The following is a 55123-nucleotide window of genomic DNA, read 5'->3' on the forward strand; positions in this document are numbered from 1 at the left end:
CCAGTTCGACATCAACGTCTGGGGGCTGTTGTACGGCTCGCTCGAGGCTGCCGACCACCTGAAAGGGAAAGACGACGGCGGTGCGATCATCAACATCGGGAGTATCGTCTCCGATCGCGCCATCCTCCTGCAGGGCAGCTACTCGGCGTCCAAACACGCCGTCAAGGGATTTACCGACACGCTGCGGATGGAACTCGAGAAGGACGATGCACCAGTCTCGGTGACGCTGGTCAAACCGAGTTCGATCGACACGCCGTTTCCCGAGCACGCGAAGAATCACATGGACAGTGAAGCGACGCTCCCGGCACCCGTCTACGCGCCCGAGACGGTCGCGCGGACGATCCTTCACGCCGCGGAACACCCTCAGCGGGAGGTCACCGTCGGCGGTGGCGGCAAGAACATGGTCCTGCTCGGCCGGACCCTCTCGAGCCTGATGGATACCCTCATGGAGACGGTATTCGTCAGCCAACAACGGAAAGACGAGCCGCCGCAATCGGCCGACTCGAGCGGGCTCGAGGAGCCGACCGAGGATCTCGAGGAGCGCGGCGGCTACGAGGGTCACGTCGCCGAGTCGAGCCTCTATACGAGGCTTCGCCAGCGCCGAGACGTCCCGACCACGGCCGTTGCCGGGGTCGCAGCGACCGCGCTATACGTAGGATACAGGGCGATACGAGGCCGATAACGGACGTCGGAACCGAAGCCGAAGGCGAACGATCCGCCGACGGCAGCGATCGACCGATCGACCGAACTCGTTCGGCAACGGCCGGGGAACAGCATACCCTTTATGCGACGGCAGCCTACCACGACGCATGAGCGATGGAGCGACAGCGGGGAACGCCGCGGCGGCGTTCGCCGACCGGGCAGAGGCGGCCCACGGCGAGTCGATCCGTCACCTCGTCGCGTTCGGGGCCGCCGTCCGAGGCGACGACCGCGGCGTCCATACTGAAACCGAGATACTGCTGGTCCTCGAGGAAGCCGACGAAACGGTCGAACGGGAACTCGAGGCGCTCGCCGAGAGCGTCGGGCTCGAGCACGGCGTCGTCTTCTCGGTCCACATCTTGCCGGCCGACCGGTTCGAAGCGAAGACGGATCATCCGTTCATTCGGACGGCGCTCGAAGAAGGGACTGCGTATGTGTAGCCCGCGGCGCTCGAAGGCGCTCGAGGGGGTATCGGACCGTTCTGTGAGCGTCGGGATGGAGGCGAGACCATGCGGGTAACGCTGCTGGGTACTGGCGATACGACCGGAACGCCGACCGTCGGCTGTGACTGCGATACCTGTACGGCCGCACGCGAGCGCGGCGTCGAGCGGACGCGATTCTCGGTTCACGTCGAGAACGAGCGCACGGGAGAGTCGCTGCTGATCGACTTCAGCCCCGACTTTCGCTACCAGTTCCTTCGCGACGGCGTCCCGCTGCCCGACGCGGCCGTCATCACACACATTCACTTCGACCACCTCGACGGGCTGGGCAACGTCTTTCGCGTCCTGGACTCGCTCGAGGTCTACGCGGCCGACGAGACCGACCCCGAGACGGGCAAGAGCGTCGCGGAGACGATTCGGGACGACTACCACTACCTCGATACCGTCACCGTTGTCCCGACGACGCCGCTCGAGACGGTCCGCATCTGCGGTCTCGACGTGACGCTGGTGCCGGTCGAACACCCGCCGCTGGTCTGTTACGGGCTCGCGATCGAGGACCCCGAGACGGGCGCGAAGCTGTCGATCACGGGCGATACGAGCTACAGTATTCCCGAGGAATCCCGCACGGTACTGGCCGACGCGGACCTCCTGCTCGCCGACGGGATCGTCCCCGCGAGCCTCTGTGAGTACCACCCCCTCGGCGGTCGCCACGAGGACGGCGAGGGCACCCCTCGGACGTTCGGCACGAAACACATGACTCGAGAGGGGGCGCTCGCGATGGCCGAGCAGCTGAACGCCGACCGGACGCGACTGGTCCACCTCGCGCACTTCTATCCCGCCGAGGAGGCGTTCGAGGAGCCGCTAGCGATCGACGGCGAGGAGTACGTGCTCTGAAGTACGGGCCCGCTGAAGTACAAATACGGATCGACAACCCACGATGCGCTGTCTTGCCGCAGATCACTTCTTTTAAATCAGTCGAAACACCAGCGCACAGATACCGACGATGACCGCCGGCAGGAACGTTTTCTGGAGGTCAACGTTGTGGGATCCTGCGGTCGCGTTCGAAAGAATGTAGACGCTCCATCCGACCACGACGACGCTCGTCAGCAGCGTCGGGAGCGTGAACGATCCTTCGAGAGATTGCACTGCAGACGCGGCCTGCTCCGTATTTTCTAGGTCGATTTCGAGATCGGCGATCGTGTTTCGCACGAGGAGATATCGGACGGGAAGCTCGAGGAGATCGGGAGCGTAGGCCCACCCGGCGACCGCCACGGCGTCTTCGAACGAGCCGTCGGTGTCGCTTCCACCGCAGGAGTAGTGCATGAACGCGGCGATGACGAGCAATGAGAGAGCGAGTAGCACGACGTTCGATACCGCCGCCGTGCTTACGAGCTCGTTCATAGAGTCCGTGATACCGCTGGGGACGTTTTCCATCTGCGCGAGCAGCTGATTCACAACTATCCACATCAGCACCGTCGTCGCAACGGCGTACAGGACGACGATTACCAGTCCAGATCGAAGTGGATTAGACCGGTTCTGAAAGTACTCGCGCGGATGAACAAGCGGGGATTTCGGAGGCATCGAATCGCCATTCCGATCGGTAGTATAAATTTTTTGTCGTGTTATCCGAACCGATTCAGACGGGATCGACGTCGCCGTTGTCCGCTCGGATCGCGCCGCCACGGCGTTCTCCGATCGCGCTTGGCCTCGAGGTCGATGGCGAGGAGTACGTTCTCGAGTGAACGGCGTCGGGCCGACGCGGGCAGCATCGTGGCGAGGCTACGCCGGCGATCCGACCCGAAGCCGAACGTCGATTCCGTCCGGATCGGTAGCGACGAATCCGTCGCCCGTCTCGCCGATCAGTTCCCCGCGGTCTGCGAGGCGCGTACGAGCTGCCTCGAGTGCGCTGGCGTCCGGAACGACCACTTCGAACCAGGACAGTCCACGGCCCCGCTCCGAGACCGGCTCGGTCCGCCCCTTCCAGGTATTCGCCCCGACGTGGTGGAGATAGCCGCCCGCCGAGACGAACAGCGCGCCCGGGACGTCCGCTTGCACCTCGAACCCGAGCGCGTCCACGTCGTCTCCCGGAACGCCTCGAGCGACGATACCTCGAGATGGACGTGACCGATATCGGTCCCCGCGGGAGCGCGGTCGTCGCCTGCGGCGGCGTCGGCGACGGCGGCGAGATCGAGCGGTTCCGTCGCCATCCGAATCCGGCTGTCGTCGGTCCGGGGCCACTCCTCGCGCGGGTAGTCGCGGTAGATTTCGACGCCGTTCCCCTCGGGATCCGAAAGGTAGAGCGCCTCGCTCACGCGGTGGTCGGACGCCCCATCCAGTCGCCACCGCTCCCGAATTCGGCGGAGCGCGTCGCCCAGCGCCGCGCGGGTCGGCACCCTGAACGCGGTGTGGTAGAGGCCGGTTTCCGACCGGCGACGTTCGGGCACGTCGGGGTCGCCCTCGAGGACGAGCAGCGGCATCTCGTCGGCGCCGAAGATAGCTTGCGACTCGTGCTCGTCAGCAGACCCGGACTCGGAGCGACGAAGCACGCGCAGTCCCACGACGTCCCGATAGAACGCGATCGTCTCCTCGAGGTCGGCGACGCGAAGCGCGGTCCAGCCGAGGTGCGTCTCCGCCGACAGGCCGTCGCCGTTCGATTTCGTGGGCATACGGGATATCCACGGGTGATCGTAATAGGCCTTCGCGGACGTCGGTCCGACTACGTGACGCCGGTGTCACTACGCTCTCACTCGAACTGATCCAATCCCGACTGGCGACGCCGCTTTCCCTCGGGATCGGCGCGCCAGGGCGTCCGCTGGTCGCGCTCGGCCTCGAGGTCGACGTCGGACGTTGCGGCCGAGTCGTAACCTGGACACGACGGTCCGCACTCCGAGCCCGGGTCGACCACGCGGCCGGCCCACTCGCAGTAGGGCAGCGTCGCGCCGACCGCGTCCGGATCGGTCGGCTCGCAAGCCATGCAAGCGGGAAACCTGTAGGTCCGCCAGCCCTTGCCGTAGGCCCGTTCGGCGATCCGCCGGCGCGTTCGCGCCTTCGCCGCGGGGGAGACGACTTCGATCTCGGTCCGACCTGGGTGGGACTCGAGGGGTTCGATCCCCGGCTCGTCGACGGAGAGCGGCGTCGGCTCGCGGATCACCTCGATCTCGAGCGAGCGGCCCGCGTCCGATCCGTCGCGGTGAACCCGCCAGACGCCGACTTCCTCGGGGATCCGGTGTAAGTGCGCGCGGGTGACGTAACTCTCGGTCGCGAGCACGACTTCGTCGACCAGCGCGAGGCTCACGTCCGTCCACAGTTGGGCCTCGAGGTCGCCCGGCCGGCCGAGGTCGGGCTTGTTCTCGATCCCGACGATCCGTCTGTACCAGTCGGGGTAGCGGGCGACCTGCCGGACGTAGTCGCGGCCGCTGGTCGTGCTGGCAGCGTGATCGCGTTCGAAGAAGCTGATCTCGAGCGCGCGCTCGAGGGCGCTCCGGGCGCGCTCGGGATGGCAGTCGAAGGCGTCCTTCCAGTAGCGCGCCCGGCCGGTGCCGACGGCCGACTCGATGGCGGCGTCGGGGATCGACTCGCTCGTGATCGCGACGCGGTCGTCGAACTCGGGGCCGGGCTCGACGCAGAGCACGTCGAGAATCCGCCCGCCGGGATCGGCGACGCTACCGCCGAGCTGGCGGGCGACGATCCCCTCTCGGCGCGACTCGAGGTGGGCGCACAACTCGAGTTCGAACGCGAACTCTGACACGGCCGGAGGGAGACGCGGAATCGAGATAAGTCGTCGGGTCGACGGTGTTCCGGCGGCGATGTGAGTGAGACTCTCTAGCCTTCTCCGTCGCCCGAAACGAAGGGATAGCTCGCAACCTTTATCAGTCGCACAGCGGAATCATTACCCAAGATTACTCATCGTCTTATGGTAGGAAATCGACAACCGGAGGTGAACATCGGGCTCGTCGGCCACGTAGATCACGGCAAGACGACGCTGGTGCAAGCGTTGAGCGGTTCGTGGACGGACCAGCACTCTGAGGAGATGAAGCGTGGTATCTCTATCAGGCTCGGCTATGCCGACGCGACCTTCCGCTACTGCGAGGGAGCGGACGAACCCGAATGTTACACCGTAGAGGAGGAGTGTCCGGACGGCTCGGAAAGCGAGCCGCTTCGGACCGTCTCGTTCGTCGACGCCCCGGGTCACGAGACCCTGATGGCGACGATGCTCTCGGGCGCATCGCTGATGGACGGCGCCGTGTTGGTGGTCAGCGCCAACGAACCCGTTCCCCAGCCCCAGACCGAAGAGCACCTGATGGCGCTCGACATCATCGGCATCGACAACATCGTCATCGCCCAGAACAAGGTCGACCTCGTCGACGCCGAGACCGCCCGCAACAACTACGAGCAGATCAAGGAGTTCGTCGAGGGCACGGTCGCCGAAGACGCCCCGATCGTCCCCGTCTCCGCGGGACAGGAGGTCAATCTCGACCTGCTGATTCAGGCCATCGAGGAGGAGATTCCGACCCCTGAGCGGGATCCCGACACCGATGCTCGGATGCACGTCGCCCGCAGTTTCGACATCAACAAACCCGGGACGACGGCAAAAGACCTCGCCGGCGGCGTTCTCGGCGGCAGTCTGGTCCGAGGCGAACTCGAGGTCGGCGACGAGATCGAGATCCGACCCGGCCGCGAGGTCGAGGAGGGCGGCCAGAGCGAGTACGTCCCGATTCAGACGAGCATCCGCTCGCTGCAGGCCGGCGGCGAGACCGTCGACACCGTCACGCCGGGCGGCCTGCTCGGCGTCGGAACCAAGCTCGACCCCTCGCTGACGAAGGGCGACGCGCTGGCGGGCCGGATGGCCGGCCCGCCCGGGACGCTCCCGCCGACGTGGAACGAGTTCACGATGGACGTCGACCTGCTCGAGCGCGTCGTCGGTGCCGAGAGCGGCGAGACGGTCGACGAGATCAGCACCGGCGAGCCGCTGATGATGACCGTCGGGACGGCGACGACCGTCGGCTCGGTCACCAGTGCCCGCAGCGGCGAGTGTGAGGTCAAACTCAAGCGGCCCGTCGCCGCCGATCCAGGGACGAAAATCGCGATCAACCGCCGCATCGGTGCGCGCTGGCGGCTGATCGGCCTGGGAACACTCACGGACTAAGGCGATGAGCACGCGGACGCGAGTCGCCCTCGACACGAGCGCGCTCATGATGCCGGTCGAACTCGACGTTCGGCTGTTCGAGGAACTCGAGCGGCTCCTCGATTCGTTCGAGCCGACGATTCCGCAGGCCGTCCTCGAGGAGCTGCGGCGGCTGTCCGAGAAGGGCGGCCAGGAGGGGACGGCCGCGACCGTCGGCCACGATCTGGCGACCGAGCGCTGTCTCGTCGTCGATACGGAGGCATCGTACGCGGACGACGCTCTGGTCGAACTCGCTCGCGAGGGAACCATCGAATACGTCGTCACGAACGACCGCCCGCTGCGCGACCGGGTGCTCGAGGCGAGCAGACCGGTAATTGCATTACGCGGGAGAAACAAGTTAGCGATCACTCAACCATAGATGTACAAACGGGTTAGGCTGAAGGACACGGTAGAAGTACCGCCGGAAGAACTCGGCGACGTTTCGCCGGATCGAGTCAAACGACTGCTCCAGGACAAGCTCGAGGGGCGGATGGACGAAGAGGTCGGGAGTATCGTCTCCGTCACCAACGTCCACGATATCGGAGAGGGAACGGTGTTACCGAATCGGCCGGGCGTCTACTACGAGGCCGAGTTCGACGCGGTGACGTTCGATCCGCAGATGCAGGAAGTCGTCGACGGCACCGTCGTCGAGGTCGTCGAGTTCGGTGCGTTCGTCGGGATCGGCCCGGTCGACGGATTGCTGCACGTCTCCCAGATCAGCGACGAGTACCTCGCCTTCGACGGCGAGAACCAGCGACTCGCCTCGAACGAGTCCAGCCGGTCGCTCGGCGTCGAGGACGCCGTCCGGACGCGCATCGTCACCAAGAGCATCGACGAGCGCAACCCCCGAGATTCGAAGATCGGGCTCACCGCGAAACAACCGGGCCTCGGCAAACACGAATGGCTCGAGGAAGAACGCGAGAAGCGCGAAGCGACCGCGGGTGAATAACCATGGCATCCGACCGTCTCGTCTGTCGTGAGTGTCACCGAGTCAACGAACCGGACAACGAGACCTGCGACGCCTGCAACTCCTCGTCGCTGACCGAAGATTGGGCGGGCTACGTCATCATCGCCCACCCCGAGAAAAGCGAAATCGCGACGGAGATGCAGATCACCGAAGCGGGCGCGTACGCCCTGAAGGTTCGCTGATCGCCGTGACTCGCGACGACGATACGCAGCCGACGTCGCCCGACAGCGACGACCAGCTACTGGTTTTACCTGACGACCTCCGCCACGAACTCAAGGAGCCGATGGGACCGATCGAGACCGACGCCGATCGGCTCCTCGAGACCGTCGACGGCCCCCTGATCGCCGTCGGCGACGTCGTCACCTACCATCTCCTGCAGGCGGGTCACCGGCCCGACGTCGCGCTCGTCGACGGCCGAACGAAACGCAGCGCCGTCGACGAGGAGATTCACGAGGCGGTGACCGCCGGCGCGAGCATCGAGGTCCGAAATCCGCCCGCAGAGCTCGCTGCACCGGTCGTTCGGGCGCTCCGGCGCGCGCTCGAGGCCGACGAGCCGACGACGATTCTGGTCGACGGCGAGGAGGATCTGGTGGCTCTGCCCGCGATCGTCGCCGCGCCCGAGGGCGCGAGCGTCGTCTACGGCCAGCCCGATGAGGGGATGGTCCACGTCAAAATTACCGACGAACACCGAGCGGAGATGCGCGACCTGCTCGAGCGATTCGAGGGCGACACCGACCGATTCTGGGCGTTGCTCGAATCCGACGCTGACGCATAACGACGGTCTCGCGCCGCTTCGTCCGACGAGACGAGATTCGATGCTGCCGACACAAACGAGGTGTCGTTTCGGATAGCTTATTCGTCGGTACTGTTCTCCGCTATGCAATCGTTTTCTCGATTTTCCAGCCCCTCATCGTCGGGGTTCCGTATCGTGTCGACGGTGAGGTCGTCGAGCGAGAGTTTGGTGATGAACTGGCGGTCGGTGTGGATCGTCCCGTCCTCGATCGTGATACTCGATGCCGACATTCGCATCTGGTCCTGGGAGCCTTCGGTGTCGTATTCGGTCACCTGGTCCTCGTCGAACGAGAGGTCGCCCTCGAGATGGGTGAACTTCTGGCTGAGACCCTGGAACTCGACGTCGTCGGATTGTATTGACACTCTGACTGTCTCACCAGTAACAGGCATTTCGACGTCTTTGAACAGGTGCAGTCCCTCGATCGTCCCCTCGTCGATCTGAGCGACGTTGACCGAGTACTGTCCGCACGTCTCGGTGCCTCCCATCGTCGACTCTTGCTCGAATCCCTCTCCGTGTAGTTCGTCGAACGTAACTGCGAACGTCCCGACACCGGCAGTTGGGATGGCAGCGCCCACACCGGCCGTTATCATGCCCGTCAAGACGCAGGCCAGCACGACGTTCGTGACGAGAAAACTGACAATAAATCGTTTGCGATCGATTGGCACGGGTGTCCCGTATTCCATCAACTGTATAGTTATAAATTTGCGCGCGTATCCGAGGTCCTATAAACCGGGTTCGACAGATTCCACTCGTTTCTAGACCAACTATTACTGTCAGAGATGGTGCACCAGCGTGATCGATACGCGAATTACCTCGAGACGAATCGTGATTCGATCAAAAGTCGTCGACACACAGTAACGGGAAGACGGTATCGACCGCGTCGTGTTTCGGCCGGGAGTTTCGGTCGGCTATCGGAACGATCGGCCGCCGATTCCGTCGGTGGCTAGCCGATAGCGAAATCGGACCTGGTAGCGGTGGCAGCTGTCGTTCCCGTTACGATACCACCGACTATGCTCGTTGTCCCATTGACGGTCTCGTCGACTACGTCGGTAGTCCCGTCTACGGTCTCGTTGACCACGTCGGTGGTTCCATCTACCGTTTCGTCGACCACGTCAGTAGTCCCGTCCGCGGTCTCGTCGACCACGTCTGTCGTGTTGTCTACGGACTCGTTGAGCGCTGTCTCATCCACAGTCTCGTCGATTGCGTCCGTCGTATTGGTCGTCGTATCGTCGACCGCATCCGTCGTGGCGCCTACGGTCTCGTCGACTGCATCGGTCGTGTTATTCGTCGTGTCGTCGACTGCATCGGTCGTGTTATTCGTCGTGCCGTCGACTACATCGGTCGTGTTATTCGTCGTGCCGTCGACTGCGTCCGTCGTCTCATTCGTCGTGTCGTCGACCGCATCCGTCGTATTGTCCACGGTATCGTCGACAGCATCCGCCGTCTCGTTCGTGGTATCGTTGATCACATCCGTCGTATTGTCTTCACTGTCGTCGATCGGATCCGGTTCGATACTGTCCCCGCTATCGTCGTCCGGAGCCGTCGTATTGTCTCTGGTATCATCATCCGAATCCGGTGCAGTATTGTCCCCGCTATCATCCGGTTCCGTCGTATCGTCTCCGGTATCGTCGTTCGGATCCGGTTCCGTCGTACTGTCTCCGCTATTGTCGTCCGGATCCGGCTCGGTATTGTCCCCGCTATCGTCGCCCGGAGCCGTCGTATTGTCTTCACTGTCGTCGGTTTCGTTTGCCGCAGGATCCGTTTCGTCGATACCGTAGTCTTCTATACCGAACAGATTTTTGATGGTCTTCATCGCATCGATCGAATCGGGAAGCTGCTTCAGGAGATCCAGTACCGCCTCCGGCGAGAGAACGACGGTCATCGAGTCGGCCTCGCCCTGCTCGAACTCGACGTCAGTCCACGGACCGATAAGTGTGGTGTCCTGAAACCCGACATCGTTGAGCTGGAGTTCGATGCTCTCCTTGTCGTGATCCGACCCGCTAAAACAGATCGTGCTCGCAGCAATCAATCCGGATTCGATTCTGAACGTCTCTTGCCCGTCGGACGGGCCGGTACTGGTCGCGGAAACGTCCCCCGACTTCGTCTCGAGATTCGTCGCCTCCTGCTTGTAGGCGTTCATCGAGATGTTTTCGAGCGTCGGTGACGGGAGACACGCCAGGGAGTCGAGGGGGTCTTCGTCCGCCAGTTGTGCCGCTGCGTTCGACGACGAACTCGAACCCGGTGCACTGGAGTACGCTCCAGCCGGAGGGCTCGCAATGACTACGATGACGAGGAACGCGGCCACGAAGGTGCTGCGGTCAATCATTGGTACTGACTGTCGTACCTATCGCAATGTCATCACCCATAATAGAAATTGACCGGCGTATCCCGGGCTCTTTATACCGATCCGTCGCCGGAAGCTCCTGACGAACTCATCTCGAGAAACTATTTACCGACTGGAGTGAACGTGACGAGCATGTACGATTTCGTCGTCGTCGGCGTCGGACCGCCGGGTGCGCGTTTCGCCCGCCGGGCCGCTGAGGACGGCTACGACGTGCTCGCTCTCGAGAAGGGAACGATCGGCGAGCCGCTCGCCTGTTCGGGCCACGTGAGTACGGACATCTGGGAGTTCACCGGCGACGGCGCTCGCGAGGAGCTGTTCCAGAACGAGATCTACGGCGCGCGATTCCACGTCGGCGGGCCCGACAGCGACGACTACCCCTTCTACAAGGAGGGGGTCGCCTCGAACGTCATCGATCGCGTGGGACTCGACCGGCATCTCGCGGCGGTGGCCCGCGAGGCGGGCGCGGACGTGCGCGAGGAACACACCGTGACGGGAGTCACCGAACACCGGGACCGCGTCGAGGTCGTCGCCAGCGGGCCCGACGGAACTCGAACATTCGAGGCGAAGATGCTCGCCGGCTGCGACGGGCCGCGCTCGAGAGTTCGGGACGAACTCGCACTTCCTCAGCCCGAGGAGTTCCTCCACGGCGTGCTCGCCTTCTCCGAGGAGGACGACCACGAGGACTTCGTCGACGTCCACCTCACGCCGCCGACGTTCTTCGCGTGGCGCATCCCCCGCGGCGAGGCGGGCGTCGAGTACGGTCTCGCGGCACCGCCGGGCGTCCAGGTGACCAAACACTTCGAGGAGCTGATCGACGGCTACGAGATCGACGTTGCCCACCGCTGTTCCGGCGCGATCCCGATCGGGCCGCCGGATCGCGTGACGAGTCGACGGGCCTTCCTCATCGGTGACGCGGCCGCCCAGACCAAGCCCTTCACCGGCGGCGGCATCCTCTACGGCATGACCTGTGCCGACCACGCCGCCCGCGAGATCGACCCTGACCGGCCGACCACGCTCGCGGCCTACGAGCGCGCCTGGCGCGACGACCTCGAGCGCGAGCAGGAACTCGGCCGTTGGATTCGGCGCGCGTACTCGCTGCCCGAGCCGGTCCAGCGGCTCGGATTGGGAGCGCTGTCGGGCGAGATCGGCGTCCACATGGACCGGCCGACGTCACTCGTCTCGCTCGACCACCTCAAAGCAGTGTTCTCACGGTCGTGAATCCCGGTCCGCCTGGAACGCCATGACGGCCGTTCCCAGCCCGATGCTACTGATGACGAATCCCACGATGGTGCCGAGGACCGGAACCGCACCGACTGCCGCCGAAACGACGATTGCGCTCCCCAGTGCGAGGAGCCAGTCGTCGCTGACGAGCCGACCGACAGCGAGATAGCCGTACTCGCCGGACACCAGCGCCACGAGGACGAAAATCAGGAGCATCGGAACCGCGAAAATGAGTCCGAACCCCGTGATCGCCAACAAAAACGCGGCTCCGATCACGACCACCCCACTAACGACGCCGTAGACGAACGTGATCCCGGGTGCCTCGAGCGCGCGATCCGTTCGTCGCCGCGTGCTGTCGGGCGCGACTGCGACCAGCAGGCCACCGATGACGAGCGTGAGACCGCCGGCGATGATCGCCTGGACGTACCACGGCATGGCGGTCGCAGTTTCGGTGCCGGTTTCGTACCCGCTCGGCGTTCGCTGAGCGAGCACCACCGCGGGAACCGTGAGCAGGGTCGTCGCGGTCGCGAGTACGGCCGTTCGGAGTCGGCACGGGGAGGGCGGACACATATGGTGTACGGAGTGACAAATGAGTAATAACAATTACGAACTGTAACGATCTGTGACGATTCGCCTCGAGTGCCGGAGCCGACAGACCGAAGGCGTGGGTCACGCAACGGAGGAGCGATGACTGACCGGCAGCAGCGGTCGGCTACGCTCGCGTTCGTCACCGGGATGCTCGAGCGCTACGGGATCATCGACGCCGAGCGCTTTCGCTCGACGATGGAACTGGCGTGGCCGCGGATCGTCACCGGCTTCGCGCTCATGTCAAAGCAAACGGCCGACCTCGCGATGGTCGGAATGGCCGTCGGGACAGCGGGAACCGCGGGATTAGCGTTCGCGCTCGGCTACTGGCAGCTCGTCTCGATGCTGGGGCTCGGCCTCGCGGGCGGCACTGTCACGCTCGTCTCGCAGAACTTCGGCGGCGAGGAGCCCGGTCGCGCGTCGCTTGCGGTCACGCAGAGCGTCCTCCTCGGGCTCGGGATCGCGCTCCCGATCGCGGGCCTCTTTCTCGCCGTCCCCGATCGACTGATCGGCCTGCTCGGTGCGGACCCGGCCGCGATTCGCCACGGCAGCGCCTATCTCGTCTTCGTCGCGCCCGCGGTGGTCTTCGAGATCCTCAGTCTCATCGCCAGTCGCACCTACACGGGCGTCGGCGACACGTTCACGGAGATGATGGCCCGCGCCGGCGGCGCGGTGCTCAACGTGGTCTTCAGCGGCGTCCTCATCTTCGGCTTCGGACTGGGCGCTGCCGGTGCGGCGATCGGAACGACGCTCGCGAGCGGCTTCGTAACCCTCGTCCTCGCGTGGGGAATGCTGGGCCGGTCGTACGGCCGACTCGGGATGGAGCCCAGTCCCGTTCCGATCGCACTCTCGGGGCCGTGGCTCGAGCCGACCCTGTTTCGACAGCTGATCGAGATCGCCACGCCGGAGATCGGTCGACGACTCGCCCAAGGGGTCGTCGTCTTCCCGCTGCTGTGGATCGCCGCCTCGTTCGGGCCGGTCGTCGTGACCGCCCTCGAGGTCGGGCGGCGCGTCCGGGACCTGATCAACAGCGTCAACTGGGGGCTGTCGCTGGCCTCGAGTTCGCTCGTCGGACAGCACCTCGGCGCGGGCGAGGAGGACGAGGCGGGGGCGTACGGCGCGGCGATCATCCGGCTCTCGATCCTGCTCTACGTCGGTGTGACGGTGCTGGTCGTGGTCTTCGCACGGCCGATCGCGGGGATGTTCGTCTCGGAGCCCGCAGCGATCACGCAGGCCGCCGTCTTCGTCGCCGTCGGTGCCGTCAGCTCGATCGGGTTCGGCATCGACGGGGCCGCCGCGGGGGCGCTGCTCGGTGCCGGCGACACCCGCTGGCCGTTCGTCGCCTCGCTGCTCGGCCGGTACGCCTTCGCGCTGCCCGCGGCCGCGCTGGGACTGGTCACGCCGCTGGGCGTCGGCGGCCTCTACCTCGCACTCTTGCTCGAGACGTCGATTCCGGGCGGGATCAACTACTGGCTGTTCCGAAGCGGCCGGTGGAAAGCCGTGAGCCGGCGGTACCGTCCGTCCTCGGATCCCGGCTGAAACCGGTCCACGTCTCGTTCGGACTTCAGCGCCGCATGGGGGCGTCGGTTCTGCGAGACGCGGCACACCCAGCGCGTATCGCCGGCTTCGTTTTCCGACGCGTCGTCCAGTTCCGACGAACACACCGACAGCTATCGTCCTCGAGTGCTATCGGCTACCCATGGCTGAACGGGCCGACGAGTCGACGACTGGCGGAGGCGATGACAACATGGATACAGGTAACATCGGGGTCGGCATCGCAATCGGCATAGGAATGGGCGTCGCGATCGGCGTCGCAACGGATAATCTGGCGCTGTGGCTCCCCATCGGCGTCGCGATCGGCGTCAGCATCGGTGCGGCGCTGGACCAGGAGTAGCGGACGGGATCGAACCGAGCGACGGACCCGAACCGAGCCTGTCTCGAGACGGAACGCAGTTCGATTGACGATCGATTTCGAACGAACGGCACGGACAGAACGTCGGCGGGATAGCAGTCAGGTGATCGATACGGGTTCGGATTCGAGCAGCGGAATTCCGTTCGCCTCGAGGAAGCCGAAGAGCCGGACGAGCGCGAGTCCGAGGACGATCACGCCGGCGGTCGTGAGGGCGATGAGCATCACGTCGTCAACGGCCCCCAACTGAACCGTCAGGAGGGACGCCGAAAGCGCGAGTAGTGTGATGGTCGTCACTACCTGTATGGTCGAACAGCGGAGCGTGAACCAGGTCGACTGGGGAACGTACCGATCTCGTGTTCGGGCACAGGCCATATAGAATGGTTACTCTTCCAACACTAAAACCTTTGCCGAGACGGTGATCACGCACCGGATCGGCCCCGACCGGGGCCGTTACCGCTGTGACGGGGAACTGAATCCGTTACTCGTCGGTGCCGAGGATCCCGCAGGCGATCGCCTCGGGCTCGACGAGTTCCTCGCCCTCGACCGCGTCGGGGTGCAACAGGAGGATCGTGTCGTCGGGCATCTCGTCCTCGGTGCGAACGCGACAGTCGAGTATCGTCTCGAGGTCGTCGACGTCGTCGATGTCGAACTCCCGCTCGCAGAGGAGTTCGGCGTTGGCCCGCGAGAGGACGAAGACGAGCGCCCCCGGCTCGAGATGCTCGCTCTCGGCGGCCTCGAGTAAGGTCGCGAGCGAGTCTGAGCTAACGGCCTCGAGCGAACGGATCGTCACCCGTTCGGTGTCCGAGCCCGGCGCTTGCTGTGACTGGGTCCGAATGCGGGCGGTCAGTTCCTCGAAGTCGGTTTCGGCGTCGAGGCGTGCTGGCATACTCGCGTTCGGTGATCGCGAGCCTTGACAGTGTGGCCGGCCAGTTCCGGGACTCCAGAGTAGTTACGCTGGAAAGTGAATCGAGCAATTCGGTAACTACGTCTGCGTACTCAACAATGATTACTGACGGCTACGAATAGTACACTATGTTTCCTGAACGCATCGAGACGGAACGCCTCCATCTCGAACGAATTTCACACGACACTGTCGATGTATTTGTTCTCCATGAGTTCTACAGCAATGGCGACGAAACTGCGGAGATGTTCGAGTACTGGGATTCGGACCCCCACGACACGGTGAAAGAGACGTACGACTACATGGACGAAGCAGAACAACTGTGGAACGATGGGGAAGCAACAAAATACGTGATACGGCCAAAGGAAGGCGAAGACGGTGCAGGTGCCATTGCTGGAACGACGGGCCTGTACCCCGACTGGGAGAAACGGTCTGCCAGCCTCGGTATCATCCTCGACAAACGATTTTGGGGGCGCGGGTATTCAGGTGAACGAGCCGATGCCATCCTCTCCGTCGCGTTTGACCGACTCGGCCTCGAACTCGTTGTTGCCGCCCACGTTGACGGGAACGAGAAGTCTCGACGAGCAATCGAAAGGTACGTTGAATGGTATGACGGCCAATACGAGGGGCTTTTGCGGAATTGGCATCCACAGGCAGATACCGTAGCCGACGTTCACAGATACACGATTTCACAGGAGGAGTATTTCGAGGCATCCAACCGCTAATTAGTTGTTCTGTACTTACCACGAGTTTCACGCTCAACTTCGAATAAAGAATCCGTACTAGCAACTACTGTAAAGACGAACGTCTTACCTCTACTGGCAACAGGGAATCGCCACGCCCTCCCCAGCCGATTCACTCGGTCATTCTTCCCTCGCTCATCCCTCGCGCAGCGTCGGGTCGCGGCTCACCAATCGGTTCGCGGTTCCCTGCGGTCACCGCTCACAATATCGAGGCCTTCACTTCGTTCAGGCCTCGCAGTTCGCCACGACTCAGCGCGCGCCACCGCACGGCAGTTTACCAGTCTGGAGTAAAAGCGGAAAGATCGGACTGAACGGTTTCGACTCGAGTCACGCCTCCGCAGATCGATATCACCGAGTGAGACAGTCAATCGTGCCACAACAGCAGTTTTTACGCGGCGGCGATGTACGAAGCCCGATGTCGACGATAGCCGACCTTCGACTGCCGGCGGCGGAAACGGCGTTGGCGACTGCCTTCGAGCGCGCACCGGCGGCCACGTTCGAACTCGAGTCCTCGGTGTCGAAGACGCGCCCGTCGCTGTGGGTCGCCGACGTCGATCGAGAGACGGCCGACGACGCGTTCGCGGCCGATCCATCGGTCGAGGTCGCCGAACTCCTCGTCGAGACGGACTCGCGGCTGCTGTACGACGTGACCTTCGCCGACGAGATGGGGACCGAGATCCTCTGGAACGAGCTGCTTACCGACGGCGGCTCGCTGCTCGAGGCGCGGGCGAGCGACGGCTGGTGGCAGGTGACGGTTCGGTACCGCGACCGCGACCTGCTCACCGAGGCCTACGAACGGCTGGTCGGCCGCGGAATCAACGCCGACCTCCGGCGCGTGACCGACGTGACCGACGCCGACAGCCACGAGACCCGGTTGACGCCCGAGCAACAGGAGGCCCTCGAGGCCGCACTCGAATACGGCTACTTCGAGATCCCGCGCGGGGTGTCGATGGAGGAGTTAGCCGAGGAGCTGGGGATCTCGCACCAGGCGCTCTCCGAGCGGTTCCGTCGGGCCTACGAGACGCTGGTCGATGCCGAACTCCAGCCGGCAGGCGAGGGGTCGCAGCCGGAGTAACGGTCGATCGTCGACCGATCGAGACTGACCGAGATGGGGGCGGATCGCGAGGTAGCGGTCGAATGGGAACACGGCACAATCGTTATTTGGGTGGCTTCCGTTCGCCACCACATGGCTGACTTACTTTCCGATGAGGAGATCGAGACGGAGCTCCCCGACCACTGGGAACGCGAGGACGACGAAATCGTTCGGGTCTACGAGTTCGACGACTACCTTCGCGGCGTCAACTTCGCCCAGATGGTCGGCGAAATCGCCGAAGCGCAAGTTCACCACCCCGAGATCATCATCCGCTACTCGGGCGTCGAAATCCGGCTGACCTCCCACGAGGAGGGCGGCATCACCGAAGACGACATCGAGATGGCCGAACTGATCGAGTCCGAACGCGGCGCCTGAAATCGCAGCAACTGACCACAATGGATGCTCACTACGTCTTCCGCGTTCGGTTCCGCCTCGAGCCCGCCCAGAAGGAGGTTTCCCTCGAACCTGGGAGCGCCGAGACGACTGTTACGCTCTTTCGCGAGGCGCCGGAGCCGGGAACCGAGGGCTGGCTGTTCTTCCGCGATACGTTGTGGCGCGGCGAGGTGTCCGACCAGGAGTACGCCCGCCGATTCGCCGCGGAGTGGCTTGGCGTCCCCGAGCGGACCGTCGAGGTCGTCGACTTCCGCGAACTCCAGACGGACGAGGCGTACCTCGAGGCGCTGAAATCGGAAATCGCGGCCGACCTCGAGGCGTTCAACGCCGACGACGTCTCGGAGGTACTGTCGAAGTATCTCGGCTCGAGCGTTCGGGTCACCGATTCGTCGTAACTGCGCTGTGAGCTGACCGTCTCGTCCGGTGCTCGAGCTTCGAGGGCCTCAGTCACTCGAGATTCGAGGGCCTCAGTCACTCGAGATTCGAGGGTCTCGATCACTCAGTATTCACAGTCACCCGTCACTCGACGTCATCGTGCGTCAGCAACGGGCGCGTTCGCTCGCCCTCAGGGGGATCATAGGTAACGACCTCAAGGAGGTTGCCGTCCGGGTCGAGGAAGTAGAATCCCTCGAACTCCCCCCAGTCGTACGGACCTTGCTTGGGGAACTGTCCTTCGAGGTCGTCTATCAGTGTCTCGTAGGGCCCGCGATCGGTCGCGAACGCGAGGTGGGCCTTGTCGAGCGGGTGGTCGAGCCCTCGCTTGTCCCAGTTCTCCGCCCGGCCGGTTTCGGCCAGCGTCACGACCGTCTCGCCGGCCCGGAACATCGCGTGTGCGCCCTGGAAATCATCGGGCGGTCTGACCAGTTCGAGGTCGAGGACATCGCGGTAGAACTCGTAACAGGGCTCGAGCGAATCGACATCGACGTTGATGTGATCGACGGCATCCATGCGTGATAGTACCACGGGCGGCCTCAAGAGACTAGTCGTGGTCGCGGGTGTGAGCCGACCTCGAGCGGTGAACACGGACCAGTGATCCGCTCGAGGTCGGGCAGAGGTCGAGTGCAGACGCCGTGCACAGACGACGTCAGTCGCTGCCCGTTTCCGTGGACGGGGGCGTCCGTCGCCACTCCGGCTCCTCCCGCGGCGGCGCGAGGACCCCGAGACCGAACGCATCCTCGAGATCCCGATTCTCCGCGCCGTGGCGTTCGTTGCTCGCGAATCGGTACGCGTCGCCGGCCGTGAGCGCGTACTCTTCGCCCTCGACGATTGCGGTGAGTTCTCCCTCGAGGACGTACCCGATCTGCTCGTTGTCGTGGGTGTGAATCGGCAGCGTTGCCCCGGATTCGATTCGCCAGTAGACCATGCCCGCTCGCTCCCCGGCGGGGAGCGCTGCGAGATGGACGCCGTCGGCGACCTCCTCGAACGCAGCTCGGTCCGTCGATCGTTTCTTCATGTGAGCAGGCAACACTCCCCACGCCGGCACTGATAAACGTATCGTGAAAACGCTTTAAGCACCTCAGTGGTGTTGGTTGTCACATGTTGTCTCACCAATCGATCCGGTTATTCCACCTTCCGTTCTCGTTCATGCTGCCCCAGCGGGTGGCGGCCGAACGGGGTTACTTCCGCGAGGAAGCGCTCGCCGTCGAACTGGTCGAGCGAGACAGACGCGACGTCGAAGTCAAGTATATCCCCGCGGCGGAGACACTAACGGGCGACTACGACGTGGACCTCTACCCCATCTGCAAGTGGGAGAGCATCCGTCGGACGTGGGAGATGGACGACGGCCGCATCGTCGCAAACGGCACCTTCGCGAACCTCCCCTACACCGTCTTTACGCGACCGGACTCCGACGTCGAGACGCCGGCAGATCTCGCGGATGTTCCCGTCGGTGTCAACCTGCGGACCGGACAGGAGTACACTGCGCAAAAGGCCCTCGAGGAGCACGTTCCGCCCGACGAGATCGATCTCGTCGGCTGCGGAATGCCGACCGACCGGCTACAGGCCCTTCGCGAGGGGCGCGTCGACGCCGTGACCCTCATCGATCCGCACAGCACCCTCGCCGACCACCTCGGTTTCCGACGGCTCCTCGAGTACGACAATCACATGGGAATCGTCGGCAGCGCCGAGATCGACCGCGACGTGCTCGAGGCGTTCCTGCGCGCCTACGGCCGCGCGGTCGACGACATCAACGCCGATCCCGACGCCTTCCGCGGGACGTATCTGGAGTTGCTCGAGGCCGATGCGGCGGTCGCGCCCGACCTGTTCGACGAGGTCGACGTCGACGCCGTTCGCGAGGAGATTACCGTGCCCGAATACGAGGTCCCCGAGCCCGCCGACCGCACGGAACTCGACGACCACCTCGAGTGGATGCGGGCCCGCGGATTAATCGACGAGGACGCCACGATCGACGACATCGTCGCGCCGTTGTGATCGGTTCCGAAAACCCCCAGAAACACCCCACACTCACGACCTACCCATGACCGACATCGACATCAGTTCACAACAGGCCGCGATCGACGAGTTCCAGGGCGACCCCGGCGACCGTCCCGTCCTGCGGGCGCGATTCGAACACAACGGCAGCCCGCGGTACATGCTCTATACGATCAAACGGTTCGGCTACGACCACGACCACGGCTTTCACCTCGACCTGCAACTCGTCTCCGACGAACTCGAGGCGGGCCGTGAGACCGTCGAGGCGAAACTACAGGAGGGCGACGCCGACCTGATCGATATCGACTACATCTCGACGGCCCGCGAGCGCGCCGACGGCGCGCCGATCGTCGCCTTCCACCCCTACGGCCAGACCGTCGGCGGACTGGTTACGCCGACCGACTCGCCGATCGAGGGACTCGCGGACCTGTCGGGCCACCGGATCGGCGTCGTCAGACGACTCGACAAGAACTGGATCCTCGTCCGGGCGGCCTGTCGAGAGTTCCACGACTTCGATCCGGACGAGACGGCGACGCCGGTCGAAGCCGGCTCGAAGGTCGAACTCACCCGGCTGCTCGAGGACGGCGAGGTCGACGCGATCCTCCAGTTCTGGCAGATCGTTCCGGAGATCGTCGAGACCGGTCCCTATCGCGAGGTACTGCCGATGTCGCGACTGGTGGACCGCCTCGCAGACGCCGGTACCGATACCGACACCGACGGCGACCGCCCGATCCCCGTCTCGACGTTCCTGACGAGCGAGGGGTACCTGGCCGATCACCCCGATGCTATCCGCGGCTTTCAGGGCGCGTTTCAGGATGCCGTCGAGCGACTGCAACACGACGACGAACTCTGGGACGAGATCGGCGCACGACTCATGTACGAGGGCGATCCCGCGGTCATCCGGGCCGTCCGCGATCAGTGGCGGGAGATGGTCGTTCCCGACTGGGACGAGTCGACGCTCGCGGGCATGGAACGGCTGTTCGACGAACTGCATGCGGTCGCCGGTACGGACGCACTCGGCGTCGACGAACTCCCGGACGGACTGTTCCGACCGGAACTCGAGGTGGACGCATGACTGCGGCAGACGCCGACACTGTCTCGTTCCAGCTCAACTGGGAGCCCAACGGCTTCCAGTCGCCGTACTTCCTCGCCCGCGAGGCGGGGTTCTACGAGGCGGAGGGCCTCGAGGTCGAGTTCGTCGAGGGTCACGGCTCGCCGTTCGCGGCCGAACGCGCCGCGCGCGGCGATAGTGACATCGCGCTCGCCGGTGCGAGCGCCGTGCTGACGAAACAGAGCGAGGGCTTCGAACCGCTGGCGGTCGCGGCGGTGACCCAAAAGACGCCGGCAGCCGTCTACACCCTGCGAGACGTCTTCGGCGAGGAGCTCTCCGAACCCGAACAGCTCGCGGGCCGAACGGTTGCACCTTCTGCTACGAAGACGCGGATTCTCACCGCCCAGTTGCTCGAGAACGCGGGGATCCGCGACGAGGTCGAACTCCTCGAGGTCGACCCGCACACGCACCACCGCGTCCAGCACAAGGTAATCGACGGGACGGTCGACGCGGCGGTCGGCGTCGTCACGAACGGGATCGAGATCGGCCGGGAGCACGATCGGACGGCCGACGAACTCCCGATCGGCGACTATCTGGACATCTACGGGATGACGCTCGTCACCGGCCCCGAGTTCGCGGACGAGAATCCGGAATCGATTCGGTCGTTCCTGCGGGCGACCGCCCGCGGCTGGGCCGCCGCGACCCGCGACCCCGAGCGCGCGATCGACGTGCTCGTCGACCGGAACGCCACGCTCGAGCGCAATCGGGAGATCGAGCGACGCAAGTTCGAAACCGCCGCGAACCGGCTGCAGTTCACGCCGTACGTGACGGATCACGGCTGGGGCGCGCAGGATCCGGCCCGCTGGCGGCGACTCGGGGAGACGCTCTCGGAGACGGCGCTGCTCGAGGGAGATATCGATCCGGACGCGGTGTGGACCGACGAGTTCCGGCCGGACGACGAACCGATCGTCGCCGAGTACGCCGACCGGATGCAGCCGCCGGCGGAGTGATTCCGTTTCCGATTTCCTCCCGATCGGCCGCTTTCTCCGTCAGTGGCCGTTCCGTGACGGTCCGCGGCGGTCGACAGGCATTTACTGGAGAACCCCGTACATCTGTGTCCGAATGGCCCTCGAGCAACACGACTACGACTTCTGGCTGCTGGACCTCGACGGGACCCTCGTCGACGTCGAGTGGTCCTACACCCGCGAGGTGTTCGACCGGGTCGGCGACCGGCTGGGCCGGCCGTTCACCGACCGGGAAGCCGACATCCTCTGGAGCGGCCTGACCGGCTCCCGGGACCGCCAGCTCGAAGAGTGGGGCGTCGATTCGCAGGCGTTCTGGAAGGTCTTCCACGACGAGGAAGATCCGCTGGTACGGGCCGAGCAGACCTACCTCCACGAGGACGCCGCGTTCGTCGCCGACCTCGAGGAACCGGTCGGCCTGGTCACGCACTGTCAGGAGTTCCTCGCCGAGCCGGTATTGGAACACGTCGGGATCCGCGACTGGTTCGACGCGCGCCTGTGCTGTACTGAGGAGACGGGCTGGAAGCCTGACCCGGGCCCCGTCGAGCGCGTCATGACCGACCTCGGCGTCGCCCACAACGGCCACCGAGGCGTGCTCGCGGGCGACGGCGCCTGTGACGTCGGCGCGGCCTGGAACGCCGGGCTCGACGCGATCCACGTCGAACGCGTCGGCCACAAGCGGCGGGGGCAGTGCGTGCTCGGTGATCACCGCGTCCGCTCGTTCGACGAACTGGACTGATCGGGTCCGCTCGCCGTTCGATGACGCCCATCGATCAGCGATTGGCTGACGTTTCAAGGCGAGCGCCCTTTCTGGTAGACGGTAAAGAGAGAATGTGGAAATTGACAGCACGGATCGCGCGATCCTCTATCTCCTGCAGGCGGAGAGCCGGGCGGATTTCACGCACGACGACATCGCCGAGCGAATCGATGTCTCCTCGAGCACCGTCAGTAACCGCATTCAGCGGCTGGAGGAGGATGGCGTCCTCGAGAAGTTCGATCCGGTGATCGACTACGAAGCGGCGGGTGTACCCCATCACATTCTGTTCGTCTGTACGGCACCGATCGCCGAGCGCAAGACGCTCTGCAAGGAGGTGATCGAGGTATCGAACGTGGTCAACACTCGGGAGTTGTTGACCGGCTCGAAGAACCTGCACGTCGAAGCCATCGGAATGAAGGCCGAAGATATCGAAGCCGTTACGGAGGATTTGGACGCTCTCGGCCTCGAAATCAATGGATCGGAGATACTCAGAACGGAGTACAGCCGCCCGTTCGATCACTTCGGGTCCGAAGTGGTAGACGACTCCGCAGCAGAGTGACCGTCGCCGAGCGCTCCTTCCGGTGGCCCGTCGAAAGAACGAACCGATATTGTGTGGGGCGTAGCCAGAATGAATCTTTCCTGTTGGATAGCGGCAACGAGATATACCATTGTACTTATACATCTGAGCGACCTTACTCGGATAATGGATTCCCAGTCATCGGACCGATCATCCGTCGATGAAACGGCCCCAGTCTCGATCGGCGTCGTGGAAGCAGTCGCAGCCCGAGACGGGGTCGACCCGCTCGAGCTCTCGCCGCCGCTCCACGACGTGATCGATCCAACCGCGTTGGACGCGCTCTTCGAGCCGACCAAATCCGGAAACCGGACCTCCGGCACCGTTTCGTTCACCTATCGAGGGCACAGGATACACGTCGACAGCGACGGGCAGGTCTCCCTCGAGACCGAGCGTGAGGGAGACAGGCAGACCACAAAAAATTCAGTAGTCCAGTCGAAGACGGAGTCACGATGAAGTACTGCCTCGACTGCGACTGGCATCTGAATGCCGCCACTGAACCGTCACAACACGCTCGTTCGCAGGCGGCGATCAATCATTACGTCGAGACGGGACACACGATCGACTCGAGCGAATCGATCGTCCGCCCAGCGACGCCCAACCTGGCCGGCGAGCTATTCGTTCGGGATCTCGTTCCCTCGAGCGACTGAGCGCCGGGTAGCCGGCGTTTCACCGTCGCTATCCGTAGTATTTCTCGAGATAGTCGACGATTTCGTCGCTCTCGTAGAGCGATTCCTCACGGTCGGTGTCGACGAGGAACGGAATCGCGTCCTCGCCGCCCAGATCGATCATCGCCTGGTGGGTCCACTCGTTGAGTATCTCGCCGTCGCCGCCGGGTCGGCGCGGATTGTGAACCACGTATGAGACGCCGAGATCCGTCAGTTTCTCGCGGACGTCAGCGCTGTGCGGACAGCCTTCCGCCTGGTAGAGTTCGAGCATTCTATGCACGCCGACCACACCGTTTCCCGTAAACGTTGGCCGTGCACCTGACACCGATCGTCCCCTTTGCACAATCTCCGGCGAACAATACGTCAGCATTCACGCAATCTTACCATTATATCGACAGGAAAGCTTATGCCGGGATACTCGGGTTATCGTGCATGGCACGCGACACGCCGATACGAAATCGAACTGACTCAGCCGCGAACGACGCTCAACTGCCGAATCTCGTAACGATCGTCGGTCGAGGCGTCCCCTCGAACTACGAGATCGCCGTCGACGGCGACCTCGAGATGCTGGCGGACGATCCGATGGCCGAGGGAACCGTCCTCTCGGGGAGCGTCGCGGAGGGGGCAATCGACGTCGGTGTCCAGCGGTTCCGTTTCTCGGGTGAGATGGCGAACGTTCGACTCATCGACTGGAACGGCAACGAAGCGCCCGACTCCCCGAGCGTCCCGACGGTCCACGTCGAGTACGGCGCGGCGAATCGGTAACACGGCTACGGCTCGATCGAGAGACGAACGAGGGAGGGGTTCTGCACCCGCTATCTATCGAGCGACGCGTCGCTATCTGGTGGAGCGTCCTTCGAACCGAAACAGAGACTCGAGCGGCGGAGCCGTCGCGAGCGCAGTCACGCAGCCGATTAGTCGTCGTCGGTCGCACCGAGACTCGCGTCGCCGGTCGTCGTATCGCTGGTCGTATCGCCGGTACCGACGGCGGCCATCGAGGGCGGTGCGATCGGCCCGTCGTTCGCGCCGAACTCCGGATCGAACAGCTGAAGCGCGGTGTGGATGGTGCTCCAGTCGTCTTCTGCCGCCGCCTCCCGCAGGCTCTTGGTCGGCGGTGCGAGCAACTGGTTGACCAGCGAGTCGGCCATCGCCTCGACGACCTCGCGTTGCTCGTCGGATACCTCGTCCTCGAGTCGCGAGAGGGCCGTCTCGACCTCGCGTTCTTTGATCCGCTCGGCGGACTCGTACATCGCCGCGATGGCTTCGTCGGCGCGGGCGCGCTTGTACTGCTGCGTGAGCAGGTCGAACTCGCGGTCGATCATCGCCTCGACCTCGCGGGCCGCGTCGGCTCGCTGGTCACGAGTCTCCGCGGTGATCGACTCGAGATCATCCAGATCGAAGACCTGCACCGCGGGCAACGCGTCGGTCGCGGGTGCGACGTCCCGGGGCTGGCCGAGATCGACGATTACCTGCTCGTCCGTCTTCCCCTCGAAATGCCGGGGCTCGAGTATCGGTTCCTCGCTCCCGGTCGCCGTAACGACGACGTCGGCGCGAGTCGCGACGGTATCGAGCGCCTCGAGCGGCGCGGCGCTGGCGTCGGTTTCATCGTCGAGATCGTCGACGAGGTGGTCGGCGTGGGCGACGGTCCGGTTGGCGACGACGAGTTCGTCGACGCCGGCGGCAGCGAGACTGCGCGCGGCGAGTCGTCCCATCTCGCCGGCCCCGACGACCAGCGAGGTCGCACCCTCGAGCGTAATTTCACGGGCGGCCCGTCGCGTCGCGGCCGAGCCCAGCGAGACGACGCCCTCGTTGATCGCCGTCTCGGTGCGGGCGCGCTCACCGACGTGGATGGCCTTCGTGACGGCGGCCTCGAGCATCGAGCCGATGCCGCCGGCGTCGCGGGCGTCCTCGTAGGCGGTCCGCACCTGGCCGATTATCTGGTCCTCGCCGAGGATCACCGACTCGAGGCCGGCGGCGACCCGAAGCAGGTGGCGCAGGCTCTCGTCGTGGTCGGTCGTGACGACGGCCTCGTCGTCGATCGCGGCGAAAAACTCCGTGAGGGCGGCTCGACCGACGGCGTGGTCCGGCCCGACGACGTACGCTTCGACCCTGTTGCACGTCGAGAGGACGTACGCCTCTTCGATGTCGGGGACGGTCAGCAGCTCCGTTACGGCGGCCTCCTGGCTCTCGGGGCTCGCGACGGCCAGCTGATCGACGCTGCCGCTTTTGTGTGTAACTCGCGCCGCAGTGACGACGCCAGTCGACATCACGGCTGCTCACCCCCAGCGGACAGTTCCTCGCCGAGCACGTCCTCGATCACTTGCGGACAGTTGGAAGTGCCCGTACGTAAAGCTGTCCAAACGGACGGAGAATTGACGACAGCCGTCACGATCTCTCGCCGCCGGTCCGGGGAAACGTCGCGTCTCTTGAGTTCCTCGCGCAGCCCCGCACAGACCCGCGCCATGTCGCCGGCCCCGGAGAGCGTCCCCTCGAGTTCCTGCCGGAGGTACTTGCTCAGCGCGGGCGCCGTCCCGCCGGTCGCGATCGCGACGGTCACCGGCTCCTCGCGGACGGTCGCGGGAACGACGACGCTACCGGGCTCGCGTTCGCCCGACCGATCCGCCCGGTTGACGAGACAGCCACGCTCGCGAGCCGCGTCGGCCACTGCCTCGTTGATTCCCTCGTCGTCCGTCGCGGCGACGACCAGCGCGGGCGTGGCTCGCTCGAGCCACCCCGCGATATCCTCGGGGGCGGGCGCGGCCCGAACCAGTTCGGCCCCGCCGAACTCCCGGTCGGTGTAATCGGGGCTGACGACGATCACCCGCGCCTCGCGGGCGAACCGCCGGGCCTTTCGAGCACCGACGGGGCCGCCGCCGAAGACGAGTACCGTCGCGTCCGTGAAATCGTGCAGCAGTGGAATCATTGGTCTCGTTGGGTACCGAACGTCCGGCGTTATCGCTCTCTGGTGTTCGCATCGGCACGCTCCGCCATCCGAATACCGGTCTTCTTCAATATTTGCGTCGAAAACAGGGAGTCCCAGTCGTCGTCGGAGACGTCCCAGTACTCGCTCATCGTCTCGCGGACCTGTTCGATGCGGCGCTGGCTCTCGGCCTCGCTGCGACCGTGTGTCATCGCGAAGAAGTTGTACGGCCAGACTCCCTCGTGACGCGGCCGCTGATAACAGTGGGTGACGAAGGGCAGCGCGGCGATCTCGGGCCCGACTTCGGGGACGACCTCGTCCGGCACGTTCCAGACCGTCATTCCGTTTTCCGTGTAGCCCAAGGCGTAGTGATTCGGCACGACGCCGATCCGCCGAATCTTTCCTTCGAGCTCGAACCGTTTGACCGTCTCGAGCACCCATTCGACGTCCTGTCCGATCGCATCGGCCACGTCCGCGTACGGCGTCTCGGTGAGCGGAAAGCCGTCCTGTATCTCGAGGACGAGGTCCCGTTCGGCCGGTGTGAGCGTGGACTCGTCGGTCGGCGTGATATCCAGGCCGAGATCCGAACAGTCGATGCCGGCTGCTTCCGTGTCTCCATCGCCGCCGAACGGCCCGTCGACGTAGAACTTGGCCTCGACGCGGAACTCCTGTTGTTTCGGGAGGTTGTACGTCTCTTGGCCCGTCTCCGCTTCGATTTCGGCGAGTACGTCCGCTACGCGGTCCTCGTCGGCGACGCTCACCACGAACCAGACGTTCAGGTGCGGGTGCTCGCGCTCGTAGTTGTGGGCCACCTCGCGGTGGTCGTTGACCCGCTCGACGATCTCGTCGAACCGATCCGCGGGGGCGTGCATGGCGACCAGCGTCGCCGCGCCGCCGATCTCCTGGGCGTTGACGAGCGCACCGAATCGCGAGAGGACGCCGCGCTCGTCTAGGTCCCGAATCGTCTCGAGTAATTCCGCCGCGTCGATGTCGACCCCGCGCTCTCGCATGGCGGCTGCGGCGGGCTCGAACGGCCGTTCCACGACGGGAAAACCGCCCTGGAAGGCGTTGACGATCGCCCGCTCGCGCTCCGTGAGGTCGACGTCCGTAGTCATACGAGGTTCTCGGGACTGGCGGTGTATAAGCGAACTGGAACGGTAGTTCGTCTCGTCGGTACGCCGTCCGATCAAGCGACTGACGGAATCGGTTACTCCCCTTCGACGCCCGTCACGTCGAAGCCGAGCGCTCGAATTCCTTCGAGGATCGCCTCGTGGTCCGCGCTCGCCTCGTAGTAGATGACGATGTCGAAACTCCCCTCGCGCAGCAGTTGCTGGCACTCCCAGACGAACTCTTCGTCCTCGAGAGTGAGCCCCTGGTGCTGGTTCGAGGAGAAGTCGGTGTCGTCGTTGCCCGAGTAGACGTAACAGTTCTGTGGGTCGTACCCCGACTGTTCGGCGATAATATCGCCGACGTCGATCGTCGCCTGCATCATCTGGACGTCCTCGCTGCCGTCGTAGTCGGTGTGGACGATCGCCCCGTTGAGGGCGATGTCGCCGGGCTCGAGCAGCGCCCTGGTTCGCTGGTAGAGGTCCTGGTCGAGCGCGTCGGAGTTCGTGTTCGTCATTATCAGAATCGTACGGGGCCGGCCTGATAGCCGTCACGATTCCGCTGGCACGTGTGAGCGCACAGCCGGAGCGCAACGCTGCTCACATTCACGGTCATGAGAGTGTCGCTCCGTCTCACTCGCAGAGTATGACACGCAAGAATCATAGGTGTCGGTGACTTTTCCCCGTGTAATGAAGCGGTGGCTCCGCCAGCGTGTCGATGCGACCTACGAGCGGCTGCTCTCCAAGGAGATTTCCGGCGCGCCGACACACGTCGCAGTGATTCAAGACGGTAACCGACGGTACGCTCGCCGCCGGGGCGGCAACGCCCACGACGGTCACCGTGCCGGTGCCGAGACGACCGAACGCGTCCTCGAGTGGTGTCAGGATATCGGCGTCGAGGAGCTGACGCTGTACACGTTCTCGACGGAGAACTTCGAGCGACCGGCGGAGGAAAACGAGGCGCTGTTCGACCTCCTCTGCAAGAAGCTCCACGAGTTCGCGGACGCCGACCGCGTCCACGAAAACGGGGTCAGTATCCGCGCGATCGGCGAAACGGAGATGCTTCCCGAGCGCGTTCAAAACGCCGTCGAGTACGCCGAGGGGCGCACCTACGACTACGACCGATTCGTACTCAACATCGCACTCGCGTACGGCGGTCGATCCCGGCTGCTCGAGGCCGCCCGCGGGGTCACAGCGGACGTTGATACAGGCGACCTTGAGCCCGACGAGATCGACGTCGAAGATATCGAACACCGGCTGTACGACCAACCGGTGCGAGACGTCGACCTCATCATTCGGCCCGGCGGCGACGAGCGGACGTCGAACTTCCTCCCCTGGCACGCCAACGGCAACGAGGCGGCCGTCTTCTTCTGTACGCCCTACTGGCCGGAGTTCTCCAAGACCGACTTCCTCCGGGGGATCCGAACGTACGAACACCGCGAGGAATCGTGGCGGCGGACCCGCGCTCGGCGCGCGCTGGCCCTGATCGGTGCCGTCAGCGAACCGGAACTCGCCGAGGCCCGTTCGATCGTCGACCGGTTCCGCGACTCGCTCCCGTCGAGTGAACGACCCGACGCCGGCGACCTCGAGTCCAACGATTCGAACAGCCGGATTGCGGACTGATCCCACGGTACCGCCACTATCGTCGCCACCGTTCGCCACTGGACGTCCGATCACACATCGACCATACAGCCGTCGTCCGAGCCGCTGCCATCGGCTCACATGAAATGATAAGTCACCTGACCATAAGACATTTATAAATCAATAAAGCAACATAATTTGCGATGTCCGCTCCAAACAGTGCGCCCGTCGTCGACGTCGAGCGGTTCGTTCGGCTTACGAACGTCCCGCTCGACGAGGCGTATACACTCCTCTCGAACCCGCGGACCCGTCTCACGCTCCACGTTCTCTCGACGTGTGAACCACCGCTCCCGGTCGACAGGCTGACCGATGCCGTCACCGGTCGGGACGACGCCGACGAACGCACCGTCCGCGTCTCGCTAATGCACGTCGTCCTGCCGAAACTCGAGGCTCGCGACGTCCTCGAGTACGACCACAAGACGGACACGGTCCATCTGGAGCGACCCGTCGTCGCCGTCGACGATCGGGTTGCGGAACTCGCCGGAACGGTTGATCCAGCGAGCAAACCGAGATCACAGCAGTGTGATTCCGCCGACTAGCGACCGTATCGTCGCGATCGATTGCAGTACTCGCGGACTGCCCGGAGAAAGTCACGTTTGCGGAAGTCCCGCCAGTTAATGTCAGTGAAGTACAGCTCGGAGTAGACCGACTGCCAGATCATGAAATCCGAGAGCCGCTCCGCGCCGGTCTTGATCACCAGATCCGGCTCCGACGGGAACACGAGGTGATCCTCGACGTGTTCGTCGCCGATCTCGTCGGGATCGAGGTCACCCGACTCGACCCGTTCGGCGAGGGTTCGCACCGCGCTCGTGAACTCGTGTTTCCCGCCCAGGCCGATCCCGATCCGGATCGGCGCGTCCGCACGCGCCCTGTCGTCAGGACCGCGAACGGCGATCGACCGCGGCGCATCGATCGTCTCGAGTTCGCGCTGTAAGGCCGGCACCGCCGCTGCATCGAGGACGCTCACGTAGACGGTCACCTGCGAGGCGTACTCGACGGCCCATTCGAAGAAGTCCGTCAGCGTCTCGTAGGCACCGCGTTCGAGCAGGTCTCGTTCGGTGATCACGAGCGCGACGTGGTCGGGCGGGTCGCCGTCGTGACGGCTAATTCGGAGGGCGAGATACCGTTCGTACAATCCCACACGCGTGAGTTTCCCGGCAACTGTGATACGAGTTACGGGTTTCGTCAGCCGCCGAGCACCGATACGCATGGTCTGAATACGCCGCTAAACGCGGTGAGAACCGACTCGAACCGGGTTCACGAACCTTGAAGTAATCGCCACAGAAAGGGATCGATATCGTGACAGCACCCGTTCGGCGAGCCGGCGTGTTTGCGGTCCTCTGTACGCTCTCGCTGTCCGTTCCGCTCATCAACCCGCGAGTGGCGGCCGTCGTCGCCGGTGTCGTCCTCCTGGGTGCCTACGTCATCACCGACGGACCGCTCTTCGACCTGCTCGCCTACCCGGGCGATTACGAGGATTCACGGCTCTACGGCCTCATCACGTTCGCTCTCGCAGCGGTCGCGCTCGGACTCATGGCGACCGCGACGTCGATGCCGGTCGCCGTCTTCGTCGGCACCATCCTGCTGGTCGGCTACGGCAACCTCGGCGAGCAACTGGTCAGACTGCAAACGGATACTGCTGTCGTCCGCGTCGGGAGCTTCTGTCTCGCGGCGAGCACCGCTGCCGTCGCCGGGCAGGTGCTCACCCATTCGCTTATCGGTGATGCCGTCGCACCCGCATTGCCGCTAGTTGTCTTCCTGGCAGCCAGCGGTGCGTTTCTCGCCGCGCTCCTTCGCGACATCCTGTTGCCCTCCGACGATCCGATCATCGCGCTCTCGGTCGGCCTCCTGCTCTGGCTGCTCGCGGAACTCGAGCCGAATATCGCCGTCGGTGAGGTCGCCATCGCTCTCGCCATCACGGTCGCCTTCGGATATGCTTCGTACGCCCTCGACACCGCCTCCATCGCGGGAATGCTCACCGGGATCTTGCTTGGGCTGTTGACGATTGTGCTCGGCGGCTACGGCTGGTTCGCCGTCCTCATCTCCTTTTTCGCCATTGGCGGCCTCTCGACGAAGTTCCGCTACGAACGGAAGACGGAACTCGGCGTCGCCGAGGACAACAACGGGGCCCGGGGGAGCGGGAACGTCCTCGGCAACGCTGCCATTGGCGTCGTCGCGGTGCTCGGCTACGCGGCCAGTGACGCCGGCCTCCTCCCTCGAGAACCCGAACTGTTCCTCTTCGCCTTCGCCGGTTCGATCGCGACCGCGATGAGCGACACCCTCTCGAGCGAGATCGGCAGCGTCTTCGAACGGCCGCGGCTGATCACCACCCTCGAGCCGGTCGATCCCGGGACGGACGGCGGCGTCACCTGGCAGGGAGAACTCGCTGGCGTCGTCGGCGCGGCGGTCGTCGCCGCGATCGCGTACGGGTTCTTCCCCGAAGTCGAACTCCTCGGCGCGGCGATCATCGTCGCCGCGGGTATCGCCGGCATGACCGTCGATAGCCTGCTCGGCGCGACCCTCGAGGGATCGGTGCTGGGCAATCAGGGCGTGAACTTCCTCGCGACGCTGTCCGGCGCACTCGTCAGCGCCCTGCTGGTGCTCTCGTTTGCCGTCTTCGGCTGATATCGGAGCAGGCAACCTACCGATCGCTCGGCTGTTCTGGCATCGCAACCACCCAGCCGCCGAAAATCAGTTCGTCTCCGTCTCCGGGGGCTGCTCGGCGACCTCGTCGATCGAGTGGATCCGAACGCTCGTCGGCCGCTTCGTAAACTGTCCGAGCGAGCGCGCGATGATCCGGTCGACGCCGCGGTCGGCAGCCAGATCGAGGAGTCGCTGGTCGAGGATCGCGTCGAGGACGACCGTCGTGGGCACGGTCTCGAGGCCCTCGAGCGCCTCGTACGCCTCACTCGCATCGGCGTCGTCGATCGGGTCGGCGTCGGCGTCGAGAAATCGAACTCGACCGGTGTCCGCCCGAACGACCGCGGTTGCGTGCCCGTAGACCGTCTCGGGGCCGCGTTCGGCGTCAGTCGTGGAGTCGGCGGTGTCGGCGGCGTCGTCGCGTCGTGTCGGTTCCGAATCGGTTTCGGCCGCCGTTCCGGATACGTCCTGTTGCGGTCGACTCGTCGTCGCTCGTTCGGCGTCGGCCGTCGTCGGAGTCTCGACGCCCTCGTGCGAGTCGGTGGCCGACTCCGTCTGCGCGGCCGACTCGATGGAGCGGTCGCGGTCGGAATCCGCCTCGTCCGTCGATGACGCAGTCGGCAGTTCCGACGGCGGCGGTGCCGGCGTCGTACTACCGTCGGTCGCGGCGACCGCCTCCCGGGGTTCGTTCAGTTCCGAGACGGTTTCGTAGGGGATCTTGTTCCGGAGGGCGGCGAACAGTTCGTGGTGGTCCAGGTCCTCGACGGAGCTGTCGGCGGGCGCGAAGGCGACGTAATCGACGTCGCCGACCTGCGCGAGTTCCTCGAGGATGAGGTCGCCGCCGCGGTCGCCGTCGAGGAAAGCCGTGACGGTGCGGTGACGGGTGAGTTCGGCCACCGCGTCGGGAACGCTCGTCCCCTCGACCGCGATGGCGTTTTTGATGCCGTACTTGAGCATGGTGAGCACGTCGGAGCGGCCCTCGACGACGATGATGGCGTCGCTGTCCGTGACCCGGGGCCCGGCGGGGAGCCCCTCGTACTCGGTGATGTCCTCGACGCGGACGTGCTGGCGCACCTCCGCGAGGATCTCTTCGGAGGACATGATCGTATCGTCGAACCCCGTCCGCAGCAGTTCCTTCGCGCGATCGACGACGTCCTTTCGCTTCGCCGCACGGACGTCCTCGATCTCGCGCACCTCGAGGTCGGCTCGACAGGGGCCGACTCGGGTGATCGTCTCGAGGGAGGCGGCGAGGGTGGCGGTTTCGACCTTGTCGAGGCTGGTGGCGATCGTTACCTGCCCGTGGGACTGGCCGCCGGTGCTCGAGATTTCGACGTCGATACGACCGACTTTGCTCGACTGGCGGAGGTCACGGAGGTCGAGCTCGTCGCCGAGCAGGCCTTCGGTTTGCCCGAAGATCGCACCGACGACGTCGCTTCGCTCGACGACTCCGTCAGTCGTCACGTCCGCGTGAATGAGATATTTCGAGGTGTCTTCCATTGGAGATCTGTCCCCGGGAGGGGCGGTGACGCGGGTATCGCGTACAGAGACCGATTTATATGCAATTTCGGTCGTGGGGGGCAAATAGCTGTTGACCTCCACAGACGTTGGGCGGACTCGATCGAACGGTCGGTATCTCTCAGCGGAGACGGCTCGAGTTGGACCACTCGATAGAGATGGGAATGGAGCAGTGGGCACTGGGGAGAACGAGTGAGACGAAGTGTCCTGCTATCGTGGCAACAGGGAACCGCCACGCCCTCCCCAGCCGATTCGCTCATCCCTCGCGCATATACAGCCCGCGGTTCGCTGTCCGCTCACCGCGGTCCAGCGCGCGCCACCGCGCCGGTTGATTGGTCTGGAGCGATCCATATTTCCTCGTTGTGAGCAGAAACATAGTTCGAATCGCTCCGCTCAGTACGTCGGCCGATACCAGTACCAGTAGAGCAGAACTGCAAGCAGGACGACGAGTCCGCCGAGGAAGAAGAGTAATCCGGGCGGGACGGTACCCAGCACTGCCTCCGTCGCTTCCATACCGCCGTCGGACGCGTTCTGGGCCGTCTCGTTACCGGCATCGAGTGCCGAATCGGACGCTCCCGCATCGCCGCTGCTGGGCTGCTCGGTTCCGTTGACGGTAGAAATCCCGACGTCGCCGTCGCTCGAGCCGGTTCCCACCTCAGCGTCGGTCGTCTCCGCTTCGTTTGTCGACTGCGATCCACCGTCGCCGTCAGTCCCGCCCGATCCCGCCGGCTGTGCCCCGCTGTCGTCCGTTCCGGCCCCGGTCGGCGCGAGCCAGCGCGTGAGTGCGTACTGAACCAGCAGACTCCCGCCAGCCAGCGCGCCGATACCGCCGATGAATCGGGAGAGCGCTTCCCGCAACTGCGTCGCCCGCGACTCGTCGCTCGTCACGATCAGCGCACCGTCCGTCGTCGTGTAGACGCTCATTTCGTTACCGCGCGAGGAGTACCAGGTGTCGACCACCTCGACGAGCCCCGCGCCCTCGAGGTTCTCGAGGTGGTAGCGAACGTTCTGGATCGAGGAGTCGATCGCGTCGGCGATGTCGCTCGGTGTGCCGGGTTCCTCGTCGAGACGCGCGTAGATCCGCCGGGCCGTCGTCGAGGAGAGCGCGCTGAAGACCGCATCGGCGTCCTCCCCCTCGAGATCGACGACGCGGGGTTGGCCCTCTTCGGCGGCCGTCTCGGAGCGAAAGGGAAACAGACGGGCCATACTGAGTTCGATATCTACTCTCTGTCAAACTCATATACCCTTTTTCCTCGGTGAAAGACCGATTTCACCTATCGAAAACTGGCGGACGCGAACGCTGTCCGGGACTGATGAACAATTCTCTTCGAAACCGGACTTCGAACAGTAAGAACTACCCATATCGAGACGAACCGTCGGGTATGCGCCGAACTGAACTGGGGCTCTGGATCGCGGTCGCCGTCGTCCTCGCCGGACTCGCGGTGCCGTGGTTCCTGTGGGGATCGGCGACGGTCGTCGCCGGCCTGCCGGTGTGGCTCTGGTGGCACGTCGGCTGGATGGGACTCGCATCGGTCGTCTTCTGGGTATTCACCCAGCGCGCGTGGGGGATCGGCATCGAAACGGCAGGGGACCCGGGCGAGTCCCAACCGGAACGAGCCGATCCCGGACGGCGAACGAACGCCGGCGGTGATCCGCCGTGAGGGCGATCACGATCCAACTGACGATCATCGTGGGCTACCTCCTGATCGCGCTCGCGGTCGGGTTGGTCGCCTACCGGCTGACCGACCGCACCGCCGAGGACTTCTATCTCGCGAGCAGAACGCTCGGAACGGTCGTCCTGCTCTTTACGACGTTCGCAACGCTGCTGTCCGCGTTCACTTTCTTCGCTGGGCCGAACATCGCCTACGCGCAGGGGCCCGAGTGGATCCTGGTCATGGGGCTGATGGACGGCATCATCTTCGCCGTTCTCTGGTACGTGATCGGCTACAAGCAGTGGCTGCTCGGCCGGCGCTACGGCTACGTCACGCTCGGCGAGATGCTCGGCGATCGCTTCGGGTCGCGGTGGCTCCGCGGTCTGGTCGCCGGCGTCAGCCTCCTCTGGCTCTTTCCGTACGTCATGCTCCAGCAGGTCGGGGCCGGCACCGCGCTCGAGGCGCTTACCGAGGGCGCGGTCCCCTACGCCGCGGGGGCCGGCCTGATCACGGCGTTCATGATCCTCTACGTCGTCGTCGCCGGAATGCGCGGGATCGCTTGGACCGACACGCTACAGGGCGCGTTCATGCTGATCACGACCTGGATCGCCCTGCTGTGGGTGCTCGCGGCCGTCGGTGGCCCCGGTGCTGCGACCGAGGCCCTCGCGTCGAACCCGGAGACCGGCGAGTTCCTATCGCTGGGCAGCGGCTACTACACGCCCCAGATGATCCTCTCGACGGCGATCACGATCGGTTTCGGCGTCGCAATGTTCCCGCAGGTCAACCAGCGCTTCTTCGCCGCGGGCTCGAAAACGGTGCTCAAGCGCTCCTTTGCCCTCTGGCCGATTCTCTGTGTCCTCCTCTTCGTCCCATCGTTCATGCTCGGGGCGTGGGCCGCCGGCCTCGAGGTCGCGGTTCCCGAGGGCGCGAACGTCCTCCCGTTAGTCCTCGCGGAGTACACGCCGACGTGGTTCGCCGCGCTCGTCATCGCTGGCGCGATGGCCGCGATGATGTCCTCTTCGGACTCGATGTTGCTTTCAGGGTCGTCGTACTTCACGCGGGACATTTACCGACCGTTCATTGAACAAGAGCTCTCCGACCGCCGGGAGGACCTGTTGGCCCGCGGCGGGGTCGTCGTCTTCGCGACCGCGGCCTTCATCGCCAGCCTGCAGCGGCCCGCGACGCTGTTCGAACTCGGCGAGGCGGCCTTCAGCGGCTTCGCCCAGCTCGCGCTGCCGGTCCTGCTCGCGCTCTACTGGCGGAAGGTCACGCGAGCCGGCATTACCGCCGGCATCGGCGTCAGTCAGCTCTTCTACATCTCGAGTCTCTTCCTCGCGTTCGTCCCGGGCACCTACGCGGGCTGGACGGCCGGCATCGTCGGGATGGGCCTCGGGCTGATCGTCACTGTCGTCGTCTCGCTGCTCACGTCGCCGGCGGCCGACGAACGGCACGCGATCTACTTCGACGGGTTGGGCGCGGACTGATCGGGCGCGGAACCGTCACGCCGAAAGGCCCAGCCCACATACGCGCTGCTGATGGCAATCGACCTGCCGCCCCCCGTCGCCGACGACTGGCGTCGCCTCGGCGACCGAACCGACGAACGCAGTCTCTCGCTCGCGACGGTCACCGCCGAGACGACCGTCTTCGAACATCGACCGACCGCCGACGCGCTCAAGCGGCTCCGTTCCGGCGGCGACATCCCGGCTCGATCGCTGTTCACCGTCGATCTGCAGATCAGTCCTTCCTTATCCGCTATCGGGCTCTCCTCGGCCGACGCCCTCGAGATGGCCGCCCCGAAAGCCCGCGAGCAGTTCGTCGACACGGTCGAGGACGACGGCATCGCCGTCGGCGAGGAACGCGCGAGCGAATACATCGATCGGCCGGACGGGGCCATCGGCCATCTCACCGTGCTCGAGGTCGCGTATCCGACTGACTCAGGAGCGGTGGCCGACGACGCTGAGCGAACGGACGGCGGTGACGCCACCGACGCCGAACCCGCGACGATCGACGCCGAGGCCCACGTCGCCGTCTGGCCCGCCGCCGACGCGTACGTGATGGCCGGCGGGATTCTCCCGCTCGAGGCACCCGACGGTGCTGACCTGCTGGCAGCCGCCCTCGACGTGGACCCGGATCGGGACCGCGAGGCGATCGTGGATCTGTTTCGGGGGCTCGAGCTCGAGATCGCGGCAGACGACTGATCGTCCCTCCATCGAAATTAGTAATAGGTCGAACGTCGATCCGCCGATATGGCACACTATAGCGGTCGTGACTACTCGGCGCTGGCGAAGACCGGCTTCTTTCTCGGGCTCGCCCTCTTCGTCGTCGGGACAGGAAGCGAACTGATCGGGCACGCGATGTTCGGCTCCCTCCCCCAGTGGGAGAACACGCTGTTTTTCGCGCTGACGATAATCGGCTTCGCCATCGGGTTCGCTTCGCCGTTCGTGTTCGGCATTATCATGCCGCTCACGGAGTGACGCGGCCGACGACTCGGTGCTTTTGTAATGGCCCCGTCCAACTGTCGACCATGAGATCTACATCGTCTCGGTCGGATTCGACTACGACCGGCTAATCGCGACTTAACGCCTGGACAGACGTACTGACTTAGCCGAAGAAACGATAGAATCCTACAGCTACAAACTCACTCGCTTCCTCAAGTGGTGTGAGGGGGAAGGCTTAGACAATCTCAATGGCCTGTCCGGGCGAGATATCTTGGAGTTCAAGCAGTATAGAGAAGAAGACCTGAATCCGGTGTCTCTCCAGGGGACAACTTGATACCTTACGCGCCTTCGTCCGGTTTTGTGAGTCCACCAATGCAGTTGAGTCAGACATTCACAATAAGGTACTTTAGTGTGTGATTTTTATAATTGGATATCGGATGGTTTGAATAGCGTATTCACAATGTCTCAGTATACGGGTCGCTCTGCTGAACGAGAAGAGATTCTTTCACTAATAAAGCGGAGAGGTAACTGGCTATGAGTCTTTTTAAGCGTGGATACAAGGTAGCCAAAGAAGACGGCTTAATGTCCTTCCTATCTGAGTCTCTTGATTATTTATACTGGGAATGCAAGGAAAAAAGATGGAGGATATCTTCATCTGCGAAAATATCGATTCAAGGGGTAGAAGCAGAATTTGGAACATCAGGAAGGGCACCAAGTTCTCTCCGTGTGTTCGAGAAGGGAGAACGTGAGATGTTATCCGATGTTCTAAAAGAAATATCAATTGACGATGTGTTTTGGGATATAGGTGCAAATATCGGATATTACAGCTGCTTCATTGGTCAACAAGCCAAGGTAGCCGCGTTTGAACCATCCCCTATTGCGGCAGAGCATTGCCGTGATAATTTATCTCGGAATGATATTGAAGCATCTGTGTATGAATACGCGTTGTCTGATTCTCGCGAGACTATTACGCTTCATCCTGGACGTATCGCAAGAGCAGAAAACGAACCGGTGGAAGTTGAGAAAAAGCGTGGTGATAAAATTGCTGAAGACTTATCTCTACCTACAGTAGTGAAAATTGACGTTGAAGGGGCTGAAGTCGAGGTGATAAATGGCATGGAAGATATTCTTTCGTCTGATAAATGCCGTTTGTTATACTGTGAAGTCCATACAGAAAAAAAGGAAGACCGGAAGGCCGTAAGTGACTATGGTGAAAATCTTGAAACATTTAATAATAAAATAAACGAGTTGGGGTTTGAAGTGGAAATTCTAAGTAGAAGAGGAAACGAAGTCCATATAAAAGGGAAGAAAAACTAAGGTCGTTGTCAAAAGCAATACTGTTTGTGGGACTGTCGGCGCGACCGGAGACGACACCTATCGACGGATCATCGGGGCCGACTCTACGCTGTGCGAGTTCTGAGTCACGCTGTTTTCCCTTCAGAGGGCTCATAGACGCTTTTCTACTACCATAGAATTATGACAGAGTCATATCTCATTCCTTTGAAGCTCGGGACGGGGAAGGCACAAACATGGACGATGTGCAATCGAACGGTATGCTACTTGATGGGATTAATAAACGCCCCCACGGAGTATAGCGTATGCAAACCCACATCGTCCCGGTTGGCTTCGACTACGACCGGCTGATCGCGCCGCTGGTTCGCGATCAGATCGACGTCGACAGCGTCATCCTCCTCGAGGGGGCCGTCGGCAGCGAGGCCAACGTCGAGTACTCCCGGCACCTCTCGAAGAAACTCGAGACGGACTTCGAGAACCTGCTGGGTGCGCAGACGGAGCGGTTCGTCCTCGAGGATGTCTATAACTACGACGACGCCTTCGAGCAGGCCTACGAACTCATCACGGCGGAGCTCGATTCGGGCAACGAGGTCTGGGTCAACGTCGCTGCGATGCCCCGGACCGTGAGCTTCGCTTTCGCCAACGCCGCCCACTCGCTGATGGTCGAACGCCAGGAGGACCGCGAGGGGATCCACACCTACTACACCGCCCCCGAGAAGTACCTCGAGACCGAACTCGCCGAGGAACTGCGCGAACAGATCGCGCTGCTCGAGGACCTCCGCGATGGAGACGACGGGACCGACGACGGCCGTCTCGGGGACCGCCTCGAGAGCGCCCGAGACCTGTTGGCCGAGTTCGACGAGCGCGGGACGACCATCGGCGCGAAGGAGATCGACGGCAAGCACATCGTCGAGTTACCGGTCGCCTCCTTCTCGAACGTCAAACCCTTCGAGGAGCTGATCCTCTACAAACTCGGCGAGGACGGCGAGTTCGACTCCGTTTCGGAACTGGCGGAGTCGCTGGCCCGCGAGCTGAACGAGGAGTACACCGACAGCTTCCGGTCGAAGGTCATCTATAACGTCGATCGGCTGGGCCCCGGCGGAAAGGGCTACATCGAGCGCGAGGAACACGGCAAGTCCTACCGAACGCGGCTGTCGCGGATCGGCGAGTTGTGGGTGCGGGCCCACTCCGACGATACGGAGGAGTGAGCACCCTGCCGACGGCGGAGTGAAAAACCGCGGTCGGACCATCGCTGGACCAACCTTACAACTGGCCGCCGTGTACCGACACGCGATCGATGAATGTGCTGGTCGTTCTCGGCCATCCCCGGACCGATAGCTTCTGTGCCGCGTTAGCCGACTCGTACGTCGACGGCGCACGCGAGGCCGGCGTCGACGTCCGTCGGCTCGATCTCGCCGGCCTCAAGTTCGATCCCCACGTCCGCACCGAGAGCCCCGAGGAGCAACCGCTTGAGGACGACCTGGAGATGGCCCAGCGCCACATCGAGTGGGCGGACCACCTCGCGTTCGTCTATCCGAACTGGTGGGGGACGATGCCGGCGCTGTTGAAGGGATTTTTCGACCGCGTCTTCACGCCGGGCTTCGCGTTCTCGCACTACGAGGACGGCGAGGGCGCGGGCCACCGAAAGTTGCTGAACGACAAGACCGCGGAACTGCTCGTGACGATGGACACGCCGAAGTGGGTGTACCGCTGGATCCTCCGGCAGCCGGGCACCAACGCCGTCAAGCGCGCCACGCTGGGATACGCCGGCGTTCGAACCACGCGCGTCACGAATATCGGACCCGTAGAGGACTCGAGTCCGGCGGAGCGCGACGAGTGGCTCGAGCGGGCGACGCGGCTGGGCCGACAGTTGGCCGACGGCCCGGAGTCATCGACGACGCGAGCGAAACGTCGCGTCACGACGTGGCTCAAGGCGTTGCGGCTCCAGTTTTACCCGATGGCGTGGATCGCCTACACCGTCGGTGCGCTGGCCGCGACCGGTTCGGACGGGATCTTCACGTCGGCGATCTACTGGGCGGGGTTTTGCTTCCTCTTCTTCCTCGAGGCGGCGACCGTGCTGAGCAACGAGTACTTCGATTACGAGACGGACCGACGGAATACGTTCGCGGGGCCGTTTACGGGCGGCTCTCGCGTCCTGGTCGACGGCGAACTCGACCGATCGGCGCTTCGAGCAGGGATTCGGAACGCCATCGTCCTTACTGCGATTGCCGCACTCGCCGCCCTCGCGTTCGGTGTCGGCTCGCCCCTCACGATGGCCGCCGTGATGGGAGTTCTGGCAGTGCTGGCACTCGGCTACACGATGCCGCCGTTACAGCTGTCGTATCGCACGCTCGGCGAACTCGACGTCGCCGCGACACACAGCGTCGGCGTCCTGCTCCTGGGGTTCGTCGCGTTCGGCGGCTCGTGGCGCGATCCGCTCCCGTGGCTGCTCGGATTGCCGTTTTTCCTGTCGATTCTGCCGTCGATCATTCTCGCGGGAGTGCCGGACTACGAGGCCGACCGCGCCGCCGGCAAGGAGACACTGGCCGTCCGGTTCGGCGTCGACGGGGCCGCGACGGTGGCGATCGCGACTGCGCTGCTCGCCGCCGCGACGAGCGTGCTCTTGTACGCGGCCGAGGTGATTCCCCACGCGTACGGTCCCCTCGTCGCCCTCAGCGTTCCCCACGCGATCGTGATCGGGTGGCTGGTACGCGATCGCCTCGAGTCGTCGGCGATGCCCGGCCGCATCGACCGACTAATGGCCGCGTCGCTTGGGTACATCGTCTGGTTCGGCGTCGTTCCCCTGCTCGAACTGCTCTGAACCGGTGAACGAAGGCGACGACGGTTACTCCGCCCGCTCGAGCACGTGTTCCCGGAGCACGAGCAGGCAGGGGACGACGGTGAGACGGGAGCGATCCTTACTCCCGGTCGGTCTCGTCACCGAGTGCTCGGCGACGGAGGCCCTCGAGACCCAGTGCACCGGCGGCGAGGCTCGCGATGGGAGTGAAACCGGGTGTCGAGTCTTCGGTATCGTTGTCTACGCCACTGCCGTTGCCGTCCGCAGTGCTCCCGTTCTCGTCGGTGGCACCATCGGTATCGCTCTCGTTGTTGTCACCGCCAGCTTCGGTACTCTCGTTCTCGTCGCCGTTCGAGTCTCCATCGGTATCGTCTGTGCGGTCGTCGGTGCGGTCTCCATTGTTCCCAGTCTCACCGTTAGTTCCATCACCCCCGCTCTCATTTTCGTCGTCGCTTCCTTTGTTTTCGTCGCCACCGCTATCCTCGGTATTGTCGGTCGATCGGAGTGCACGAAGTCCGTCACTCCCATCGTCGTAGATCGTCTCGCTGTCGACCGCCTTGATAGGGCTAATATCTATATCGTCGCTGTTCGAAACCACCCATCTCTCGCTGCCGTCTGCGAGGTCGTATGCGATAGCGCTTTTATCCTCCTCCAAATTCGGGTGAAGAGTGAACAGAAGTGTCTGCCCAATGATCGCGATGCTCCCGCCGTCACCCACAGAACTGCGCGGAAAAGCGGGGCTCGTCCACAACTCATTGCCCGAGTCGTCCGAATAGGTTTCGACACGGACTCTCGCATCGTCGTACGTGGCTCTGATATCGCCCTTGGTAGCATCCGCATAAATCCCATACACGATAACCCACTGCTCTCCAGTTTCTGCATTAATCCGATGACTACCCGGTTGTCCAGATACATGACCGTAGACTGCAGTTTCACTTGCCGTGAGGGGTCCCTCGACCCTCAAATCCCCCCGTGACGTCCATTGGTTTTCACCGGTCATCGCGTCGAGTGCAACGGTGGCTTCACCCGGTTCCTCGGTCACCGCATACACCGATCCATTCGCGACGGAAACCGGTTCTGTCTCGAACTGAAACGTTTCGATGTTACTTTCCTTATACTCCGGATGCGAGTTGAGATCGACATCGACAGTGTCACGCTTCCAATCGGTCGATCCATCGGTCGGATCGAGCGCGTAAATCGTCCCGTCGACGGCGACGTACAGCCGGCCGTCGACGATCGTCGGGCTCGAGACGGGAAACCCCCACCGACGTTTATATTCGGCTGGTTCAAAGTCGAATTTTCGCTGCCACCGGACCGATCCGTCAGCAGCGTTCAGTGCCGTCAGCTGTCCGCCACCGACGTAGACGGTATCGTTGGCCACCGCCGGCGCCCCTTCGGCGGAAATCGTTTCGTTCGTCCACTCGACTGACCCGTCTGCGGCGTCGAGGGCGTGAATTTCGTTGCCGTACGTCCGAAGGTACACCGTTCCGTCGACGACGGCGAGGTCGCCGGCTTCCTCGTACTCCCAGGCGACGGTGTCGGGTTTGGCGATCCCATCCTCGGCGGGAACGTACCTGCCGTTCGCCGGATTCCCATCGTACGACGACCATCCCTCTGGCTCTTCGATCGACGACTGTTGTCCGACGTTGCCCGTCCTGGCCGACGCGAGCGATCCACCAGCCACCAGCGCTGCACCCGTTCCGAGAAGCGTCCGTCGTCGGAGTTCCTCCATGGCAGCGGCTGCTCGCGTTCGACTATTTACTATGGAGTAGGTAAGGGAATAATGTTTTTCAGTTGGTAGTTGGCCGATCGGTTGGTCCGGTGTCGCTGATCTGTCCCTCGGACTATTCACTCGAAAACACAGTTGTCAAACTGCGATATGAGCGGCTGGAACTAAACTGAATCAGCGCTTTCGAACGAATGCCGTGATGTGCCTCGGCCTCATTTGCGATGGCCAGTAGAAACGAGAACCGACTCAATAAAGTGTCTGATTTTCGAGGAGGAGCGCGTCAAAACCGTTTCACCGGCAACCGTTGCTTGTTTACTCCCCGTCGGAGTCGTCAGCGAGCGCTCGGCGGCGGAGCCCCTCGAGACCCAGCGCACCGGCGGTGAGGCTCGCGATGGGAGTGAAACCGGGTGTCGAGTCTTCGGTATCGTTGTCTACGCCACTGCTGTTGCCGTCCGCAGTGCTCCCGTTCTCGTCGGTGGCACCGTCGGTATCGCTGTCTACGCCACTGCCGTCACCGTCTGCATCGGCTCCACCCTCGGTAGAACCGTTGCCGTCATCACTCTCACTGCCATCATCGACACCGTCCGCACCATCGTCACTGCGATCAGCGGTGCCAGTATCGTTGCCATCGTCACTTCCGCCGGCTGTACCGTCGTCTCCACCGGCACTATCGCCCCCGTCGGAGCCGGTGTCTTCGTCGCTATCACCGCTGCTCGTGTCCGTCGATCCGTCACCACCGTCACTCGAATCGCCGTCGCCGTTGCTGTCGTCCGTTTCGTTCGAGCCGTCGTCGGAGCCACCGTCGTTTTGGTCGCCGTCGTTGTCGTCACCGCCATCGGAGCCGTCTCCGTCGGCATCACCGTCCTGCGCTTCGGACGAGCGCAGGGCACGAAGCGTTTTCCAATCACGGTCGTAGATCGTGTCGGGGCCGACTGCCTCAATGTGTGACACACCCAATTCACCATCAGTCAGGATTTCCCACCTCTCATCGCCGGTTTCGAGGTCGTACGCCACGACTCGAGACAGTACTTGAGAATTCTCACCTGTCGGTGCAGTTTCGATGAGAACTGTCTTTCCAACGATCGCGTAACTCCCTGCGACTAACACTGGCGTCGAGGCTCCGACGCCCCACAAATGTTCAGATGATTCACCGTCGTAACGATCGACCCCGATTCCGTTCTCAGTGCCGGTAATATCGATTTCGCCGCGAGTCGCGGTCGGGAAGACCGCGCCACCACCGCCTACCTGTTCTCCTGTTTCCGCGTCGAAGCCAGTGTTCTCTAACCGAAAAGACCCTGGCGCATAAACCATTGTTTCAGACGCTGTGACTGGTCCGTTGACATCGTGGGTGACCACCTCGTCGGTTGATTTCCACTGCACGTCGCCAGTCCGTGCATCGAGAGCGACGACTGCTTTCTGGACCACTGCTTTCTCGGTCAGTGCATAGACCGACTCGTTCGCGACGGCGAACGACCTCTTAAACTGTACTGCTTCGAATTCACGGTCTTGGTTCTCTGCGGGGACGTCAACGTCGATATCGACGGTTTCGAGTTTCCAATCAGTCGATCCATCCCGCGGATCGACCGCATAGACCGTTCCGTCGGCAACGACGTACACCCGCCCGTACGTGACCGTTGGACTCGAGACGGATGCCGGACCGGAACCGAAGTCTCGCGTCCACTGCACTGTCCCATCCGAAGCGTCGAGTGCAGTCAGCTGGCCGCCGCCGAGGTATACGGTTCCGCCGGCGACTGCTGGTGATCCCTCGACGGGTATCTCGTCGGCGGTCCATTCGACCTCGCCAGTCGCATCGTCGAGCGCGTGTATTTCGTTTTCTTCCGTCCGAAGGTACACCGTCCCGTCAGCGATCGCGAGATCACCGCCGTACCCGTCGTACTCCCAGGCGACCGTCTCCGGTTTCTCGATCTCGGTTTCGGCCGAGACGTATCTGCCGCCCGCGGGGTTGGCATCGGCCGAGGACCAACTCCTCTCCGGCTCTGAGATCGTCTGTGGACAGCAATCGTCACCCGTCTCACCGGTACTGATTGAGGTGAGTATCCCCCCAGCTGCCAGCGCTGCACCCGTTCCGAGGAGCGTCCGTCGATGGAGTTCCTCCATAGCAGCGGCTACTCGCGTTCGGCTATTTATTATGGAGACGGTATGGAAAACATGGCGGCCAGATGACAGCTGATCGCTCGGCTGGCCCGTTGCCGTCGACTTCTGCAACGGGACTAGTCACTCGAATAAACTGTTGTTCGTACGAAATCAGGGCGCGAAATACGCGAGCCGATCGAAACCAGCGCGTTCGAACGAGTGCTGTGACGAGCGTGTGGCTCGTTTGTCGTGACCGATAGTGACGAGAATCGTCCCGCTCGAGTGTCATTTATATGGGAGATCGCTCGCCGATACCGTTTCACCGACGGCCGTCGCTGGGCTCACTTCGGCTCGATTCTCGTCGAGCGCCCGACGCCGGCGGCCGTTGTATCGCCCGGTCTCAAGGCCGTGCCACAGCTCCGATCGCATCTCCCAGGGAGCGTTTGCCTCCCGGTGGCGCGACTGTGATGACGGATCGAGATGATTCCGAGACTCGGAATCGGATAGAGATCGATATCGAAGGCACTCGACGGATCTCTTGTCGCGCATCCCGCTGTGCGTGACAGTCGGCGATCCGATCGGCACCCTTTCGAATCCCCACCTCGTGTTCGTCCGGCGTCAATCTCCCTCCCTGGTCGCTCCGGGCGCCTCCCGTTTCGTGACCGATTGCCGGACCGTTCGGTGACGAACCGTTCGGTATCGAGAGCGCCCGCGAGTTGAACGAGGAGTACACCGACAGCTTCCGCTCGAAGGTCATCTACAACGTCGACCGACTCGGTCCCAGCGGCAAGGGCTACATCGAGCGCGAGGAACACGGGAAGTCCTACCGGACGCGACTCTCGAGAATCAGCGAATGTGGGTGCGAGCCCACTCTGACGACTCGCGGTAGGAACCGTCGGTCGAATCGTAATTCTTCGGTGATCGGTGCCCGGAGACACCGAGACTACTCCCGACCGGCGTTGTCACCGGCTGTCCGACGGCGAAGCCACTCGAGTGTCAGTGCGCCGCCGGTGAGTCCCGCGACGGGACCGAAGCCGGGTTGACCGTCGTCGGTACCATCGTCGTCAGTAGCAGTATCGTTTTCTCCGGCGTCAGTACCATCGTCGTCAGTAGCAGTATCGTTTTCTCCGGCGTCAGTACCATCGTCGTCAGTAGCAGTATCGTTTTCTCCGGCGTCCGTTCCGTCGTCGCCATCGCCGCTGTCGCTGTCCGTTCCGTTCTCGTCATTTTCGACGCCGTCGCTGTCTCCGCCATCTCCGCCGGAATCGTTGTTCCCGCCGTCGTCACTCCCGTCAGTGTCATCGTCTCCGTTCGATCCGTCGTCAGTATCGGACCCGTCGTCCGACGAACATACCGCGACGAGTTCGTCGTCCCGTCGGGGATCATCCCGTCGGAGATAGAGCGTCCGCCCGTCGACGGCTACGGGCGAGCCATCGACATCGTCGGACTCGAGACGCCACTCTTCCGTCTCGTCTTCGAGGTCTAACCCGACGATCGATCGTCGGTCGTCTGACTCGGAATACTGCGTGGTGAGTATCGTTTCGCCGGCGACCAACGGGGTTCTAGACCGATGTGGTTTATCAGCAGTGACGCTCGTATCTGCCGTTCCAGCCACGATATCGTGATCGAGTTCGCTGACGGATCGGTTCTCGAGGCTTATCTCGAATACCGCTTCTCTGGGGTAATTGATAGCGTAGACCGCATTTCCGGTGGCAACGACCGTTCCTACTCCCCAACCGTGTTCGGAAATGTCCCAGTATCTGCCCCACTGTTCCTCGCCGGTCTCGGCGTCGAATGCACCGACTCCCCAACGGTACTCGTCCGAATCACGCTTCGTATCATCTATTGCAACGTAGATGGAGCCGTTTGCAACGCTTGGCGCGACCGATTTCAACGAAGCAGCGTGTGGCTCTCCGGTATCAGTCTCTTCCGATTGTACCTCGACCGTCTCCCGTTTCCATCGCGTCGATCCATTGTCGGCGTCAAGCGCGTAGAGCGTTCCGCTGGCAACGATGTAGACGGTCTCGAACGCGACCGTCGGCGTTGGAACAACAGGTGAACTGGGATACTGGTGACCAATCTCGTATCCGGTGTCGTCGTCTGAGAATTCGCGCTCCCACCGTATCGAGCCATCTGCGGTATCGAGTGCCGTCACGTGGTCAACGCCGGTGACGCAAATCGCACCGTCGGTCACCGTCGGGCCACCGAAGGGTGCAATCCTACCGCCATCGATGATATCCGTAACGCGGGTGATAGGTAACTCCGTTTTCCATCGACGGTCACCCGTGTCGGTATCGACCGCGTGGAGGTACCTCTCCTCGAATCCATGCATATAATCCCGTTCCCTTACTTTAAACTCACTTGTCACAATGTAAGCTGTGCCGTCAGCGACGGCAACGCGTCCGGTTTCATCGTAACGCCAGGCGATGGTGTCGGGTTCCGGGAACCCGCCCTCGAGTGGCAGATAGTTGGAGTTCGCTGGATTGCCAGCAGGCGATGACCACCCGTCAGGATGGCCAGCAGTGAACGAACTCGAGTCAGTCTCGTCTGCACTGCTGCCGGAACTACTCGAGGCCAGAATCCCACCAGTCGCGAATGCTGCACCGAGCGCCAGTACCGACCGTCGTTGAACGTGTTCCATGGCAAGTTTCGTTCATCTCTCTACTGGTATTATTATCACCTCAGTAGGATACAGTTGTAGTCTTCTCAACCGATTACACTGTTCGCAATATGAATAAAATGCGTCGTTCAATACGACCGCTTCGAGCGCTCGCTACCTGACGATACTGCAATTACTCCTCCTCGACGTTGTCACCGACTGCCCGACGGCGAAACCACTCGAGACCTAGCGCACCGGCGGTGAGGCTCGCGATGGGAGTGAAACCGGGCTGGCCGTCGCCGTCTGCATCGGCTCCACTCTCGGTAGAACCGTCGCCGTCATCACTCTCACTGCCATCACCGTCACCGTCGGCACTGTCGTCACTGCGATTAGCGGTGCCAGTATCGCTACTATCGTCACTTCCGCCGGCTGTACCCTCGTTTCCGTCGGCACTATCGCCCCCGTCGGAGCCGGTGTCTTCGTCGCTATCACCGCCGCTCGTATCCGTCGATCCGTCGCCGTCACCACCGTCACTCGAATCGCCGTCGCCGTTGCTGTCGTCCGTTTCGTTCGAGCCGTCGTCGGAGCCACCGTCGTTTTGGTCGCCGTCGTCACCGCCATCGGAGCCGTCTCCGTCGGCATCACCGTCCTGCGCTTCGGACGAGCGAAGGGCACGAAGAGCGTCGTCTTCGGTACGTGTGTATACAGTATCGGAATTGGCCGCTAGGATATCTGAAATATTCAACTCATCATCGGGCGGAATTTCCCACCGCTTGTCGCCAGTTTCGAGGTCGTAAGCGGCGAGTTCTCTGTTCGTAGCGGCTTGACTGGCCGCTTCAGTTCTGACGAGGAGCGTATTCCCGACGATCATCGTCTGGACAGTGGCTTGGCGGCGACCGAGAGTCCACAACGTCTCGAGAGACTCACCATTGTAGCGTTGGATGACGAGTTGTGTTTCTCGGGCATCGACTCTGATCTCACCTGCAGCGGCACTGGTCACGCAACAAGTTGCCACAGTCCCGGTAGATTCTCCAGTTTCCGTATCGAGGTGATAACCCGGGACCCACGACGTTCCATCCACGTAGACCGCGGTATCGGATGCGAGGAGGGACCCTCCTTGATAATTGATGTCAAAGTTAGTCTTCCACTGTACGTCGCCGGTCCGTGGGTCGAGTGCGACGACTACCCCGTCCGGCCTGTCGTCGGGCTCGGCTAACGCAAACACCGATTCGTTTGCGACCGAGATCGATCCCTCGAATTTGACCGTTATACTGTCCACGTCCCGGTAGTGATCGACCTCGACGGAGACGGATTCTCGTTTCCAATCGGTCGATCCGTCCCTTGGATCGAGTGCGTAGACCGTTCTATCGAGGACGGCGTACACTCGCCCGTAGCTGACTCTCGGATTCGGAACGGACGAACCGAAGTCACGTGTCCACTGAACTGTTCCATCCGAGGCGTCGAGTGCGGTCAGCTGATCGCCGACGGAGACGTAGAGGGAGCCGTCGGCGAACGCCGGTGTACCCTCGGCCGAGATATCGTCGTTGATCCACTCGACCTCACCGGTCGCGTCGTCGACGGCGTGAATTTCGTTCGCTTTCGTTCGAATGAATACCGTTTCGTCGCCGATGACGAGGTCACTGAAGACGCCAATACCGTGTTCGTACTCCCAGGCAACCGTCTCCGGTTTCTCGATCTCGGTTTCGGCCGGGACGTACCTGCCGCCTGCGGGGTTGGCGTTGGCCGAGGACCAGTTCCTCTCCGGCTCTGAGATCGTCTGTGGGCAGCAATCGTCATCCGTCTCAGCGGTACTGATTGAGGCGAGTGTCCCACCAGCTGCCAGCGCTGCACCCGTTCCGAGGAGCGTCCGTCGATGGAGTTCCTCCATAGCAGCGGCTGCTCGCGTTCGGCTATTTATTATGGAGACGATATGGAAATTATGTTTTTCGACCGACAATTGGCCGATGGGCTGGTCCGCTGCCGTCGATTCGTCCCCGAGGCTACTCACTCGAGAAAACAGTTGTTAGATTTAAACCGCGATGTGAGCCCCAAGAACCGAACGAAATCAGGCTTTTCGAACGAATGTCGTGCCATGCCCGTGGCCTTATTTGTGGCGACCGGTAGCGACGAGACTCGCCTCGCCCGAGTGTCAAGTTTGTGAGTAGTAGTTCGATAAAACCCTTTCACCGACAACCATTGCCGTGTTTATTCCCCGTCGGAGTCGTCAGCGAGCGCTCGGCGGCGGAGCCCCTCGAGACCCAGTGCACGACCCATCTTCGGCGGTTCGCACCTCTATCTCGCTCTCCGGGGGGTGGACGGGATGGTCCCAGCCGAGGCGCGGTAGCGCTACGTGGCGACTCTCGCCGCACTGCTCGCTGGGGGAGCGCTGGTTCTCTGGGTCGGTGATCGCACGATCGGGACCGTGCCACGCAGGTCGGTCTGGCCGGCAGTCGTCGTTCTCGTCGTCGCCGGCTACCTGGTCGCGGAAACGGTCGCGGCGTACCGAGATACTCGTCCGGAGTGAGTGTCGGCCCGGGCCGACCACCGGCGGCGCGGCGACGAAAGGGCTATGACGGTTCACGGGCCAACGAGTGGATATGCAAGCGACCGTCGCGGCCGCGCTCGTTCGCCACGGCGGCCCGTTCGGCGCCGTCTTCGTAGGGGCTCCGTAGCCCCGCATCCCCACCCCGTTTCGACGGATGTATTGTCGCCGACCAGCATTCACAGCACAACGGCCGCTTTATGGACGATAGCCAACTTCACAGCCGGACGACGCACCGACGACGCCCACGACGGGCGGTGAGATCATGAGCACGGACACCCCAGAACAGGACGAGCCGAGTCTTGAGGGCGGCTACGACGCCGAAACGGTCGAGTCGCGCTGGCAACGGCGCTGGATCGACGAGGACGTCTACGCCTACGAGGCCGACGAGGAGCGGGATCCGAACACGGTCTACTCGATCGACACGCCGCCGCCGACGGTCTCGGGCAGCCTGCACATGGGCCACCTCTACGGCTCGACCCTGCAGGACTTCGCGGCGCGATTCCAGCGGATGCACGACGGCGACGTGCTCTTTCCCTTCGGCTACGACGACAACGGGATCGCGAGCGAGCGGCTGACCGAATCGGAGCTGGACATCCGCCACCAGGACTACGAGCGCCGCGAGTTCCAGGAACTCTGCCGGGAGGTCTGTGCGGAGTACGAGGCCGAGTTCACGGAGAAGATGCAGAACCTCGGGACCTCGATCGACTGGAACAACACCTACAAGACGATCGAGCCGCGCGTTCAGCGCATCTCGCAGCTGTCCTTCCTCGATCTCTACGAGAAGGGCCGCGAGTACCGCAAGAAGGCGCCCGCGATCTGGTGTCCGGAGTGCGAAACGGCCATCTCGCAGGTCGAGATGGAAGACGAGGAGCGCGCCTCGCACTTCAATGACATCGCGTTCGAGCTAGTCGGCGACGATGCACCGAGAGACGAGTTCGTCATCTCCACGACGCGACCGGAGCTCATTCCGGCCTGCGTCTCCGTCTTCGTCCACCCGGACGACGAGGAGAATGGGGATCTTATCGGCGAGACCGCTCGCATTCCCCTGTTCGGCCACGAAGTGCCGATCATCGAGGACGAGCGCGTCGACATGGAGAAGGGCAGCGGCGTCGTGATGTGCTGTACCTTCGGCGACCAGAACGACATCGAGTGGTATCAGGCCCACGACCTCCCGCTCCGCGTTGCCATCGACGAGTCCGCGACGATGACCGACCTCGCCGGCCCCTACGAGGGCATGTCCACCGAGGAGGCCCGCGAGGCCATCGTCGAAGATCTCGACGACGAGGGCCTCCTGCGCGACCGCTGGGAGATTTCCCACGCGGTTCAGGTCCACGAACGCTGTGACACCGCCGTCGAGTACCGCGTCTCCAAGCAGTGGTACGTCGAGATTCTGGACCACAAAGAGGAGTACCTCGAGGCCGGTCGGGAGATGGACTGGTACCCCGAGAAGATGTTCACCCGCTACAAGCACTGGATCGAGGGCCTCGAGTGGGACTGGCTCATCTCGCGCCAGCGCGACTCAGGCATCCCGTTCCCGGTCTGGTACTGCGCGGACTGCGATCACGAGATCATGGCCGAGCGGGAGTCGCTGCCGGTCGACCCCCTGAGCGACGAGCCGCCCGTCTCGAACTGTCCCGAGTGCGGGGGCGACGAGTTCGCAGCCGAGGAGGACGTCTTCGACACGTGGGCGACCTCCTCGCTGACGCCGCTGATCAACGCCGGCTGGGACTGGGACGCCGACAGCGAGGCGTTCACGATGGACAACCCGGAGCTCTACCCGTTCGATCTCCGCCCGCAGGGCCACGACATCATCTCCTTCTGGCTGTTCCACACCGTCGTCAAGTGCTACGAGCACACCGGCGAGGTGCCCTTCGACGCGACGATGATCAACGGCCACGTGCTCGACGAGAACCGCGAGAAGATGTCGAAGTCGCGGGGCAACGTCGTCGAACCCGACGAAGTGCTCTCGGAGTACCCCGTCGACGCCGTCCGGTTCTGGGCCGCCAGCGCCGCCGTCGGCGACGACTTCCCGTATCAGGAGAAGGACCTCACTGCAGGTGAGAAACTGCTACGGAAGCTCTGGAACGCCTCGAAGCTCGTCGACACGCTCGCGCCCGCCCATCCCGACGAGCCCGCCGATCTCGAGGCGATCGACCGCTGGCTCCTCGCGGAACTCGACGCCGCCGTCGCGGAGCTGACCGACCACCTCGAGGAGTACGAGTTCGCGAAGGCTCGCGACCGCCTGCGGACGTTCTTCTGGAACACCTTCTGCGACGACTACCTCGAGATCGCCAAGACGCGCGAGGACAATCCGTCCACGCAGTACGCGCTCCGGACCGCACATCGGACCTTCCTCGAGCTGTGGGCCCCGTTCCTGCCCCACGCGACGGAGGAGATCTGGCAGGCGGCTTACGCGGAGAGCGAGGCGCGAAGCGTTCGAGAATCGCAAAGCGATTCTCGCAGCCCATCAGAAGTGCAAAGCACTTCTGAGGACGCCTCGGAAAACGCGAGCGGCGAGCGAAGCGAGCCGCGAGACACCGACGGGGACCTCGAGAGCATCCACACCCGCGACTGGCCCGACCCGCAGGGGTACGAGGCCGACCTCGAGGCCGGCGAGACCGCCATGGAGGTCATCTCCGCGCTGCGGCGCTACAAGAGCGAGCACCAGTTGCCGCTGAACGAGGACCTCGAGTCGGTGGCCGTCTACGGAGCCATCGACGGCTTCGAGAGCGCGATCCGGAACGTAATGCACGTGCGAGAGCTCACGGTGCTCGAGGAACCGCCGGAGATCACGACCGAGGTCGCGTCGATCGATCTCGACTACTCGTCGGTCGGCCCGAAGTTCGGATCGAAGGTCGGCGAGATCGACGCCGGAATCGAGAGCGGCGAGTACGAAATCGACGATGACGAGGGTGTGCTTCGAGTCGCCGGCGAGGAACTCGAAGACGACCTCTTCGAGGTCGAACTCGAGCGGACCTACTCGGGAGCGGGCGAGATGATCGAGACCGAGTCGGCGGTCCTCATCCTCGAGTAGGAATTCGCCGTCGTCCGTTCGACGACCGTCTCGACGTCGGCTACGGCCGACTCAGGGCGACTTCACACTTTTTGACTCGGATCGCGAGCGCGAGAAACAGCGCCAGGAGGACGAACGTGACCTCGCCGGCGGCGATCACGCCCAGCGCGTCGGCCTCGAGAAACATGGCCGCGTCGCGCTCGACGGGGATGATCGTGTGGTGGGGTTCGCCGACGATAGGGACGAAGTAGTCGACGAGCAGGTTGCTCCAGTACCAGACGGCGGCGACGGCGACGGCCCACACCGGAAAGTCGCTGATCCGGTGGAGGACGAAGGCCTGCACGACCATCGCGAGGTGACTCCAGAAGAGGAACTGGTACATCACTGGGGAGAGGGACGCGTAGGAGTCGGCGAACGCGAGCAGCGTCAGCGGCGTCCACAGTCCCAGCACGATATTACCGAAGAAGGCCAGCGCGGTGAGCCACGGCTGTTCGCGACCCAGTTTCCAGCAGGCGATCGCCAGCGCGATAAACAGCGTCGCGAGGGGGCTGTCCGGAACCCAGGGCCAGAGCACGGCCGCGGTCTGGGTGAACTGCCCCGAGTAGTACCAGAAGCCGAAGGCCGTCCCCGCGAGGTTGATCGCCACGACGAGCCACGCGAAGCGCAGTCCGAGGTCCTCGATCGTTTTCGGGACGGGGGCGAGATACCTCGGCAACGGATCGCGGTCGGCTGGCCGACTCGTCGCGGACATCGTTTCACTCGCCGTGACGGTCGACACCCGCAAAACAGTAGCGGTTGGTGACTATCGGTCTCGGTTACCGACGAAACGACAGACGAGACGCGACAGCTCCGGTCACGTTCGGTGCATCCGGCGCTCGCTACTCGGCCGGTTCGTCCGCGTCGTCCCGGCGGCGCAACCACTCGAGGCCGAGCGCGCCGCCGAGCAGCCCCGCACCGGCAGTGAAGCCCGGCGACCCGTCGGTATCGTCGTCAGCCTCGGCGTCGGTCGATCCGTTCACCGTCTGCTCGTCACCGTCGGCGTCGCCGCCGTCACCGCTTCCGTCTTCGTCAGCGTCTCCGTCGCCATTCCCTCCGCTATCGTCAGTGTCACTGCCGTTAGTCTCGGTGTCGTCGGTGCCTCCGTCGTCACTGCTCCCGTCCTCACCGTCTCCGCGGCCGTCGTCATCGTCGTGGGATTCGTCGCTCGAGTCGTCCTCGTCGGTATCCTCAGAGGCGTCCTCGTCACCGTCCGTCTCGTCGCTCTCGTCCGCGTCTTCGTCCTCGGAATTCGCGTCGTCCTGGTCGTCGTTCGCACCGTCCTCATCAGTCGCGTCATCGTCGTCCGCTGCTTCGCGGAGCGCGACGAGATCGCCGTCGTGGACGA

At 63.4% G+C, this 55123-nt stretch carries 59 protein-coding genes and 2 pseudogenes (2 of these 61 cut by a window edge); 37 read left to right on the forward strand and 24 right to left on the reverse strand.

Features of this window, described 5'->3' with window-relative positions:
* The 3 genes from HYG81_RS26215 to HYG81_RS26225 form a co-directional block, all read left to right on the forward strand.
* Window positions 1-682: the 3' portion of an SDR family oxidoreductase gene (locus HYG81_RS26215; protein WP_180842586.1), read on the forward strand. Its footprint begins 338 nt before the window's first position; the window shows 682 of its 1020 coding nt (coding positions 339-1020); the start codon falls outside the window, past its left edge; it ends in the stop codon at window positions 680-682.
* A gap of 127 nt (window positions 683-809) precedes the next feature.
* Window positions 810-1139 carry a hypothetical protein gene (locus HYG81_RS26220; protein WP_180842587.1) on the forward strand — a complete coding sequence of 110 codons (330 nt, stop codon included), beginning with the start codon at window positions 810-812 and terminating at the stop codon, window positions 1137-1139.
* Between the two features lie 69 nt (window positions 1140-1208).
* Entirely contained in the window at window positions 1209-2033 is an 825-nt protein-coding gene (locus HYG81_RS26225; protein WP_180842588.1) for an MBL fold metallo-hydrolase, read from the forward strand.
* 72 nt (window positions 2034-2105) lie between these two features.
* Here the strand turns inward: HYG81_RS26225 and HYG81_RS26230 are convergent, their stop codons facing one another.
* Complete coding sequence (locus tag HYG81_RS26230; protein WP_180842589.1) at window positions 2106-2720, reverse strand: YIP1 family protein; 615 nt, start codon at window positions 2718-2720, stop codon at window positions 2106-2108.
* 38 nt (window positions 2721-2758) lie between these two features.
* On the opposite strand from HYG81_RS26230, the gene HYG81_RS45380 reads away from it, so the two are divergent.
* Window positions 2759-2881, forward strand: a complete 123-nt coding sequence (locus tag HYG81_RS45380) for a hypothetical protein (RefSeq protein WP_255647695.1) — start codon at window positions 2759-2761, stop codon at window positions 2879-2881.
* A 37-nt stretch (window positions 2882-2918) separates the two neighbouring features.
* Here HYG81_RS45380 and HYG81_RS26235 read toward each other — a convergent pair.
* Window positions 2919-3805 (reverse strand): annotated as a pseudogene (locus HYG81_RS26235) (VOC family protein).
* 77 nt (window positions 3806-3882) lie between these two features.
* The gene (locus HYG81_RS26240; RefSeq protein WP_180842590.1) at window positions 3883-4887 is read right to left on the reverse strand and encodes a DUF5787 family protein; all 1005 of its coding nucleotides are present in this window, start codon (window positions 4885-4887) and stop codon (window positions 3883-3885) included.
* Window positions 4888-5052: 165 nt separating this feature from the next.
* Here HYG81_RS26240 and HYG81_RS26245 point away from each other — a divergent pair, with 165 nt between their 5' ends.
* The 5 genes from HYG81_RS26245 to HYG81_RS26265 are packed head-to-tail and all read left to right on the forward strand — an operon-like array spanning window position 5053 to window position 8045.
* Window positions 5053-6285: a translation initiation factor IF-2 subunit gamma gene (locus tag HYG81_RS26245; RefSeq protein WP_180842591.1), complete on the forward strand. Its 1233-nt coding sequence runs from the start codon at window positions 5053-5055 to the stop codon at window positions 6283-6285.
* Between the two features lie 4 nt (window positions 6286-6289).
* Window positions 6290-6682 carry a type II toxin-antitoxin system VapC family toxin gene (locus tag HYG81_RS26250; RefSeq protein WP_180842592.1) on the forward strand — a complete coding sequence of 131 codons (393 nt, stop codon included), beginning with the start codon at window positions 6290-6292 and terminating at the stop codon, window positions 6680-6682.
* On the forward strand, window positions 6683-7252 hold the full coding sequence (locus tag HYG81_RS26255) for a DNA-directed RNA polymerase (protein WP_180842593.1): 570 nt from the start codon (window positions 6683-6685) through the stop codon (window positions 7250-7252).
* 2 nt (window positions 7253-7254) lie between these two features.
* Window positions 7255-7452: a transcription elongation factor subunit Spt4 gene (gene spt4 / locus HYG81_RS26260; RefSeq protein ID WP_180842594.1), complete on the forward strand. Its 198-nt coding sequence runs from the start codon at window positions 7255-7257 to the stop codon at window positions 7450-7452.
* 5 nt (window positions 7453-7457) lie between these two features.
* The gene (locus HYG81_RS26265; protein ID WP_180842595.1) at window positions 7458-8045 is read left to right on the forward strand and encodes a GTP-dependent dephospho-CoA kinase family protein; all 588 of its coding nucleotides are present in this window, start codon (window positions 7458-7460) and stop codon (window positions 8043-8045) included.
* A 77-nt stretch (window positions 8046-8122) separates the two neighbouring features.
* Here HYG81_RS26265 and HYG81_RS26270 read toward each other — a convergent pair whose 3' ends face one another.
* Together HYG81_RS26270 and HYG81_RS26275 are read right to left on the reverse strand one after the other, a co-directional pair.
* Window positions 8123-8728, reverse strand: coding sequence for a DUF6230 family protein (locus HYG81_RS26270; protein ID WP_180842596.1), 606 nt, complete (start codon window positions 8726-8728; stop codon window positions 8123-8125).
* Window positions 8729-9006: 278 nt separating this feature from the next.
* Window positions 9007-10389 carry a hypothetical protein gene (locus tag HYG81_RS26275; RefSeq protein ID WP_180842597.1) on the reverse strand — a complete coding sequence of 461 codons (1383 nt, stop codon included), beginning with the start codon at window positions 10387-10389 and terminating at the stop codon, window positions 9007-9009.
* Window positions 10390-10539: 150 nt separating this feature from the next.
* On the opposite strand from HYG81_RS26275, the gene HYG81_RS26280 reads away from it, so the two are divergent.
* Window positions 10540-11625, forward strand: a complete 1086-nt coding sequence (locus HYG81_RS26280; RefSeq protein ID WP_180842598.1) for a geranylgeranyl reductase family protein — start codon at window positions 10540-10542, stop codon at window positions 11623-11625.
* On the opposite strand, the gene HYG81_RS26285 is transcribed toward HYG81_RS26280, so the two are convergent.
* The gene (locus HYG81_RS26285; protein ID WP_180842599.1) at window positions 11614-12198 is read right to left on the reverse strand and encodes a DUF8173 domain-containing protein; all 585 of its coding nucleotides are present in this window, start codon (window positions 12196-12198) and stop codon (window positions 11614-11616) included. The two genes, HYG81_RS26280 and HYG81_RS26285, sit on opposite strands and share 12 nt — an antisense overlap.
* A 117-nt stretch (window positions 12199-12315) precedes the next feature.
* Between HYG81_RS26285 and HYG81_RS26290 the strand changes: the two genes are divergently transcribed.
* Together HYG81_RS26290 and HYG81_RS26295 are read left to right on the forward strand one after the other, a co-directional pair.
* On the forward strand, window positions 12316-13752 hold the full coding sequence (locus tag HYG81_RS26290) for an MATE family efflux transporter (RefSeq protein WP_180842600.1): 1437 nt from the start codon (window positions 12316-12318) through the stop codon (window positions 13750-13752).
* A gap of 160 nt (window positions 13753-13912) precedes the next feature.
* A complete protein-coding gene (locus tag HYG81_RS26295; RefSeq protein ID WP_180842601.1) occupies window positions 13913-14107 on the forward strand; it encodes a glycine zipper domain-containing protein in 195 nt (64 codons plus the stop codon).
* Between the two features lie 117 nt (window positions 14108-14224).
* Here HYG81_RS26295 and HYG81_RS26300 read toward each other — a convergent pair whose 3' ends face one another.
* Window positions 14225-14497, reverse strand: coding sequence for a hypothetical protein (locus tag HYG81_RS26300; RefSeq protein ID WP_180842602.1), 273 nt, complete (start codon window positions 14495-14497; stop codon window positions 14225-14227).
* 106 nt (window positions 14498-14603) lie between these two features.
* Window positions 14604-15011: a hypothetical protein gene (locus tag HYG81_RS26305; protein ID WP_180842603.1), complete on the reverse strand. Its 408-nt coding sequence runs from the start codon at window positions 15009-15011 to the stop codon at window positions 14604-14606.
* Between the two features lie 146 nt (window positions 15012-15157).
* Between HYG81_RS26305 and HYG81_RS26310 the strand changes: the two genes are divergently transcribed.
* The 4 genes from HYG81_RS26310 (at window position 15158) to lwrS (ending at window position 17650) form a co-directional block, all read left to right on the forward strand.
* Window positions 15158-15751 (forward strand): GNAT family N-acetyltransferase, encoded by a 594-nt coding sequence (locus HYG81_RS26310; RefSeq protein ID WP_180842604.1) that lies wholly within the window; start codon window positions 15158-15160, stop codon window positions 15749-15751.
* A 433-nt stretch (window positions 15752-16184) separates the two neighbouring features.
* Window positions 16185-16844 carry a helix-turn-helix domain-containing protein gene (locus HYG81_RS26315; protein WP_180842605.1) on the forward strand — a complete coding sequence of 220 codons (660 nt, stop codon included), beginning with the start codon at window positions 16185-16187 and terminating at the stop codon, window positions 16842-16844.
* Between the two features lie 111 nt (window positions 16845-16955).
* Complete coding sequence (locus tag HYG81_RS26320) at window positions 16956-17237, forward strand: 4a-hydroxytetrahydrobiopterin dehydratase (RefSeq protein ID WP_180842606.1); 282 nt, start codon at window positions 16956-16958, stop codon at window positions 17235-17237.
* A gap of 20 nt (window positions 17238-17257) precedes the next feature.
* Window positions 17258-17650 carry an LWR-salt protein gene (lwrS, locus tag HYG81_RS26325; RefSeq protein ID WP_180842607.1) on the forward strand — a complete coding sequence of 131 codons (393 nt, stop codon included), beginning with the start codon at window positions 17258-17260 and terminating at the stop codon, window positions 17648-17650.
* A gap of 124 nt (window positions 17651-17774) precedes the next feature.
* On the opposite strand, the gene HYG81_RS26330 is transcribed toward lwrS, so the two are convergent.
* The gene (locus tag HYG81_RS26330; protein WP_180842608.1) at window positions 17775-18203 is read right to left on the reverse strand and encodes a VOC family protein; all 429 of its coding nucleotides are present in this window, start codon (window positions 18201-18203) and stop codon (window positions 17775-17777) included.
* Window positions 18204-18339: 136 nt separating this feature from the next.
* A complete protein-coding gene (locus HYG81_RS26335) occupies window positions 18340-18708 on the reverse strand; it encodes a cupin domain-containing protein (protein ID WP_180842609.1) in 369 nt (122 codons plus the stop codon).
* An 83-nt stretch (window positions 18709-18791) separates the two neighbouring features.
* Here HYG81_RS26335 and HYG81_RS26340 point away from each other — a divergent pair, with 83 nt between their 5' ends.
* The 7 genes from HYG81_RS26340 to HYG81_RS26370 all read left to right on the forward strand — a co-directional run bounded on the left by HYG81_RS26340 (window position 18792) and on the right by HYG81_RS26370 (window position 23739).
* Window positions 18792-19685 carry an ABC transporter substrate-binding protein gene (locus HYG81_RS26340; protein ID WP_180842610.1) on the forward strand — a complete coding sequence of 298 codons (894 nt, stop codon included), beginning with the start codon at window positions 18792-18794 and terminating at the stop codon, window positions 19683-19685.
* A 46-nt stretch (window positions 19686-19731) separates the two neighbouring features.
* A complete protein-coding gene (locus HYG81_RS26345; RefSeq protein WP_180842611.1) occupies window positions 19732-20760 on the forward strand; it encodes an ABC transporter substrate-binding protein in 1029 nt (342 codons plus the stop codon).
* A complete protein-coding gene (locus HYG81_RS26350; protein ID WP_180842612.1) occupies window positions 20757-21746 on the forward strand; it encodes an ABC transporter substrate-binding protein in 990 nt (329 codons plus the stop codon). The genes HYG81_RS26345 and HYG81_RS26350 overlap by 4 nt, the downstream gene beginning before the upstream one ends.
* Window positions 21747-21858: 112 nt before the next feature.
* Window positions 21859-22497, forward strand: coding sequence for an HAD family hydrolase (locus HYG81_RS26355; RefSeq protein WP_180842613.1), 639 nt, complete (start codon window positions 21859-21861; stop codon window positions 22495-22497).
* Between the two features lie 94 nt (window positions 22498-22591).
* Complete coding sequence (locus HYG81_RS26360; protein WP_180842614.1) at window positions 22592-23074, forward strand: Lrp/AsnC family transcriptional regulator; 483 nt, start codon at window positions 22592-22594, stop codon at window positions 23072-23074.
* Between the two features lie 144 nt (window positions 23075-23218).
* Window positions 23219-23545 (forward strand): DdfA family disk-determining factor, encoded by a 327-nt coding sequence (gene ddfA / locus HYG81_RS26365; protein ID WP_180842615.1) that lies wholly within the window; start codon window positions 23219-23221, stop codon window positions 23543-23545.
* On the forward strand, window positions 23542-23739 hold the full coding sequence (locus HYG81_RS26370; RefSeq protein ID WP_180842616.1) for a hypothetical protein: 198 nt from the start codon (window positions 23542-23544) through the stop codon (window positions 23737-23739). Before ddfA ends, HYG81_RS26370 begins: the two co-directional genes overlap by 4 nt.
* A gap of 28 nt (window positions 23740-23767) precedes the next feature.
* Here HYG81_RS26370 and HYG81_RS26375 read toward each other — a convergent pair whose 3' ends face one another.
* Window positions 23768-24028: a glutathione S-transferase N-terminal domain-containing protein gene (locus HYG81_RS26375; RefSeq protein ID WP_180842617.1), complete on the reverse strand. Its 261-nt coding sequence runs from the start codon at window positions 24026-24028 to the stop codon at window positions 23768-23770.
* A gap of 161 nt (window positions 24029-24189) precedes the next feature.
* Here HYG81_RS26375 and HYG81_RS26380 point away from each other — a divergent pair, with 161 nt between their 5' ends.
* Window positions 24190-24522: a hypothetical protein gene (locus HYG81_RS26380; RefSeq protein ID WP_180842618.1), complete on the forward strand. Its 333-nt coding sequence runs from the start codon at window positions 24190-24192 to the stop codon at window positions 24520-24522.
* A 149-nt stretch (window positions 24523-24671) separates the two neighbouring features.
* Here HYG81_RS26380 and hemA read toward each other — a convergent pair whose 3' ends face one another.
* The 4 genes from hemA to HYG81_RS26400 all read right to left on the reverse strand — a co-directional run bounded on the left by hemA (window position 24672) and on the right by HYG81_RS26400 (window position 28301).
* Window positions 24672-26024, reverse strand: a complete 1353-nt coding sequence (hemA, locus tag HYG81_RS26385) for a glutamyl-tRNA reductase (RefSeq protein ID WP_180842619.1) — start codon at window positions 26022-26024, stop codon at window positions 24672-24674.
* Window positions 26024-26680, reverse strand: a complete 657-nt coding sequence (locus tag HYG81_RS26390; protein WP_180842620.1) for a precorrin-2 dehydrogenase/sirohydrochlorin ferrochelatase family protein — start codon at window positions 26678-26680, stop codon at window positions 26024-26026. Before HYG81_RS26390 ends, hemA begins: the two co-directional genes overlap by 1 nt.
* Before the next feature lie 29 nt (window positions 26681-26709).
* Window positions 26710-27792, reverse strand: coding sequence for a siroheme decarboxylase subunit beta (gene ahbB / locus HYG81_RS26395; RefSeq protein ID WP_180842621.1), 1083 nt, complete (start codon window positions 27790-27792; stop codon window positions 26710-26712).
* Window positions 27793-27884: 92 nt separating this feature from the next.
* The gene (locus HYG81_RS26400) at window positions 27885-28301 is read right to left on the reverse strand and encodes a DUF5778 family protein (RefSeq protein WP_180842622.1); all 417 of its coding nucleotides are present in this window, start codon (window positions 28299-28301) and stop codon (window positions 27885-27887) included.
* 172 nt (window positions 28302-28473) lie between these two features.
* On the opposite strand from HYG81_RS26400, the gene uppS reads away from it, so the two are divergent.
* Window positions 28474-29406: a polyprenyl diphosphate synthase gene (uppS, locus tag HYG81_RS26405; RefSeq protein WP_180842623.1), complete on the forward strand. Its 933-nt coding sequence runs from the start codon at window positions 28474-28476 to the stop codon at window positions 29404-29406.
* 161 nt (window positions 29407-29567) lie between these two features.
* Window positions 29568-29963 carry a DUF7344 domain-containing protein gene (locus HYG81_RS26410; RefSeq protein WP_180842624.1) on the forward strand — a complete coding sequence of 132 codons (396 nt, stop codon included), beginning with the start codon at window positions 29568-29570 and terminating at the stop codon, window positions 29961-29963.
* On the opposite strand, the gene HYG81_RS26415 is transcribed toward HYG81_RS26410, so the two are convergent.
* Entirely contained in the window at window positions 29960-30565 is a 606-nt protein-coding gene (locus HYG81_RS26415; RefSeq protein WP_180842625.1) for an undecaprenyl diphosphate synthase family protein, read from the reverse strand. The genes HYG81_RS26410 and HYG81_RS26415 overlap by 4 nt on opposite strands.
* A 158-nt stretch (window positions 30566-30723) precedes the next feature.
* On the opposite strand from HYG81_RS26415, the gene HYG81_RS26420 reads away from it, so the two are divergent.
* Window positions 30724-32049, forward strand: a complete 1326-nt coding sequence (locus HYG81_RS26420) for a DUF92 domain-containing protein (RefSeq protein WP_180842626.1) — start codon at window positions 30724-30726, stop codon at window positions 32047-32049.
* Between the two features lie 66 nt (window positions 32050-32115).
* Here HYG81_RS26420 and dnaG read toward each other — a convergent pair whose 3' ends face one another.
* Together dnaG and HYG81_RS26430 are read right to left on the reverse strand one after the other, a co-directional pair.
* A complete protein-coding gene (gene dnaG, locus HYG81_RS26425) occupies window positions 32116-33561 on the reverse strand; it encodes a DNA primase DnaG (protein ID WP_180842627.1) in 1446 nt (481 codons plus the stop codon).
* Window positions 33562-33972: 411 nt separating this feature from the next.
* On the reverse strand, window positions 33973-34785 hold the full coding sequence (locus tag HYG81_RS26430; protein WP_180842628.1) for an ArsR/SmtB family transcription factor: 813 nt from the start codon (window positions 34783-34785) through the stop codon (window positions 33973-33975).
* A gap of 176 nt (window positions 34786-34961) precedes the next feature.
* Between HYG81_RS26430 and HYG81_RS26435 the strand changes: the two genes are divergently transcribed.
* The 7 genes from HYG81_RS26435 to HYG81_RS26470 all read left to right on the forward strand — a co-directional run bounded on the left by HYG81_RS26435 (window position 34962) and on the right by HYG81_RS26470 (window position 41783).
* Entirely contained in the window at window positions 34962-35240 is a 279-nt protein-coding gene (locus HYG81_RS26435; protein ID WP_180842629.1) for a DUF3311 domain-containing protein, read from the forward strand.
* Window positions 35237-36715: a sodium:solute symporter family protein gene (locus HYG81_RS26440; RefSeq protein ID WP_180842630.1), complete on the forward strand. Its 1479-nt coding sequence runs from the start codon at window positions 35237-35239 to the stop codon at window positions 36713-36715. The genes HYG81_RS26435 and HYG81_RS26440 overlap by 4 nt, the downstream gene beginning before the upstream one ends.
* Window positions 36716-36766: 51 nt before the next feature.
* On the forward strand, window positions 36767-37429 hold the full coding sequence (locus HYG81_RS26445) for a DUF6517 family protein (RefSeq protein WP_180842631.1): 663 nt from the start codon (window positions 36767-36769) through the stop codon (window positions 37427-37429).
* Between the two features lie 48 nt (window positions 37430-37477).
* Window positions 37478-37705: a DUF7860 family protein gene (locus HYG81_RS26450; protein ID WP_180842632.1), complete on the forward strand. Its 228-nt coding sequence runs from the start codon at window positions 37478-37480 to the stop codon at window positions 37703-37705.
* A gap of 498 nt (window positions 37706-38203) precedes the next feature.
* Window positions 38204-38986 (forward strand): FkbM family methyltransferase, encoded by a 783-nt coding sequence (locus tag HYG81_RS26460; RefSeq protein WP_180842633.1) that lies wholly within the window; start codon window positions 38204-38206, stop codon window positions 38984-38986.
* A 281-nt stretch (window positions 38987-39267) separates the two neighbouring features.
* Window positions 39268-40170, forward strand: a complete 903-nt coding sequence (locus HYG81_RS26465; RefSeq protein WP_180842634.1) for an HFX_2341 family transcriptional regulator — start codon at window positions 39268-39270, stop codon at window positions 40168-40170.
* Window positions 40171-40259: 89 nt separating this feature from the next.
* A complete protein-coding gene (locus HYG81_RS26470) occupies window positions 40260-41783 on the forward strand; it encodes an NAD(P)H-dependent oxidoreductase (RefSeq protein WP_180842635.1) in 1524 nt (507 codons plus the stop codon).
* Window positions 41784-41880: 97 nt separating this feature from the next.
* Here HYG81_RS26470 and HYG81_RS26475 read toward each other — a convergent pair whose 3' ends face one another.
* Window positions 41881-43491, reverse strand: a complete 1611-nt coding sequence (locus tag HYG81_RS26475) for a PQQ-binding-like beta-propeller repeat protein (RefSeq protein WP_180842636.1) — start codon at window positions 43489-43491, stop codon at window positions 41881-41883.
* A 309-nt stretch (window positions 43492-43800) separates the two neighbouring features.
* The gene (locus HYG81_RS26480) at window positions 43801-45606 is read right to left on the reverse strand and encodes a PQQ-like beta-propeller repeat protein (protein WP_180842637.1); all 1806 of its coding nucleotides are present in this window, start codon (window positions 45604-45606) and stop codon (window positions 43801-43803) included.
* Between the two features lie 683 nt (window positions 45607-46289).
* Between HYG81_RS26480 and HYG81_RS26485 the strand changes: the two are divergent.
* Window positions 46290-46471: pseudogene (locus tag HYG81_RS26485) on the forward strand (DUF6293 family protein); the annotation flags it as partial.
* 54 nt (window positions 46472-46525) lie between these two features.
* Here HYG81_RS26485 and HYG81_RS26490 read toward each other — a convergent pair.
* The gene (locus HYG81_RS26490; protein WP_180842638.1) at window positions 46526-48223 is read right to left on the reverse strand and encodes an outer membrane protein assembly factor BamB family protein; all 1698 of its coding nucleotides are present in this window, start codon (window positions 48221-48223) and stop codon (window positions 46526-46528) included.
* 151 nt (window positions 48224-48374) lie between these two features.
* A complete protein-coding gene (locus HYG81_RS26495; RefSeq protein WP_180842639.1) occupies window positions 48375-50069 on the reverse strand; it encodes a PQQ-like beta-propeller repeat protein in 1695 nt (564 codons plus the stop codon).
* 462 nt (window positions 50070-50531) lie between these two features.
* On the opposite strand from HYG81_RS26495, the gene HYG81_RS26500 reads away from it, so the two are divergent.
* Both HYG81_RS26500 and HYG81_RS26505 read left to right on the forward strand, forming a co-directional pair.
* Window positions 50532-50705, forward strand: a complete 174-nt coding sequence (locus tag HYG81_RS26500; RefSeq protein WP_180842640.1) for a hypothetical protein — start codon at window positions 50532-50534, stop codon at window positions 50703-50705.
* 283 nt (window positions 50706-50988) lie between these two features.
* On the forward strand, window positions 50989-53760 hold the full coding sequence (locus HYG81_RS26505) for a valine--tRNA ligase (RefSeq protein ID WP_180842641.1): 2772 nt from the start codon (window positions 50989-50991) through the stop codon (window positions 53758-53760).
* A gap of 40 nt (window positions 53761-53800) precedes the next feature.
* Here HYG81_RS26505 and HYG81_RS26510 read toward each other — a convergent pair whose 3' ends face one another.
* Window positions 53801-54490 (reverse strand): DUF1405 domain-containing protein, encoded by a 690-nt coding sequence (locus HYG81_RS26510; RefSeq protein ID WP_180842642.1) that lies wholly within the window; start codon window positions 54488-54490, stop codon window positions 53801-53803.
* Between the two features lie 127 nt (window positions 54491-54617).
* A protein-coding gene (locus HYG81_RS26515; RefSeq protein ID WP_180842643.1) for an outer membrane protein assembly factor BamB family protein crosses the window boundary here: on the reverse strand, window positions 54618-55123 show its end. The gene runs 1231 nt beyond the window's last position; the window shows 506 of its 1737 coding nt (coding positions 1232-1737); its start codon lies beyond the right edge, outside the window — the gene reads right to left on this strand; the stop codon is at window positions 54618-54620.

Origin of the sequence: Natrinema zhouii (assembly GCF_013456555.2) — an archaeon.
Taxonomy (GTDB): Archaea; Halobacteriota; Halobacteria; order Halobacteriales; family Natrialbaceae; genus Natrinema; species Natrinema zhouii.

Excerpts from the sequence above, each read along its gene's own strand:
- HYG81_RS26220 (WP_180842587.1), top strand. The coding sequence starts at position 810 with ATGAGCGATGGAGCGACAGCGGGGAACGCCGCGGCGGCGTTCGCCGAC.
- HYG81_RS26225 (WP_180842588.1), top strand. The coding sequence starts at position 1,209 with ATGCGGGTAACGCTGCTGGGTACTGGCGATACGACCGGAACGCCGACC.
- HYG81_RS26230 (WP_180842589.1), bottom strand. The coding sequence starts at position 2,720 with ATGCCTCCGAAATCCCCGCTTGTTCATCCGCGCGAGTACTTTCAGAAC.
- HYG81_RS26245 (WP_180842591.1), top strand. The coding sequence starts at position 5,053 with ATGGTAGGAAATCGACAACCGGAGGTGAACATCGGGCTCGTCGGCCAC.
- HYG81_RS26250 (WP_180842592.1), top strand. The coding sequence starts at position 6,290 with ATGAGCACGCGGACGCGAGTCGCCCTCGACACGAGCGCGCTCATGATG.
- HYG81_RS26255 (WP_180842593.1), top strand. The coding sequence starts at position 6,683 with ATGTACAAACGGGTTAGGCTGAAGGACACGGTAGAAGTACCGCCGGAA.
- spt4 (WP_180842594.1), top strand. The coding sequence starts at position 7,255 with ATGGCATCCGACCGTCTCGTCTGTCGTGAGTGTCACCGAGTCAACGAA.
- HYG81_RS26275 (WP_180842597.1), bottom strand. The coding sequence starts at position 10,389 with ATGATTGACCGCAGCACCTTCGTGGCCGCGTTCCTCGTCATCGTAGTC.
- HYG81_RS26280 (WP_180842598.1), top strand. The coding sequence starts at position 10,540 with ATGTACGATTTCGTCGTCGTCGGCGTCGGACCGCCGGGTGCGCGTTTC.
- HYG81_RS26285 (WP_180842599.1), bottom strand. The coding sequence starts at position 12,198 with ATGTGTCCGCCCTCCCCGTGCCGACTCCGAACGGCCGTACTCGCGACC.
- HYG81_RS26290 (WP_180842600.1), top strand. The coding sequence starts at position 12,316 with ATGACTGACCGGCAGCAGCGGTCGGCTACGCTCGCGTTCGTCACCGGG.
- HYG81_RS26295 (WP_180842601.1), top strand. The coding sequence starts at position 13,913 with ATGGCTGAACGGGCCGACGAGTCGACGACTGGCGGAGGCGATGACAAC.
- HYG81_RS26300 (WP_180842602.1), bottom strand. The coding sequence starts at position 14,497 with ATGGCCTGTGCCCGAACACGAGATCGGTACGTTCCCCAGTCGACCTGG.
- HYG81_RS26305 (WP_180842603.1), bottom strand. The coding sequence starts at position 15,011 with ATGCCAGCACGCCTCGACGCCGAAACCGACTTCGAGGAACTGACCGCC.
- HYG81_RS26310 (WP_180842604.1), top strand. The coding sequence starts at position 15,158 with ATGTTTCCTGAACGCATCGAGACGGAACGCCTCCATCTCGAACGAATT.
- HYG81_RS26315 (WP_180842605.1), top strand. The coding sequence starts at position 16,185 with ATGTCGACGATAGCCGACCTTCGACTGCCGGCGGCGGAAACGGCGTTG.
- HYG81_RS26320 (WP_180842606.1), top strand. The coding sequence starts at position 16,956 with ATGGCTGACTTACTTTCCGATGAGGAGATCGAGACGGAGCTCCCCGAC.
- lwrS (WP_180842607.1), top strand. The coding sequence starts at position 17,258 with ATGGATGCTCACTACGTCTTCCGCGTTCGGTTCCGCCTCGAGCCCGCC.
- HYG81_RS26330 (WP_180842608.1), bottom strand. The coding sequence starts at position 18,203 with ATGGATGCCGTCGATCACATCAACGTCGATGTCGATTCGCTCGAGCCC.
- HYG81_RS26335 (WP_180842609.1), bottom strand. The coding sequence starts at position 18,708 with ATGAAGAAACGATCGACGGACCGAGCTGCGTTCGAGGAGGTCGCCGAC.
- HYG81_RS26340 (WP_180842610.1), top strand. The coding sequence starts at position 18,792 with ATGTTGTCTCACCAATCGATCCGGTTATTCCACCTTCCGTTCTCGTTC.
- HYG81_RS26345 (WP_180842611.1), top strand. The coding sequence starts at position 19,732 with ATGACCGACATCGACATCAGTTCACAACAGGCCGCGATCGACGAGTTC.
- HYG81_RS26350 (WP_180842612.1), top strand. The coding sequence starts at position 20,757 with ATGACTGCGGCAGACGCCGACACTGTCTCGTTCCAGCTCAACTGGGAG.
- HYG81_RS26355 (WP_180842613.1), top strand. The coding sequence starts at position 21,859 with ATGGCCCTCGAGCAACACGACTACGACTTCTGGCTGCTGGACCTCGAC.
- ddfA (WP_180842615.1), top strand. The coding sequence starts at position 23,219 with ATGGATTCCCAGTCATCGGACCGATCATCCGTCGATGAAACGGCCCCA.
- HYG81_RS26370 (WP_180842616.1), top strand. The coding sequence starts at position 23,542 with ATGAAGTACTGCCTCGACTGCGACTGGCATCTGAATGCCGCCACTGAA.
- HYG81_RS26375 (WP_180842617.1), bottom strand. The coding sequence starts at position 24,028 with ATGCTCGAACTCTACCAGGCGGAAGGCTGTCCGCACAGCGCTGACGTC.
- HYG81_RS26380 (WP_180842618.1), top strand. The coding sequence starts at position 24,190 with ATGGCACGCGACACGCCGATACGAAATCGAACTGACTCAGCCGCGAAC.
- hemA (WP_180842619.1), bottom strand. The coding sequence starts at position 26,024 with ATGTCGACTGGCGTCGTCACTGCGGCGCGAGTTACACACAAAAGCGGC.
- HYG81_RS26390 (WP_180842620.1), bottom strand. The coding sequence starts at position 26,680 with ATGATTCCACTGCTGCACGATTTCACGGACGCGACGGTACTCGTCTTC.
- ahbB (WP_180842621.1), bottom strand. The coding sequence starts at position 27,792 with ATGACTACGGACGTCGACCTCACGGAGCGCGAGCGGGCGATCGTCAAC.
- HYG81_RS26400 (WP_180842622.1), bottom strand. The coding sequence starts at position 28,301 with ATGACGAACACGAACTCCGACGCGCTCGACCAGGACCTCTACCAGCGA.
- uppS (WP_180842623.1), top strand. The coding sequence starts at position 28,474 with ATGAAGCGGTGGCTCCGCCAGCGTGTCGATGCGACCTACGAGCGGCTG.
- HYG81_RS26410 (WP_180842624.1), top strand. The coding sequence starts at position 29,568 with ATGTCCGCTCCAAACAGTGCGCCCGTCGTCGACGTCGAGCGGTTCGTT.
- dnaG (WP_180842627.1), bottom strand. The coding sequence starts at position 33,561 with ATGGAAGACACCTCGAAATATCTCATTCACGCGGACGTGACGACTGAC.
- HYG81_RS26430 (WP_180842628.1), bottom strand. The coding sequence starts at position 34,785 with ATGGCCCGTCTGTTTCCCTTTCGCTCCGAGACGGCCGCCGAAGAGGGC.
- HYG81_RS26435 (WP_180842629.1), top strand. The coding sequence starts at position 34,962 with ATGCGCCGAACTGAACTGGGGCTCTGGATCGCGGTCGCCGTCGTCCTC.
- HYG81_RS26445 (WP_180842631.1), top strand. The coding sequence starts at position 36,767 with ATGGCAATCGACCTGCCGCCCCCCGTCGCCGACGACTGGCGTCGCCTC.
- HYG81_RS26450 (WP_180842632.1), top strand. The coding sequence starts at position 37,478 with ATGGCACACTATAGCGGTCGTGACTACTCGGCGCTGGCGAAGACCGGC.
- HYG81_RS26460 (WP_180842633.1), top strand. The coding sequence starts at position 38,204 with ATGAGTCTTTTTAAGCGTGGATACAAGGTAGCCAAAGAAGACGGCTTA.
- HYG81_RS26465 (WP_180842634.1), top strand. The coding sequence starts at position 39,268 with ATGCAAACCCACATCGTCCCGGTTGGCTTCGACTACGACCGGCTGATC.
- HYG81_RS26470 (WP_180842635.1), top strand. The coding sequence starts at position 40,260 with ATGAATGTGCTGGTCGTTCTCGGCCATCCCCGGACCGATAGCTTCTGT.
- HYG81_RS26475 (WP_180842636.1), bottom strand. The coding sequence starts at position 43,491 with ATGGAGGAACTCCGACGACGGACGCTTCTCGGAACGGGTGCAGCGCTG.
- HYG81_RS26480 (WP_180842637.1), bottom strand. The coding sequence starts at position 45,606 with ATGGAGGAACTCCATCGACGGACGCTCCTCGGAACGGGTGCAGCGCTG.
- HYG81_RS26490 (WP_180842638.1), bottom strand. The coding sequence starts at position 48,223 with ATGGAACACGTTCAACGACGGTCGGTACTGGCGCTCGGTGCAGCATTC.
- HYG81_RS26495 (WP_180842639.1), bottom strand. The coding sequence starts at position 50,069 with ATGGAGGAACTCCATCGACGGACGCTCCTCGGAACGGGTGCAGCGCTG.
- HYG81_RS26505 (WP_180842641.1), top strand. The coding sequence starts at position 50,989 with ATGAGCACGGACACCCCAGAACAGGACGAGCCGAGTCTTGAGGGCGGC.
- HYG81_RS26510 (WP_180842642.1), bottom strand. The coding sequence starts at position 54,490 with ATGTCCGCGACGAGTCGGCCAGCCGACCGCGATCCGTTGCCGAGGTAT.